Here is a 57,671-nt window from a genome sequence, read left to right as displayed (position 1 = left end):
AACGGCTCGCGGTAGCTCAGACGCACCAAGGGTTGCGCCGCCAGATGCAGCACCACCTCGGGCCGCGCCTGGCGCACGATAGCGGCCAACGCGCCGGCGTCGCGGATGTCGCAAAAATGGCTGTCCGTCACGCTGGCGATAGCGGCCGCGTCAAACAGGCTGAGGCGGTCCGTGGCGGGCGGCAGCGCCACCCCGCACACCTGTGCGCCCAGGCGATGCAGCCACAGTGCCAGCCAGCCGCCCTTGAAGCCCGTATGGCCCGTCAGCAGCACGCGCTTGCCGCGCCAGAAGGCGCCGGGCACCTCGTTCACCACACTCTCCAGGGCGCCTTGTTCGCGTCCCAAAGCGCTTCCAGCATGCGTTTTTCGCGCAGCGTGTCCATGGGCTGCCAGAAACCCATGTGCTTGAACGCCATCAGGTCGCCGCCGCGCGCCAGCGATTCCAACGGTTCCATCTCCCAAGAGATGTGATCCGCTTCGATCAGCGGCAGCACCTTGGGCGACAGCACGAAGAAGCCGCCATTGATCAAGCCGCCGTCGCCGCGCGGCTTTTCCGTGAAGCCGGCGACCATATCGTCTTCCATCTTCAGCGCACCGTAGCGCCCGGGCGGCTGCACCGCCGTCACCGTCGCCAGCTTGCCGTGCTGCCGGTGGAACGCGATCAGCGCCGAAATATCCACGTCCGCCACGCCGTCGCCATAGGTGAAGCAGAATGCCTCTTCGTCCTTCACGTAACTGGCCACGCGCTTGAGACGGCCGCCGGTCATGGTGTCGTCGCCCGTATCCACCAAGGTCACGCGCCAGGGTTCGGCATGGCGTTGATGCACTTCCATCTGGTTGTTCGCCATGTCGAATGTCACGTCCGACATGTGCAGGAAGTAGTTGGCGAAGTACTCCTTGATGACGTAGCCCTTGTAGCCGCAGCAAATGACAAAGTCATTCACGCCGTGGGCCGAGTACATCTTCATGATGTGCCACAGGATCGGGCGCCCGCCGATTTCCACCATGGGCTTGGGCTTGACGTGGGTTTCTTCAGAGATGCGGGTACCGAGCCCGCCCGCGAGAATGACGGCTTTCATACGGATCCTTCACACCACTTTTTGAACATACCGCGATAGGCGGCTTCGACTTTGCGCGCAAAGGCGGGCTCGTCCATCAGGGCGCTGGCCTGCATTTCCTGGCGCAGGCCGGCGCGGGTGCGCGCCAGTGCGGGGATGTCGCTTGCCAGGGCCACCACCTTGTCGATGTATTCGGCTTCAGTCTGCGCAATCCATTCCTTGCGGCCCAGGCCAGCCAAAGTGGATGCACCGATTCGGCCCACGCCCATTCGCCCCGCCAAGGTCACGTATGGCAGGCCCATGTACAAGCTTTCGAACAGGGTCGTGCCCGAGTTGTGCGGGAAGCAATCCAACGTGATGTCGGCACTGCGCAGGACGTCCCAGGGCGGGCTGTGAAAGCCGATCTCGATCCGGCCCGCATCGATGCCATGCTGCGCAAACAGGTCATGCAGATCCTTCTGCATGCGCTCGGAGAAATAGCTGTTGCTGTCGACGACCAGGCGCGAACCCGGCACGCGGTGCAAGATTTCGGCCCAGGTGCGCACGACCCGGTAATTGAAACGGATAGCGCGTGAGAGCGTGATGAACCGAATGTGGCCGTTCTGCAGCGCCGGCAATTCAGAGACTTCGCCCATGCCCAGCTTGGGGCGGTAGGCAAAGTTCGTCGTGTCCAGGCGCCAGGGCTTTTCAGCGAACAGCGATTCGGTTCCGGGCGGCGCCATCTCGTCATCGATCAGGATGTAATCGATGGCCGACAAGCCGGTGGTGCAGCCGAATCCCAGCCACGTCACCTGCACCGGCGCGGGCTTGCGCACGAACGTCGCCAGGCGGTTCTGGGCGGTATGGCCGGCCAGATCCACCAGCACATCGATCTTGTCATCGCGAATGCGTTGCGCCAGCGCGTCGTGCGACAGGCCGTTGGTGCGCACCCAGTGATCCGCATAGGTCTTGAAGGCGGCGGTGCCTTCGTCTTCCTGGTCCAGCTGCGCGTAGGCGTAGATCTCGAAGGCCGATTTGTCGTGCCGGGCCATCAACGGCTCAAGAAACAGACGCACCGGGTGGGTGCGGAAGTCCGGAGACACGTACCCGATCCGCAGCTTGCGGCCCGGATCGCGTGTATTGGAATGCGGTTTCCAAGACGCCCGATGCGGCGCGCCCAAACGCTCGTCAAACGCGCGATAGACCTCGAACACCTCTTCCGCCGTACGGTCGGGGAAGTAGTTCATGCCAAAGAAGCGGGAATGCTGCACCGTGGGGTTATCGGGCTGGACTTCCAGCACGCGCAGATACTCGGCTTCCGAGCCTGCGAAGTCACCCATGTCGGCCAGGGCCACGCCCAGGTTGCCACGCGCTTCCACGTTGGCCGGATTCAGTTCGAGCATGTGGCGGAAGGTCGCCACCGCTTCATGGAACCGGGCAGCGCTGCGATAGCAATTTGCCAGCACGTTCAGCGCCTGGGGATGGCCAGGCGACAATTCCAGCGCCCGGCGGCAAGCCGCGTCCAATTCCACGGGGCGGCGCAAGGCGCGCAGCGACATCGCCACACCCACATAGCAATCAACATCCTCGCCACCGACCTGAAAGGCTCGCAGGAAGGCGGCCAGCGATTCGCCAGACTTGCCCGTGTCGCGCAGCACCGTGCCCAGCACTTCCCAGGACGTGCTGTATTCCGGTGCGCGCTTGGTCAGTGCCCGCGCACGCCCCTCAAGGTCACCGTCACTCTTGGCGTTGACCAGGGCCGCCAGTTCTTGCGCTTCTTTGAGCACCGCCTTGGTGATGCCCTGCGCGCGCGCCGGGGCCGAGATGCTGCCACCATAGCGTTGCTCGAAACCACAACGCGCCATGGCGTCGATGTACAGCGCCCAATAGGGTCCGCGCGCATCGCTGGCGCTCAGGCCCGCCTCAATGTAATCGCACCAGTCACGAGCCCCTGCGACCGTCAGGCCGTAATGCCTGAGATGGTCGAGCAACCCGTCCACGGGCTGGGACGCTGATACGGCTGGCGCCTCGGGCGCGGGAGCAACAAAGTCCCCCGCCGACGTGAACTGCAATACCGGCGCCGCGATCTGAACGCTATCGCGCAGCCGATTCAGCGCCGCGCCGGCCTCCAATTGCCGCAAGGGCAGCACGTCGTGGTCGGCAAACGATGTCCTGACCGCCTCGTGCCACAGGTTGAACAGCGGCGCCCTGCCGTCTATCGCCGCCACCACGCCGGGAACAAGGCTTACCCCACCGGCCAGATCGTACGGCGTCTTGTCGACGCTGTAGCGTCCGATAGCGGCGTCGAACAAGGCTTGCAGCGCCTTGCCCACCGCCTCATCCGCCGTGCTACCCGCCGCAAGCTTCTTCTCAGCCACGTACTGGACCAGCGCCGCTCCTGGCACGGACGCCGGCCAGGCGTGGCCCAGCACGTCCGCAATGGCTTCCAGCACCGGGTTGTCGGTGCTCAGAATGTGGCCGGCATGCGTGACGAAATGGGTTTGACTGATGCTGCGCAGCCCTGCCGCCAAACGGCGGAAGCTGCCGGCCCAGCGCAGCTTGGGCAGCCGCGACAGGTCGGGACGCGGCAGCACTTCCTGCTCGCGCTCATGGTGAGTCAGCAATGTGCGGCGATAGGCGCGGCCAATGGAAAAGTCCAGGTATTGCTGCCTGAGCGCGCGCGGCTTGCCGAAACCCAGCAGGCTTTGGGTCAGCGACACGTTCGCGCCATAGTTCGGCGCAAGCTCGTGACGGGGCTCGGCGTCGCCCACGCACGTCATGCCAAACTGCGCGGCCATGTCGGCGAATTCAGCGTAGTAATACGGCTGGCGAGCCAGCAGGCTCAAACCCGCCGCCCCCTGCTCATCTAACGCCTGGGCGAAGCGCGTTGCCGCCTCGTGCAGCGAAGCCGCCAGCGGATTGGCGTTCGACACGCCATCGGTGAACAGCCCCAGGGCAGCGCGCGCGGCGGCAACTTGCTCGTCAGGGCTGGACGCGGCGTGCGCGTGCATCAGCACGGCTTCGCGGACGATTTCGGCCGCCTTTGCGCCCGGATAGGCATCGAAACTGAGGTAGGCAACGCCTTCAAATGCCAGGTTCAGGCGGCAGATGCGCAGCAGATCACCGGTGCTTTCGCGCGGGACGGTGCTGTACAGGTCGTGCGCGATGATGTAGTCAAATTCGCCGAAGTCCTGGCCAATGTCAGCAAACGACAAAGCATGCAAGGTCAGGTTGCCCAGCCCGATGGCGTCGGCGGCCCGGCGGCCCGCTTCAATGCGGCGGGGGTCGGTATCGACCCCGACCACTTGCGCTTGCGGATAAGCCACCGCGAAGGGCAATAGATTGCTGCCCGCGCCGCACCCGAGCTCGAGCACGCGCGCGCGCTCCAGCGGGACCGTTTCAACGCCATAGAGGAATGCCGCCGCGCGCATCTGGCCCGGCGAACACAGGTAGCTGATAGCCGGATCAGACACCGGGGGGGCCAAGTCAATGGCAAATGAGTCCTCGGGGACTCGATCAGGCGCGTTCAATCCGTACTCCACGGGCAGGGTAATTGCGCAGCAGCATAGCAGCGGCTTTCAAGGGGGAAATGGGCGAAATGACGGGCTTTTTTGCCGGTTCTTGCGTGATGGCGAAAGTGCGCAAACTCCGCCGCAAAGGGAGTGGCGGCTTTTTGCACGCTTATTCCTTTTTTTGACCCGCTCGACTCACGTCATAATGACGGCGCAGATTTTGTATCATTTTCTTTCAGCACTATGACCGCCACGCCCCCAGATCCACTCGCTACGCAGCACGACAGCAATACGGATCTCGATGATCAGGCGCCGGTCGATGCGCAGACCTTGCGTCTGCGTGAAGAGAACCGCGCATTGCGCGAATTGTTGGCGGCCCAGGTACACGCCGCCTTGCCCCCGCCAGCCCCTGAACCCGGCGGGTTGCGGCGTGTCTGTTGGTGGCTGATTTCAGCGCCGGGTGCGGCCCTGGTCGGCTGGCGCCGCTTGCTGGGCCGGGATGACGCGCCCCCCATCACGGGGCGGCGCGTGGGGTCGGCGACGTTGACGGTGCTCTACACCCTGGCCATTTACGGCGCGCTGGTGCTGCTGGTGGTGTCGTGGAATGCCCCGAACAATGGGATTACCGGCGCCACCGCGGCCAGCCCGGTCCGCGTGCCGCTGATGCCTCCGACCGCGGTGCCGGTCCAGGAGCCGCCGAGCGATTGGGAGGCGGATGCGTTGGCGCCGCCGGCGCCGATTGCGCCAGGGGCGCCGTCGAAACCGGGATCGCCATCCGGGACCCCATCCGAGGCAACATCCCAGGCAGCACCCGGCTCAACAACCGAAGCCACACCCGGGACTGCACCCGGGACTGCACCCGGAACAGCACCCGCAGCAATCTCCGAAGCGGCGCCCGCGACAGCACCGTCCGCCACGGGTGAACCGGCCGCTTCGGCTGTTGAACCTCGCGCGATGCCTCCGGAAGCCCCTACCCCCCAGCCGCGCACCAACGCCGCCGCCACGACGACGCCCGCCTCAAGCGGCCCGCAATCGACATTGCGCATTACCGAAATTCCGGCGCAAGACCCGATGGCGTGGCTCAAGGCGCTGCAAACCGAATTAGCGCAATGCGCCACGTTGGGATTCTTTGACCGCCCTGATTGCGCCTGGGCGGCCCGCGATAAGTATTGCGAGGCGAACCGTGGCTGGGGTGTTGTGAAGGAATGCCCGAAGCGGCCATAGGCTGCTGCTTGGGATAGATGCTCGCAATGTCACACATCCGCCATGTCCCGGCACGACAATCCTTTGCATCAAACTGAAAATGTACGCAATAATGCGAACACTTCGGGCTCACGCCCAGCCTTCCTATTAAGGACCCTGTGACCATGGATTCCATCAACAACACCGTCAACACCGCGCTGGCCTTGAAGGATGCGAATCTGGTTCAGGAAGTGCAGGCGAATGTGCTGAAGAAGGCACTGAACGCGCAAGCTGACACCATCGCAACGCTGATGCAGTCTGTCGCCCCCATGGCGATCGACAGCACGTTGGGTTCGCGCATCAATACCCACGCCTGATATTCGGTCGCGCCGCCTACGTGCGGCCAAGCGATAAAAAAAGCGCCGGACCCTGACAGGGCCGGCGCTTTTTATTTGCCGTTGCATGACTCAGGTGAGGCGGAAAACCGCCTCACCGGTCATTGGCCATCGGCCATTACTTCTTCTTCATCGGCGGCAAGTCGGTGCAGACGCCTTCGGCCACTTCAGCCGCCATGCCCACCGATTCACCCAGCGTCGGGTGCGGGTGGATGGTCTTGGCGATGTCGACGACGTCGGCGCCCATTTCCACGGCCAGGGCCAGTTCGCTGATCAGGTCGCCAGCGTGGGTGCCCACGATGCTGCCGCCCAGGATGCGATGCGTTTCCGCGTCGAAAATCAGCTTGGTGAAGCCTTCGTCGCGGCCGTTGGCGATGGCGCGGCCGGAAGCCGCCCACGGGAACACGCCCTTCTCGATCTTGATGCCTTGCTTCTTGGCTTCGTCTTCGGTCAGGCCCACCCATGCCACTTCCGGATCGGTGTAAGCCACCGACGGAATGACGCGTGCGTCAAAGAACGACTTCTGGCCGGCGGCAGCTTCCGCTGCAACGTGGCCTTCATGCACGGCCTTGTGCGCCAGCATCGGCTGGCCGACGATGTCGCCAATGGCGTAGATGTGCGGCACGTTGGTGCGCATTTGGCGATCGACCTCGATGAAACCGCGGTCGGTCACGGCGATGCCAGCACGGTCGGCGCCGATCTTCTTGCCATTCGGGCTGCGGCCCACGGCTTGCAGAACGAGGTCGTAGCGCTGCGGTTCCTTGGGCGCGCCCTCGCCTTCGAACGTGACGTAGATGCCGTCTTTCTTGGCTTCGGCGCCCACGGTCTTGGTCTTCAACATGATGTTGTCGAAGCGGTACGCGTTCTTCTTCTGCCAGACCTTGACCAGATCGCGGTCAGCGCCTTGCATCAGGCCGTCGAGCATTTCCACGACGTCCAGGCGCGCGCCCAGCGTCGAGTACACCGTGCCCATTTCCAGGCCGATGATGCCGCCGCCCACGATCAGCATCTTCTTCGGCACTTCACGCAGCAGCAATGCCCCGGTGGAGTCGACGACGCGGTCGTCCTTAGGCATGAACGGCAGCTTCACCGACTGGCTGCCGGCGGCGATGATGGCTTGCTTGAAGCGCAGCGTCTGGCTCTTGCCGTCGGCGGACGTCACGGTCAAGTGGTTGGCGTCGGCAAATTCGCCCACGCCCGTTACCACCGTGACCTTGCGTGCCTTTGCCATGCCAGCCAGGCCGCCGGTCAGCTTGGCGACCACGCTGTCCTTGTAGCCGCGCAGCTTGTCCAGGTCGATCTTCGGTTCGCCGAAGCTGATGCCGTGGGCAGCCAGCTCGCGCGCCTCGTCGATGACGGCGGCGTTGTGCAGTAGCGCCTTGGACGGAATGCAGCCCACGTTCAGGCAGACGCCGCCCAGCGTTTCGTAGCGTTCGACCAGCACCACGGACAGGCCGAGGTCGGCGGCGCGGAAGGCGGCGGAGTAGCCGCCCGGGCCCGCGCCCAGCACCAGCATGTCGTATTCACCGTCGGCCGAACCCTTGAAGCTGGAGGCGGCGGGGGCCGCCGTGGCAGCCTTGGCGGCGGGTGCAGCGGCAGCGGCCGGCTTGGAAGCCTCGGCCGCCTTGGGGGCGTCCTTGGCGGCCGGTGCAGCGGCGGCATCGCTGCCAGCCGCTTCCACTTCCAGCACCACCGCGCCTTCGGCAACCTTGTCGCCGACCTTCACGGCAATGGACTTCACCACGCCGCCTTGCGACGCGGGGATTTCCATCGACGCCTTGTCGGATTCAACGGTGATCAGGCTTTGTTCGGCCTTGATCGTGTCGCCCACGGCGACCAGCACTTCAATGACTTCCACTTCCTTGAAGTCACCGATGTCCGGCACTTTGATTTGAACGGTATTGCTCATAGGGCTCCCCGTTTACAGCGCGATGCGGCGGAAGTCGGCCAGCAGCGCGCCCAGATAGGCGTTGAAGCGGGCAGCGGACGCGCCGTCGATGACGCGGTGGTCGTACGACAGCGACAGCGGCACGATCAGGCGCGGCACGAATTGCTTGCCGTCCCAGACGGGTTTGTGCGCAGAGCGCGACACACCCAGGATGGCCACTTCCGGCGCGTTGATGATCGGCGTGAACGAGGTGCCGCCGATGCCGCCCAAGGACGAGATCGAGAAGCAGCCGCCCTGCATGTCCGCGGGCGAGATCTTGCCGTCGCGCGCCTTCTTGGACAGGTCGGTCATTTCCTGCGCGATTTGCAGGATGCCCTTCTTGTCGGCGTCGCGAATCACCGGCACCACCAGCCCGTTGGGCGTGTCGGCGGCGAAACCGATGTGGTAGTACTGCTTGAGCACCAGGTTGTCGCCGTCCAGCGAGGCGTTGAACTCGGGGAATTTCTTCAGGGCCGCAACCACGGCCTTGATCAGGAAGGCCAGCATCGTGACCTTGACGCCCGACTTCTCGTTTTCCTTGTTCAGCGTGACGCGCAGCGCTTCCAGGTCGGTGATGTCCGCTTCGTCGTTGTTGGTGACGTGCGGGATCATGACCCAGTTGCGGTGCAGGTTCGCGCCGGAAATCTTCTTGATGCGCGACAGCGGCTTGGCTTCGATCGGGCCGAACTTGGTGAAGTCGACCTTCGGCCACGGCAGCAGGCCCAGCGCGGCGCCATCGGCCGAACCACCGGCAGCGGCGGTTGCGGGGCCGGCGGCCAGCGCTTGCTTGACGAAGCCGCGCACGTCCTCGGCGGTGATGCGTTCCTTGGGACCCGAACCCTTGACCTTGCTCAGGTTCACGCCCAGTTCGCGGGCGAACTTGCGCACCGACGGCGACGCGTGCGGCAGTTGGCCGGGCTTCAGGTTGGCGTCTTCCAGCGCGGCGGCCGGAGCCGGACGCGAAGCCGGCGCAGCGGCGGGCGCTTCAGCCTTGGCTTCGGTCTTGGCTTCAGCCTTCGCAGCGGGAGCGGCGGCGGCTTCCGTCTTCGCAGCCGGAGCCGAGGCAGCGCCCCCCTCCACCACCACGACGACCGAGCCCTTGGCGACCTTGTCGCCAACCTTGACCTTCACTTCCTTGACCACACCGCCTTGCGAGGCCGGGATCTCCATCGAGGCCTTGTCGGACTCCACGGTGATCAGGCTTTGCTCGGCCTTGATGGTGTCGCCCACGGCGACCATCACTTCGATGACTTCCACTTCCTTGAAGTCACCGATGTCCGGCACTTCGATTTCGACCGGGCCGCTTGCAGCTGCGGCAGGTGCAGCCGCTTCAGCCTTGGCGGCCGGAGCCGCCGCAGCCGCTTGCTTGGGCGCTTCCTTGGCGGCGGCCTTGGGGGCTTCTTCCTTGGCGGCCGGTGCGGCGTCCGAGGCTTCGGCTTCCACTTCCAGCACGACCGCGCCTTCCGCAACCTTGTCGCCCACCTTCACGGTGATGGACTTCACCACGCCGCCTTGCGACGCGGGGATTTCCATCGAGGCTTTGTCGGACTCAACCGTGATCAGGCTCTGTTCGGCCTTGATCGTGTCGCCCACGGCGACCAGCACTTCAATGACTTCCACTTCCTTGAAGTCGCCGATGTCGGGAACCTTGATTTGCACGATGTTGCTCATGTCTCTTTACCCTCAGGCGTATTGCGGGTTGGCTTTGTTCGGATTGATGCCGTACTTCTTGATGGCTTCCGCCACCTTGGCAACCGGCACCTTGCCTTCGTCGGCCAATGCGCGCAGCGCGGCGACGACGACAAAGTGGCGATCCACTTCAAAGTGCTCACGCAGCTTGGCGCGGAAATCCGAGCGGCCGAAACCGTCGGTGCCCAGCACCTTGTATTCGCGGCCCTTGGGCACGAACGGACGGATCTGGTCAGCAAAGAGCTTCATGTAGTCGGTCGATGCGATGATCGGGCCTTCCGTCTTGGCCAGCTGTTCCGTGACGTAAGCCACTTGCGGCTTCTTTTCGTCGGGGTGCAGCATGTTGTGGCGGTCGACGTCCAGGCCGTTGCGGCGCAGTTCCGTGAAGCTGGTGACGCTCCAGAGGTCCGACGCCACGCCCCAGTCGGCTTCCAGCAGTTCTTGCGCGGCCATGACTTCGCGCAGGATCGTGCCCGAACCCATCAGCTGCACGCGGTTCTTGCCCTTGCCGTGCGACTTCAGCTTGTACATGCCCTTGATGATGCCTTCCTCGTCGCCCTGGGTCAGACCGGGCTGCGGGTAGTTTTCGTTCATCACCGTCAGGTAGTAATAGACGTTTTCCTGGTCTTCCACCATGCGCTTCAAGCCATGCTGGATGATCACGGCCAGCTCATGGCCGAACGTCGGGTCGTAGGACACGCAGTTCGGAATGGTGGACGCCAGGATGTGGCTGTGGCCGTCTTCGTGCTGCAAGCCTTCGCCGTTCAGCGTCGTGCGGCCGGCAGTGCCGCCCAACAGGAAGCCACGCGCTTGCATGTCGCCCGCCGCCCAGGCCAGATCGCCAATGCGCTGGAACCCGAACATCGAGTAGTAGATGAAGAACGGGATCATGATGCGGTTGTTCGAGGAGTACGACGTGGCCGCCGCAATCCACGAGCTCATTGCGCCCGCTTCGTTGATGCCTTCCTGCAGAAGCTGGCCGTCGGCCGCTTCCTTGTAGTACATGACCTGGTCCTTATCGACCGGGGTGTACTTCTGGCCTTCCGGCGCATAGATACCAATCTGGCGGAACAGGCCTTCCATACCGAAGGTACGCGATTCGTCGGCCAAAATCGGCACCACGCGTGGACCCAGTTCCTTGTCGCGCAGCACCTGGTTCAGGATGCGCACAAAGGCTTGGGTGGTGGAGATTTCACGGCCTTCGGCGGTGGGTTCCAGCACGGCCTTGAAGGCGTCCAGCGCGGGGGCCTTCAGCTGCTCGTCGGCCTTGGCGCGGCGGCGCGGCAGGTAGCCGCCCAGCGCGGCGCGGCGCTCGTGCAGGTACTTCATTTCGGGCGAATCATCGGCCGGCTTGAAGTACGGCAGGTCTTCCAGCTTGTCATCCGGAATCGGGATGCCGAAGCGGTCGCGGAATTCGCGGATGGATTCCAGTTCCAGCTTCTTTTGCTGGTGGGTCGGGTTCTTCGCCTGGCCCACGTGGCCCATACCGTAGCCCTTGATGGTCTTGGCCAGGATGACGGTGGGTTGGCCGGTGTGGCTGGTGGCGGCGTCAAACGCGGCGTACACCTTGTGGGGATCGTGGCCGCCACGGTTCAGGCGCCAGATGTCTTCGTCGCTCATGCGCGAGACGGCTTCCAGCAGCTTGGGGTGCTTGCCAAAGAAGTGTTCGCGAACGAACTTGCCGTCGTTGGCCTTGTACGCCTGGTACTCGCCGTCAACGGTGTCTTCCATGATCTGGCGCAGGATGCCTTCCTTGTCGTGCGCCAGCAGGGGGTCCCAGTAGCCGCCCCAGATCAGCTTGATCACGTTCCAGCCCGAACCACGGAAGTCGCCTTCCAGTTCCTGGATGATCTTGCCGTTGCCGCGCACCGGACCGTCCAGGCGCTGCAGGTTGCAGTTCACCACGAAGATCAGGTTGTCGAGCTTTTCACGGGCGGCCAAAGCGATGGCGCCCAGCGATTCGGGTTCGTCCATTTCGCCGTCGCCGCAGAACACCCAGACCTTGCGGTTGCTGGTGTCGGCGATGCCGCGGGCGTGCAGGTACTTCAGGAAGCGGGCCTGGTAGATGGCCATCAGCGGGCCCAGGCCCATCGACACCGTCGGGAATTGCCAGAAATCCGGCATCAGCTTCGGGTGCGGGTAGGACGACAGGCCCTTGCCGTCCACTTCCTGGCGGAAGTGGTTCAGTTGGTCTTCGGTCAGGCGGCCTTCAAGGTAGGCGCGGCCGTACATGCCGGGGGACGTGTGGCCTTGGAAGTAGACCAGGTCGCCGCCGTGGCCTTCGTCTTCCGCGTGCCAGAAGTGGTTCTGGCCGCAGCCGATCATGGTGGCCAGCGAGGCGAACGACGCGATGTGGCCGCCCAGGTCGCCGCCGTCCGGCGGGTTGTGCTTGTTGGCCTTGACGACCATGGCCATCGCGTTCCAGCGCACGTACGAACGGATACGCGTTTCCAGCTCCAGGTTGCCCGGATGCGCGGGCTCCAGGCCCGGAGGAATCGTGTTGACGTAAGCGGTATTCGGCGAGAACGGGATGTGGGCGCCGGAACGACGGGCTTCGTCGATCAGGCGTTCCAGCAGGTAGTGCGCGCGCTGCGGCCCTTCGCGATCAAGGACTGCCGCCAGGGCTTCGAGCCACTCCTGGGTTTCAAGGGTGTCTTCGTCGTTGGCAGCCTGCGGGGCGCCAGCCTGGGCGAAAGAGGACATCGTGTGTCTCCTGTTGGGGTTCGTTCGTGACCACACCCGCTTCGTTCAACTCGCGGACTCTGCATGGTAGCCGGGATCATCCGGGCTACCATGTCAGGCATGGGTCGGGGTGTTTTTCTAGAGACCTGCTTTGGGTCGGTTCCCTATCAGCCGGCATTCTAAGAAAGAAGAATAACCGGTCGCAAGCAAAATTTCATGTTGCGGTACGGCATTTCATAATGTGAAATTATGAACGCAAGCTGAATGCTTCCTTACCGGTCTTTTTACGCTGTACGCCAAAAGCGGGGCGTGTTTCCCGGGACTTCACCCCGAACACGCACTAAAATGCGCGGTCTATCTGGCCCGAATTCCATGTCCAGCGCGCCCAAGTCCAATATTCCTACGCCGTTTCACGATCACGCCCGCACCCGCCGCCGCGGCGTGTACTGGGTCACGCCTGCCATGGTGCTGATTCTGTACATCTGTGTGATGGGGGTGTTCTTCTGGCTGCAACGCATTCATGACGATAGCGTCATGTTTGTGACGATCGACCAGGAAATGCGTCAGCAACGCCTGATCTGGGTGGTGCTGGCATTGTCATGCGTGATCGTCATCAGCTTGCTGATGCTGTGGCGCTATACCCGCTTTCGCTCCTCCGCCGAAGCCGCGCTGATCGCTGAAACCGGATTTCGCCGCGCCATGGAAAATTCCATGTCCACCGGCATGCGCGTGCTGGATATGGAAGGCCGCATCGCCTACGTGAACCCCGCCTTCTGCCGCATGATCGGCTGGAACGAGGCCGACCTCATTGGCCGCAGCCCGCCCTTCCCCTATTGGGTGCCCGGCCGCCACGAACAGCATCAGCACACGCTCGACGTCCTGATGTCGGGCAAGACGCCCAGCAGCGGCCTGGAAGTGGAAGCGCAGCGGCGCGACGGCTCGCGCTTCACGGCGCGCATGTATGTGTCGCCGCTGTTGGACCCCAACGGCAACCAGATCGGCTGGATGACCTCCATGACCGACATCACCGAACCCAAGCGCATCCGCGAGGCCCTGACCGCCGCGCACGAGCGTTTCATGACGGTGCTGGAAGGCCTGGACGACGCCATCTCGGTCACGGCCGACACGCACGACGGCCTGGAATTGCTGTTCGCCAACCGCACCTACCGCCGCGTGTTCGGCGCGCAGACGGGCGGCCACGACGAATTGCTGGCCGGCCGCCGCGGCCGCTTCACCGACGAATCGGTGGAAGTGTTCGCGCCGTCGGTGCAGCGCTGGTTTGAAGTGCATCACCGCATGCTGGCCTGGACCGACGGCCGCCGCGTGCGCATGCAAGTCGCGCGCGACATCACCGAACGCCGGGGCCACGAAGAGGCCTCGCGCGTGCAGCAGGAAAAAATCCAGCTCACCAGCCGCCTGACGACGATGGGCGAAATGGCCTCGTCGCTGGCGCACGAACTGAACCAGCCGCTGACCGCCATCGCCAACTACAGCATGGGCGCCGTCGCCCTGGTCAAAGCTGGCCACACCAGCCCCAACATGCTGTTGCCGGCGCTTGAAAAGGCTGCGGCGCAGGCCGAGCGCGCCGGCAAGATCATCAGCCGCATCCGCGAATTCGTGAAGCGCAGCGAGCCGCGCCGCCAGCGCGTGGCCATTGGCCGCATTGTCGACAACGCCATCGGTTTCGCCGAAATCGACGCCCGCAAGCGCCGCATTCGTATCGACAGCTTCGTGCCGTCAAACGCGCCTGACGTCCTGGCTGACCCCATCCTGATCGAACAGGTGCTGTTGAACCTGCTGAAGAACGGGCTGGAAGCCATGGAAAACAGCGAGTCCGACGAGCTCAAGGTGGCGGTCATCCTGCACGAGCAGCACATCGAAGTGGCCGTGGTTGACCGCGGCCATGGCCTGGCTGAACCCGAGCGCCTGTTCGAACCCTTCTTCAGCACCAAGACCCAGGGCCTGGGCATGGGGCTGAATATCTGCCGTACCATTATTGAATCGCACCACGGCCGTCTTTGGGCTGACCCGAACCCCGCCGGCGGTACTATTTTCCGCTTTACCCTGCCCTGCGCTGCGTCCCAGACGCAGGCCCAGAATGATCAGTCCGAGGAGTTGCACGCATGAACACGCCCCACCTGTCGAGCACGGTATTCATTGTTGACGACGACGAAGCGGTCCGCGATTCGCTGCGCTGGCTGTTGGAAGCCAACGGCTACCGCGTTCGCGCCTATGCCAGCGGCGAATCCTTCCTGGAAGACTACGACGCCAGCCAGATCGGCGTGCTGATCGCCGACGTGCGCATGCCCGGCATGAGCGGCCTGGAGCTTCAGGAACAACTGATCGCCCGCAACGCGCCGCTGCCCATCGTGTTCATCACCGGCCACGGCGACGTGCCGATGGCCGTGTCCACGATGAAGAAAGGCGCAGTCGATTTTCTGGAAAAGCCCTTCAACGAGTCGGACCTGCGCGAAATCGTTGCGCGCATGCTCGAGCAAGCCACGCAGCGCGTCAGCAAGCACCAGGCTCAGAAGGACCACGAAGCCATGCTGGCACGCCTGACCGCGCGCGAGCAGCAGGTGCTGGAGCGCATCGTCGCCGGCCGCTTGAACAAGCAGATCGCCGACGACCTGGGCATCAGCATCAAGACCGTCGAGGCGCACCGCGCCAACATTATGGAAAAACTGGAAGTGACTACCGTTGCTGATTTGATGAAAGTGGCCTTGGCCAAACCCGAGGCACACGCATGACCGCAAGAGTTATCGATGGCGCAGCACTGTCGCTGCGCATTCGCGAAGAAGTCGCCCAACGCGTCGCCGCTCTGGCTGCCAAGGGCACCCGCCCCGGCCTGGCCGTGGTGCTGGTGGGCGCGGACCCCGCGTCCCAGGTTTACGTGCGCAACAAGGTTGCCGCCTGCGAGAAGGCCGGCCTGCATTCCGTCAAGGAACAGTACCCGGCCGAGATGACCGAGGCCGAACTGCTGGCCCGCATCGCCGTGCTGAATCAGGACCCGACCATTCACGGCATCCTGGTGCAGCTGCCGCTGCCCAAGCATATGGATTCCCACAAGGTCATCGAAGCCATCGCGGCCGAGAAGGACGTGGACGGGTTCCATATCAGCAACGCCGGCCTGCTCATGACCGGCCAGCCGCTGTTCCGCCCCTGCACGCCCTACGGCGTGATGAAGATGCTGGAATCGGAAGGCGTGACGCTGCGCGGCGCTGAAGCCGTGATCGTCGGCGCCAGCAACATCGTCGGCAAGCCGATGGCCATGCTGCTGCTCCAAGCCGGCGCCACCATCACCATCTGCAACTCCAAGACGCGCGATCTGGCGGCCCAGACCCGCCGCGCTGACGTCCTGGTGGTTGCCACCGGCAAGCCGGGCATGATCGACGGCTCGATGATCAAGCCGGGCGCCGTCGTCATCGACGTGGGCATCAACCGCGGCGAAGACGGCAAGCTGTGCGGCGACGTGGATTTCGCTTCCGCCAAGGAAGTGGCCGGCGCCATCACCCCCGTCCCCGGCGGCGTGGGCCCCATGACCATCGCCATGCTGCTGGTCAACACGGTTGAAGCCGCGGAACGCGCCGCAGGCTGATCGTGACACGGCGATGCGCACACCCACACGGGTGCGCATCGCCTTATCGTTTGCAGGCGCCGCAGGCCCTTTGCCCTTGCCCTTGCATTCGGGCGTATCGCCCCTATCTGATTCGTATGTCTTTCGCCGGCGCCGGGCTGCTTGTCTCGCGCGCCGCCTGCTACGTCTTACGCCGGTAACACCATGACCCAGAACCCCCTGCTCGCTCCCGTCTCCGACTTGGTCGACTATGCGGCCGTCAAGCCCGGGCACATCGTGCCCGCCGTCGAGGAACTGCTGGGCATCGCCCGCAAGGCCGTCGACCACGCCGCCGATGCTGCGCTGGCGCCCACCTGGGAAGCGGTCGTGGAACCGCTGGATACCGCTTCTGAGCGCCTGTGGCGCGCGTGGTCGGTGGCTGGCCACCTGAATGCGGTGGTCAACACGCCGGAACTGCGCGAGGCCTATAACGCCGCGCTGCCGCTGATTACCGAATTTTCGACCTGGGTCGGCCTGCACGAAGGGCTGTACAAGCAGTACCAGCGTCTGGCTGCCGCCCCCGATTTCGCCACCTGGTCGCCCGTGCGCCGCCGCATCGTGGAAATGGCGCTGCGCGATTTCCGCTTGAGCGGCGTTGAGCTGCAAGGCGCCGACCGCGAACGCTACGCCGCCATCTCCGACCGCGAAGCCCAGGCCTCGCAGAAGTTTTCGGAAAACGTGCTGGACGCCATCGACGCCTGGTCGCTGCTGGTCGAAGATGACGCCCGTCTGGCCGGCATCCCGGCTGATGTGCTGTCCGCCGCCCGCGCCGCCGCCGAAGAAGATGGCAAGCCCGGCTGGAAGCTGACGCTGAAAATGCCCTGCTACCTGCCCGTCATGCAATACGCGCAAGACCGGTCGCTGCGCGAAGCGCTGTACCGCGGCTACGGCACGGTGGCGTCCGAACAAGGCGACGCCAAGTTCGACAATTCCCCCCTGATCGAAGAACTGCTCTCGCTGCGCGCCGAAGAATCTGGCCTGCTGGGCCTGGGCACCTACGCCTCGCTGCGCCTGCAAACCCGCATGGCCCGCGACGCCAGCGAAGTCACCGTATTCCTGCGTGATCTGGCTGCCCGCGCCAAGCCTTACGCCCAGCGCGACTTGGCGGAACTGAAGGCCTACGCCACCGGCGAGCTCGGCCTGGACGAGCTCCAGCCGTGGGATGTGGCCTTTGCCTCGGAACGCCTGCGCGAATCGCGCTACGCCTATTCCGAAGACGAAGTGAAGCAGTACTTCACTGAGCCGCGCGTGCTGGCGGGCTTGTTCGAAGTCATTGAAAAGCTGTTCGACGTCCGCTTGACGGAAACGCCCGTCTCTACCTGGCACAGCGACGCGCGCGGTGTGCGTGTGGAGCGCGCCGATGGCGGCCTGATCGGCTATCTGTACCTGGATCTGTACGCCCGCTCCGGCAAGCAAAGCGGCGCGTGGGTGGATAGCGAACGCGCGCGCCGCGTCATCGCCGGCCAGGTGCAGACGCCCGTTGTTTACCTGACCTGCAATTTCTCGCGCCCCAACGGCGACCGCGCCGCCGTGCTCACGCACGACGACGTCATCACGCTGTTCCACGAAACCGGCCACGCGCTGCACGCCCTGCTGTCGGAAGTTGACGAGCCCGGCGCCGCCGCGTTCGCCAGCGTCGAATGGGACGCCATTGAACTGCCCTCGCAGTTCATGGAGAACTTCTGCTGGGAATGGGCGGTGGTGCAAAAGCTGTCGGCCCATGTGGACACCGGCGAACCGCTGCCGCGTGCGCTCTACGACCGCCTGGTCGCCGCGCGCAACTACCAAAGCGGCATGCAGGCCGTGCGCCAGATCGAATTCGCCTTGTTCGACATGCTGATGCATGACCGCGCCAAGGGCGCCACCATCACCGAAGTGCTGGCCTTGCTGCAAGAAGTGCGCCAGGAAGTGGCCGTGCTGTTCCCGCCCGCCTGGCATCGCCTGCCGCACGCGTTCTCGCACCTGTTCGCAGGCGGCTACGGCGCGGGCTACTACAGCTACAAGTGGGCCGAAGTGCTGTCCGCTGACGCGTACGAAGCCTTCGAGGAAGCGGCGGCCAAGCAACCCGGCAACCCCTTGGGCACGCTTGATCCGGAAACCGGCGCGCGCTTTCGCCGCGAAGTGCTGGCCGTGGGCGGCTCGCGTCCGGCGGCGGATTCGTTCGCCGCCTTCCGTGGCCGCGCACCGCGCATCGACGCCCTGCTGCGCCACAGCGGTATGAGCGGCAACTGATCACGCCGCTTTATCGTAAAAGGCCCACAGTGGCCCCATCGTGAAAGGCCCCCAGCAGTTTGCTGGGGGCCTTTTTTCATACCTGCGCTGAAACCGGTTCGTCCGGCCGGCGCGCCGACACCACCAGCCAGCGTCCATGCACTGACTGATCGGACCCGGCCTGCTTCCAGAAATGGCGCACGTCTTCGTTCTCGGCGCGCTTGACCCGGCGCCGGTTATACAGGCGCGAAGGAATCGCCAGCAGACGCTCGATCATCCGCTTGGGCTTGGGCTCGTCGACCTCGTGCAAGGTAATGTCCGTGAAGCCGTAGTGCGATAGCAGCAGGTGCAGTTGCGGAAAGCTGAAGGGGAAATACGTGATGTAGTCTTCGCCGCGCTGCCGCCCGACCATGGGGCGAAAGCCAGAATGAAACCCCCGCATCAGGAACTGCAACCGTGACCGCAGATACCACGTATTGGGTGTGGTGATGATCAGCGTGCCGCCCGGCCGCAGCGCGCGGTACAGGCTTTGCACCAGCACGCCCGGGTTGGTCATCAGGTGGATGGCCTCGCAACACACGGCCGCATCATAGGCCGTGCTGACGGCCAAGGGGGTGTCCAGATCGTGTTCGGTAACCGACTGATAGCCTGCCGATGCTGGCGGAAATTCCCACAGGCCCACGCCATCCACGGCGGTTTTGCGCGTACCGGTGGCCGACAACATATCGCCCAGCCAGCCGGTGCCGCAGGGCGCATCCAACACCCGATCGGCGTTGCGGCTGCGCAGAACATCGACCACTACCGGGTAATACGGGAACAACGGATAACGAATTGCCGTGCCGGATGCCATATCCACGTTCAGGACCTTCCTGTAGCTGTATTACTGGACAAGGCTCTGAATATAGACTGCACACCACGCCGATGGAATGACTTTGCGCGCCTCTCGAACACTATCCCCACAAAGCTTCACAAATGGCCCGGGGCCGTGCGCCCGCAACGAATGTTTGCGCCAGAACAAGAAGCTGGCTCGCGCCACACCGCTTAAGGCCCGCCCGGCGCCAGTCAGCCGGGCGCGTGCAGGTAGAATCAACGGGTTTGACCGGGCTTGTTCCTGGACGTATCGCTCCTACAACTCTTTCGGCCTCTCCTGGACTCATGCGACACCTTCTTACCGGCCGCGCCTGGCGCGGCCTGCTGTTGGCCTTGTGCGTGCTGCTTGCGGCTTGCGGCGATCGAAACGTCGACTGGACGCTTTACAACGTCAAGGGCCACCTGCCCGACCTGAAATTCTCGCTGCCCGGCGCGGGCGGCAAGACCGTCAGCAGTGACGACTTAAAGGGCAAAACGGTGCTGCTGTTTTTCGGCTACGCCAGCTGCCCGGACATCTGCCCGACCACCATGGCGCAATTGACGGCCGTGCTGCAAAACCTGGGCGACAAGGCCAAGGACGTGCGCATCCTGTTCGTCAGCGTGGACCCGCACCGCGACACGCCCGACATCCTGCAAGCCTACGTCAATGCGTTCAACAACAGCGCCATTGGCGTAACGGGCGACGAAAAGCAGATTGCCGACCTGGCGCGCCGCTACCGCGTGGCCTATCAAATTGAAAAACCCCGCCCGGGTGACGACGCCGACATGTACGAAGTGACGCACAGCCGCGGTGTGTATATTTTCGACAAAGACGGCCGCGCACGCCTCTTGGCGTCCGACACCGACAGCATCGAAGCGCTGACCAAAGACGTACGCCAGTTGATCGATATCACCTCCTGAGCCAGGCCGTTCAGAACGAACCCCCGCACACCAGTTGTTACAGCCGAACGATTCCGAGCATGAGTATCATCACTGCACATCGTCCCTTTTTCCCTGGTAAGGAGTAAGCGCATGAGCATTGTCATCATGATCATCGTCGGATTCATCGTGGGCCTGATCGCCCGCGCCATCATGCCCGGAGACCAGAACATGGGGATCATCATGACCACCATTCTGGGTATCGTCGGCGCGGTGGTCGCTGGCTTTCTGGGTCAGTCGATGGGCTGGTACGCCCAGGGCGAACCGGCCGGCTGGATCGCGTCGGTGGTGGGCGCCATCATCGTCCTGTTCGTGGTGGGCCTGATCGCCAAGAAACGCACCTGACGATTCCTGCCGGGTAAGCAATAAAAAAACGGGCCGATCTTTCGATCGGCCCGTTTTGCATTCCGGCGCGCGGGGTGCGGCGGATATCGCTTAAGACCCGGAACCCGTCACCGCCGGCGCCGTCTGGCTTGCCGGCTGCGCTCCGGGTTGAACTGCCGGTTGAACTCCGGGTTGAACTGCCGGTTGAACTCCGGGTTGAACTGCCGGTTGAACTCCGGGTTGAACGGCGGGTTGCGCTGCCGGTTGAACTACGGGTTGCGCTGCGGATTGCCCCGCTGACTGCTGCGCCATCACCGTGCGCTCGGTCCAGCCGCCGCCCAGCACCTTGTACAAGGTCACCAGATTCGACAAGCGGGCCAGGCGCGTGTCCACCAGCGCCTGCTGCGCGCTGTACAGCGAACGCTGGGAATCCAGCACGCTCAGGTAGTCATCGATACCCTGACGGAAGCGCTGATCCGACGCGTCGTAGGCGCGCTGGTTGGCGTTGACCAACAGGCGCTGCGCCTGAATCTGGTCGTCCAGCGTACCGCGTCCGGCCAGCGCGTCCGCCACTTCGCGGAACCCCGTCTGGATGGACTTCTCGTACTGCGCGACCTGGATGTTCTTCTGCACCTTGGCCAGGTCCAGACCCGCCAGCAGCGAGCCGCCCGCGAAAATCGGCACGGTGATCTGGGGCACGAAGCTCCAGGCGCCGGAACCGCCGTCGAACAGGCCGCCCAGACTGGCGCTGGCGGTACCCGCCTGGCCGGTCAGGCTGATGGTGGGGAAGAACGCCGCGCGCGCCGCGCCGATGTTGGCGTTGGCGCCCTTCAACTGATGCTCGGCCGCACGGATGTCCGGACGGCGCGCCAGCAGGTCAGACGGCAGGCCGGCGGGCAAGGTCGTCGGCAGCATGCCGTCGTCCAGCTTCATGGCCTGATCCAGCGCGGCGGTGATCTCGGGCGACATGGGCTGGCCCACCAGCAGCGTCAACGCATTGCGGTCCTGCGCAGCCTGGCGCGTGTATTGCGACAGGTTGCGCTGGGCCGTGCGCAGCGACACTTCCGCCTGGCTCAAGTCCAGTGCGGTGGCCAGGCCCTGGTCGTAGCTTTGCTTCGTCAGCTGGAAGGAATCTTCCTGGCTCTTCAACGTGTCGCGCGTCAGGCTCAGCAGTTCCTGGTCGGCGCGCAACGTCAGATAAGCGTTAGCCACTTCGGCAATCAGCGTCAGTTGCGTGGCCGTGCGGGTTTCGTCCAGCGCCAGATAGGATTCCAGCGCCTTGTCGCTCAGGCTGCGGATACGGCCGAACAGGTCCAGTTCCCAGGCGGACATGGCGGCGCCCACCTGGTAGCTATGGCTGGTCGTGGCGCGGCCGCTGGCGGACAAGTCCGCCGGCGTGCGCTGGGCCGATTCCTGGCCGGCGATGCCCACGCTGGGCATCAGGTCGGCGCGCTGAATGCGGTACTGCGCACGCGCCGCTTCCACGTTCAGGGCCGCCACGCGCAAGTCGCGGTTGTTCGCCAGCGACAGTTCAATCAGCTGCTGCAAGAGCGGATCGCTGAAGAAGTCGCGCCAGCCGATATCGGCGGTGGACATCCCCAACGCCGCCTGCGAACCGTCCGCCTTGTAGGCCGGGCCGGTGGGGTACGCGGCGTCGACCGGCGCGTCGGGCCGTTCGTAGGTCGGGGCCAGCGAGCAGCCCGCCAGGGCCGCCGCCAGAGAAACAGACAACAAGGTTCTCATCGGAAATTTCATTACGGTCGTCCTTCCGCGGACACGTCCTGCGAGCCATTGGCGCTGGTGTCGTGCTTGTCGAGGTTCTCGCTCATGCGCTTCACCTTGAACATGCGCAGCATGATCACAAAGAACGCGGGGACAAAGAAAATAGCCAGGAAGGTGCCGGTCAACATGCCGCCGATCACGCCGGTGCCGATGGCGTTCTGGCTGCCCGACCCCGCACCCGACGAGATCGCCAGCGGCGTCACGCCCAGGATGAACGCCAGGGACGTCATCAGAATCGGACGCAGGCGCTGGCGGGCGGCGTGAATCGCCGATTCCGTCAGGCTCGCGCCGGATTCAAAGTGCTCTTTGGCGAACTCCACAATCAGGATGGCGTTTTTGGCCGCCAGCCCCACTGTGGTGAGCAGCCCCACCTGGAAGTACACGTCGTTGGACAAGCCGCGCGCCAACGTCGCCAGCAGCACGCCGATAATCCCCAGCGGCACCACCAGCATGACCGCCGTCGGAATCGACCAGCTTTCATACAACGCGGCCAGGCACAGGAACACCACGATCAGCGAAATGGCGTAGAGGGCCGGCGCCTGCGAACCCGACAGGCGCTCTTCAAACGACAAGCCCGTCCATTCAAAGCCCACGCCCACCGGCAGCTTGGCCGCCAGCTTTTCCATTTCTTCCATCGCCGCGCCCGAGCTATAACCCGGCGCCGCCTGGCCCTGGATGTTGTAGGACGGCACGCCGTTATAGCGGTTCAGCTTTTGCGGGCCGAAGCTCCACGTCGCTTTCGAGAACGCCGAGAACGGCACCATGTCGCCCGCGCTGTTGCGCACATACCATTTGTTCAGGTCTTCCGGCAGCATGCGTGACGAGGCCTCGCCCTGCGCAAACACCTTCTTCACGCGGCCACGGTCGATGAAGTCGTTGACGTACGACGAGCCCCACGCGGTGGCCAGCGTGCTATTGATGTCCGACACGGCCACACCAAGCGCACGCGCTTTTTCGCGGTCGATATCCAGCTGGTACTGCGGCGCATCTTCAATGCCGTTGGGGCGCACGCCCACCAGCACCGGGCTCTTCGCGGCTTCGCCCAGCAGCTGATTGCGCGCGGCAAGCAGCTTTTCATGGCCCACGCCTGCGCGGTCCATCAGTTGGAAGTCAAAGCCGGTGACGTTACCCAGTTCCATCACGGACGGCGGCGGCACCACGAACAGTTGCGCACGGCGCTCGGTCTTGCCGAAGTGCGCGTTGGCGCGTGCCGCCACGGCGCCGGCCTTCAGCTTGGCGTCGCCCCGCTCTTCCCAGTCTCGCAGCTTGATGAACAGGATGGACGCGTTCTGGCCGCGGCCGCCGAAGTTAAAACCGTTGACGGCGAACACCGAGGTCACGGCGTCCTTCTCTTCGGTCAGCAGATACTTGGTGGCGTCATCGATAACGGCCTTGGTCGCTTCCGCCGTGGCGCCCGCAGGCGTCTGGATCTGGGCGAACAAAATGCCCTGGTCTTCCGCCGGCAGGAACGCCGTGGGAATGCGCGTGAAGAGCCAGCCCATTGCAATGACCAGCGCCAGGTACACCACCATCAAACGCTTGGTGCGGTTAAGCCCGCGCGCCACGCTATTGGCGTAGCCGTTGCTGCTGCGTTCGAAGGTGCGGTTGAACCAGCCGAAGAAACCCCGCTTCGTGCCGTGATGGCCCTTCGGAATGGGCTTGAGCAACGTCGCGCACAACGCCGGCGTGAAGACGATGGCCACCAGCACCGACAGCACCATCGACGACACGATCGTGATCGAGAACTGGCGATAAATCACGCCCGTTGAACCGCCAAAGAACGCCATCGGGATGAACACGGCGGCCAGCACCATGGCGATACCGATCAGCGCGCCGGTGATCTGGCTCATGGACTTGCGGGTTGCCTGCTTCGGTGTCAGCCCTTCTTCGGCCATCACCCGTTCAACGTTTTCCACCACCACGATGGCATCGTCCACCAAGAGGCCAATGGCCAGCACCATACCGAACATGGTCAAGGTGTTGATGGAATAACCGAAGGCGGCCAGCACGCCGAACGTGCCCAGCAGCACCACCGGCACGGCCAGCGTGGGGATGATGGTGGCGCGGAAGTTCTGCAGGAACAGGTACATCACCAGGAACACCAGGATGATGGCCTCGACCAGCGTCTTGAACACTTCGTGAATCGACAGGCTGACAAACGGCGTCGTGTCATACGGATACACGACGTCCATGCCCGGCGGGAAGTACGGCTTCAAGTTGTTGATGGTGTCGCGCACGGCCTGCGCCGTGTCCAAGGCGTTTGCGCCCGGCGCCAGCTTGATGGCCAGGCCCGAGGCGGGCTTGCCGTTGTAGAAGCTGTCGATGGCGTAGGTCTGGCCGCCCAGTTCAATGCGCGAGACATCGGCCAGGCGCACTTGCGAACCATCGGTGTTGACCTTGAGCAGGATGCGGCCGAAATCTTCCGGCTTCTCCAGGCGCGACGGCCCGATGATGGTGGCGTTCAGCTGCTGCCCGCGCACGGACGGCAGGCCGCCCAGCTGGCCGGACGACACCTGCACGTTCTGTTCCTTGATGGCCGCCACCACGTCAACCGTGGTCAGCCCGTAGTTCACGAGTTTGGCGGGGTCCAGCCAGATGCGCATCGCGTACTGCGAGCCGAACAGCTGGAAGTCGCCCACGCCCTGCGTACGGCTGATGGGGTCCTGGACGTACGACGCGACGTAGTCGGCCAAGTCGTCCTTGGTCATCGTGCCGTCGGTGGACACAAAGCCCGCCACGATCAGGAAGTTCTTCGTGGCCTTGGTGACGCGGATGCCCTGCTGCTGCACTTCCTGCGGCAAGAGCGGCTGCGCCAGCGCCAGCTTGTTCTGCACCTGCACCTGCGCCGTGTCCGGGTTGCTGCCTTGCTTGAACGTCAGCGTGATGGACATGCTGCCGTCGGAGTTGCTTTCCGACGAGATGTACTGCAAGCCGTCCAGACCGTTCATCTGCTGCTCGATCACCTGCACCACGGTGTCCTGCACGGTCTGCGCGGACGCGCCCGGGTAGGTCACCGCGATGCCGATGGCGGGCGGCGCGATGTTGGGGTACTGGGAGACCGGCAATTGCAGGATGGACAGCGCGCCGGCCATCATCAGCACGATCGCGATCACCCAGGCGAAAACCGGCCTATCGATAAAAAACTTTGCCATGCATGGCTCCCTGATTACTGCTTGGCCGGCGCGGCGTTCGCCGCGTTAGCCGCATTCGCCGCTTGCGGCTGCTGCGCATTGGCGCCGGCTTCCGTCGCAACGACTTCCACGCCCGGACGCACCATTTGCAGACCTTCCACGATGACCTTGTCGCCCGCGGCCAGGCCGTCGGTGACCAGCCACTTGTCGCCAATGGCGCGGTCGGTCTTCAGTTCACGCAGTTCCACCTGGTTCTTGGCATTGACGACCAGCGCCGTGGGCAGGCCGCGCTGGTTGCGCGTCACACCGCGTTGCGGCACCAGCAGGCCGTCGGCGGCCACGCCATCAGCTAGGCGGGCACGCACGAACATGCCGGGCAAGAGACGGCGATCCGGGTTGGGGAACACCGCGCGCAGCGTGATGGAACCCGTGCCCTGGTCTACGGTCACTTCCGAGAACTGGAGCTTGCCGGTCTGCTTGTATTGCGAGCCGTCTTCCAAGGTCAGCGTGACCAGCGCGGCTTGTTCGCCGTCGGCCCGCTTCAACTGGCCGCTGGCCAAGGCGTCCTGCAAGCGCAAGAGCTGCACGCTGGACTGGGTCACGTCAACGTAGATCGGGTCAATTTGCTGCACTGCAGCCAAAGCGCCCGTCTGGTTGGCCGTAACCAGCGCGCCTTCGGTCACGGAAGAACGGCCGATGATGCCGTCAATCGGCGACAGCACCTTGGTGTAAACCAGGTTGATACGCGCGGTGTCCAGCGCGGCCTTGGCCGACAGCACGTCGGCGGCGGCCTGGTCGCGCGAGGCCACGGCGTTGTCATAGGTCTGTTGGCTGACGGCGCGGGTGGCAACCAGCGGCTTGTAGCGTTCGGCCAGCAAAGCAGCCGTCTTCTGCTGCGCCTGTGCGCGGGCCAATGCGGCCTTCTGGCTATCGAAGCTGGCTTGGTACAACGCGGGATCGATCTGATAGAGCTGTTCGCCGGCCTTGACCTCGCCGCCTTCGGTAAACAGGCGCTTCTGAACGATGCCGTTCACCTGGGGCCGGACTTCAGCCACGCGGAATGCGGACGTGCGGCCCGGCAATTCAGTGGTGAGCGAAACGGGCTGCGTCGTCAGGGTCACCACCGAAACTTGCGGCTTGCCCGCCTGCGGCGCGTCCTGCTTCTTGCCGCAAGCGGCCAGCGTGAGAGCCGATGCCGTCAGCGTGACAACTGCCGCGCTGCGCCACATAGCGCTTTTCTTATTCATAGATTGCATTCCCGAAAAAAATAGTCGGCCCCCACGCAGCGTCCGCTCTCGCGGATGTGCGGGACCATGTGCATCAACTGGGTGGATTCGCGTTGAACACGCAGGCTGGGCTTTATCGCATTGCTGCATTGCGGAACCCGCATTTTGAGTTATCCCGCCCCAGAAACAAAGGGGCGCAATAAGAAAACATCATTCCATTTATGGGACAATTCCGAGCACCCGGTCTATGACAGAATCTCGCCATGAAACGATTACAAGGCATGGAACTCTTCGTCGAAGTCGCCAAAACGCATAGTTTTAGCCGTGCTGCCGCGACATTGGGCGTCCCGAAATCCACCTTGTCTCGCCAGGTGGCCGAATTGGAACGGTCGGTCGGCCTGCGATTGCTGAGCCGCACCACCCGCAAGGTGGAACTGACCGACGCCGGGCGCTTGTACTTTGAACGCTGCCAGCGCATCGTCGCCGAAGCGCAGATTGCCCATGAAGAATTGCAGAAGCTGGTCGATACGCCAGCCGGGCCGCTGCGGGTGAACATGCCCGCGGATTTCGGCACGGACTTCCTGGCTGAATCGTTCATGGAGTTCTCCCGCCGCTATCCCGACGTCACGTTTTTCCTGGATCTGGCCAATCCGGACCACGCTTCACGCGTGTTCCAGACTTGCGATATCTCGATCGAAATCGGCGACCTGCCCGACTCGACGCAGATTGCAAGGCTGCTGGGCATGCTGCCCGCCCATCTGTATGCCTCGCACGAATACCTGGAGAAGCACGGGGAACCCAAACATCCCAGTGACTTGACCCGCCACGAGTGCATCGAATTCCGCGCAGAAGGCGCCGGCCGCGTCACGCGCTGGCCGCTCAACTGCGGTGACCAGCACATCGAGTTCACGCCGGGCAACCGGTTTTCCGTCAACGGCGTGGCCATGGCGCGGCGCCTGGCCATGCTGGGCGCGGGCATCGCGGTGCTGGTGGGCGGCCAGACGGCCGAACAGCAGTCCGGGCAGTTGCGGCGCGTGCTGCCAGATTGGCAGCTGGGGCCGTTTCCCGTTTATGCGGTCACCGAAACCCGGCTTCTACCCGCCAAGACCCGGATATTCATCGAATTTCTGATGGAGCGTCTGGGCAGCGGCGGGCAAACGAAGGATACGCCCGCTTTCATGAAATAGCGGGGTCGCGGAAACAGATTGAAAAATCTACTGACCGCCGACATCACTTGTCGACGGGGCCGATCAATTCAAAATCCCTCGTCGTCGCGCAGATAGCGCCACTGCCCCAGGGGAAGATCGCCCAGCGACACGCGGCCAATGCGCACGCGTTTCAAGCCTATGACCTTCAGGCCAACCAGTTCGCACATGCGGCGGATTTGGCGCTTTTTGCCTTCGCGCAGCACAAAGCGCAGCTGGTCGTGATTCTGCCAACGCACCTGCGCGGGTTTCAGCGCTTTGCCGTCCAGCGACAGGCCGTGGTTCAGCAGCGCCAGCCCACGGTCGGACAAGTCGCCCTGCACGCGCACCAGGTATTCCTTGTCGACGCTGGAGTCTTCACCGATCAGATGCTTGGCGATGCGGCCATCTTGCGTCAGCACCAGCAGGCCCTGGGAATCAATATCCAGCCGGCCGGCCACGGCCAGCCCTTCCAGATGCGCGCGCTCGAAGCGTTGCGGATGCCGGCATCCAGCAAAGCGCGAGCGCGAATCAATGAGCGCCACCGCGGGCGTATAGCCTTTTTCCGCCTGGCCCGACACATAGCCCACCGGCTTGTTGATCAGGATGGTGACGCGCGAGGTCTGGCGCGCCTGCGCGGCGCGCTCCAGCGTGATGACCTGATCGGGATACGCCTTGGCGCCCAATTCGGACACCACAACGCCGTCCACGCGGACCCAGCCGCGTTCGATATAGCTGTCGGCCTCGCGGCGCGAGCAGAGTCCGCGCTCGGACATGAGCTTGGAGATTCGTACTTTTTCCATGGGCGGTATTGTATGCGGACGCGGGTGACCTGCATGGGCCGCCCGCATGTGCACGTCAAGCGCCGGCTGAGCGCCGCGCCCCCGCCTGCGGCATTGCGACGCAGGCAGGCCGCCAGCAGGGCTTGGCATAATACGCAGCCATGATGAAACCCGCAGCCCATCACCCCCCTCTTGCCGCAGGCTGGCTGGCCGCCGCGCCGCCCGTCCTGCCCCCTGCCCTGCGCCACTGGCTGTTCCGCCCGGGCGCACTCACCGCCGGCCTGCGCCAGGTTGGCCACGTCCGCCTGCGCGTGCTGGCCGAGTACGCCGACGGCGCACCCCGCGACGAAGCGCTGGCCATGGGCATCGCCCCCGGCTCGCAGGTATGGATACGCGAAGTGCTGATGTCGGTGAACGGCGTGGACACCGTGCCCGCCCGCAGCCTGACGCCGCTGCGCGCCTCGCACGGCGCCTGGCAAGGCATGCGCCGCCTGCTGACCCGGCCGCTGGCCGACATGCTGTATCACGACAGCACCGTCATCCGCTCACCGTTCGCGTGCCGCCGCCTGGCCTCGCCCGTGCCGTTTTACGCCACGGCGCGCGATGTGCTGCCGGCGGATCGCCGGGAGCAGGACGCGGGCCGCGTCTGGGCACGCAGGTCCGTCTTCTGGCGCCAGGGCCAGCCGCTGCTGGTGGCGGAGTGCTTCCTGCCCGGGTTCTGGGACTTGATCGCCAATCAGCCGGCGCCGCCGCTGGTGCCGCATCAACGCACGGCGCGGTAAGGGTTACAGACTACGAGCCGCAGACTGAGGGTCGTCGTCTGAAATCGGCAGGCCGAAAATTGGCAAGCCGAAAGTCATAGGCCAAAAGTCATAGACCCAGATAATTGTCCACGGCGCTTTCCACCGTGGGATGAAAGTGGTCGTCGCCCAGAATCTCCGTCAGCTCGAAACGTTTTAGCTTGTCGCGGACCGGGTCTTTCATCTCGGCAAAATGCAGGGCGGCGCCTTCCTTTGCCAGATGTTGGCTCAACTCGCGCAACATGTCCGCCGACGTGACGTCGACGCTTGTGACGGGCTCGGCCGCGACCACGACGCGCCGCACTGGCGTGGGTGACGCCTGCACGGCTTCCAGCAGCCGTTGCTGAAACAGCTCGGCATTCGCAAAGAACAGCGGCGCGTCCCAGCGGAACAGCACCAGCCCATCGATCAGCGCGGCATGCGGATACCGCTTCAAGTCGTGGTAGCCGCGCAAGTTCGGCACACGCCCAAGCACCGCAAAATGCGGCCGCCAGCCGTCCCACAGGAATTCGATGACGGCGATGACCACGGCCAAGCCGATGCCGGGTATGGCGCCGAACACCGCCACAGCGGCAAAACACAACATCGACAGCCAGAACTCCCATTGCTGGATGCGGTAGATGCGCCGCAAGTCCTTGAACTCGAACAGGCCGAGGGCGGCGGCGATCACCACGGCGGCCAGCGCGCTGCTGGGCAAATAGCGCAGCAGGTTGGGCGCAAACACCAGCAACAGCGCCACGGCCGCCGCACCGATCACCCCTGTCAGCTGTGTCCGCGCGCCTGCTGCCTCGGCCACGGGCGTGCGCGACGCGCTGCTGCTGATGGGGAACCCTTGGAAGAAACCCGCCGCCAGGTTGGCCATGCCCAGCCCCACCATTTCCTGGTTCGGGTCGACGCGCGTGTGCGTGCGCGCGGCGTACGTGCGCGACAACACGCTGGTATCCGCAAACGAAATCATCGCCACGGCGCAGCCGCCGAGCACAATCGTGGCCCAGTCCGCATTGCTGAGCCATGGCCACGTGAATGTCGGCAGCCCCTGCGGAATCTCGCCCAGCACTTTTACCCCCTGGACGTCCAGCCGCAGCAGGCTCACGGCCAATGTCGCCAGGATCACGGCGATCAGAATGCCTGGCACCCGGTCAAAGCGCTTAAGCAGCAAGATCGCGGCCAAGCTGGCCGCCCCCACCGCAAAGGCATACCCGTTGGCCTGTCCATCGGCCACCGCCTGCGCCAGCCGCCACAGTTCTTGCAATGGGCCGGCATCCTCAATCGGAATCGCGAACAACTTCGGCAACTGGCTGACCAGCACCGTCAGCGCAATGCCATTCATGTAGCCATAGCGGATGGGCTTGGACAGCAGCTCGGTAATGAACCCGAGCCGCAGCAGACCCAACACGATGCAGAACAGCCCGGCGATGATCGCCATCAGGCTGGCCGCGGCCACCGCGCGCATGGGGTCGCCGCCCGACACGCTCAGCACCACCGCCAGAATCGGCGCCGCGAGCGCGGAGTCCGGCCCCAGCACCAGAATGCGGCTCGGACCAAAAATTGCATAGGCCAACAACGGCACAATCGTGGCGTACAGCCCATAGACCCCCGGCACGCCCGACGCCTCGGCATAGGCAATGCCCACAGGAACCAGCATCGCCGTCAACGCCAGGCCGGCAGCCAGATCCCTCGGCAGCCAAGCCGCTTGATAGGACCGCAACACGGCCAGCCCGGGCAGCCAGCGCAGCCACCGCTGGGCCGGACCCTCGTCAGAGGCGGGCGTGGGCATGGTGGCAGGCATGAAGGCGCAGGCCGGTAAGCACGATCGTCAAACCAGCAGCCAAACGATCACCGTTCCCCACGTGGTCAGCAGAATATGCCCGAGCGCCACGGTGCCCGAGTAACCAATGACGGCGACCGGGCTATCCGATTTTTCCTGAACCGCGGCCAGGCCGGCCGTCATCGTTTGCGCCCCGGCCAGCGCCCCCAGCAGTAAAAGCGGTTCCAGGCCAAGCAGATATCGTCCCACCAGCAATCCGACGAATTGCGGAACCATTGTCACCACAATGCCCGCCAAGAATATGGTCAGCCCGACTTCGCGCAGGGCATCGACAAAGACCGGGCCTGCCTTCAAACCGATCATGGCCACGAAACCGGCCAAGCCGATCGACTTCATGAACTCAAGCGCGCCATGCGAGATGCGGCCAAACAAAGGCTTCGCCGAATTCCGCCAGCCCACCAACAAGCCCAGGATCAGCGTGCCCACACTGCTTCCAATGGCGATATGCATGCTGCCAATCGGCAGCACAAGCGACGTCCCAACCACCGCGCCGATGAAAATTCCAAAACCCAACGCAACAAAATCCGTGGAATCCATATCCCGCACCACGCTGCCGATACGCGCGGCCACGCGTTCAACGGCAGGCTCAAGCCCAACAATGCTGAGCACGTCACCACGCTGAAGCACCGTGCCGGAACCCACCGGTATTTCTACGCCATCGCGCCGGATTCTGCGCAGAAACACGCCGCGCACTTCCTCGGCTTGCTCCGCAACCTGAGCGACCGTCTTGCCGAACAGCCGCGAGTCAGACAGCACGACATCGAACACCGCGCTTGGAATGTCGCGCAGTTCCCGGTCGGGTTCTTCGACGGCGTTGCCGTCCAACAGCTTGATGATCACGTCGCTTTTGCCAGAGACGGCAACGATATCCCCCGCGAGCAAGACGGTATCGGGCGCGGCCAACAGAAGGGAGCCGTCGCGCCGGATGCGTTCCACGAACACGCGCTCCGGGGCGTACAGCGATTCAACCCAGGCGACGGTTTGGCCCACCGCGGGGTGATCAGACTGAAAGCGATAGGCGCGCAAGTCGAACTTGCGCCACGCGGAAGTCACGCCAGCTTTCTGCCGCTGAATTCCATAGACCAACTCAAGCTTGGCGCCTTCGGCCTTCAGATCCAAGCCCAATAACTTTGGCCCCAAACTCGAGCAGAACCAGATGACGCCGAACGTGCCAAAGATGTAGCACAGCGCATCGGCCACGGCGATTTGGCTGATCAGCCGGTCTTTCTCCTCGACGCTGATGGGAAGATTCCGGATCGCTTCGCTGCCTGTGCCAATCGCTGGCGATTCCGTCAGCCCGCCTGATAGCAGGCCAACGGCATACCCGACCTCGAGCTTTAGCAAGACCGCCAGCCCCCATGCCGTGAGCAAGCCCGCAACCGGCACCACAATGCCAATCACCACCCACCGCCATCCGCCGTCCTTCATGCCTCGAAAAAAGCTTGGGCCCACGGAGTAGCCAATGCCGAACATGAACATCAGGAACAGCACCTGCTTGGCGGTGTCGGACACCGGCACACGGACGAAGTAGCCAATCAGCAGCCCCGCGAGCAAGGACCCGGTCACCGGCCCGAAGCCCACACCGCGAACCTTGAATCCACCGACCCAATAGCCCAGTCCGATTGCAAGGAAGACGGCTAGCTCGGGATAGCGCTGCAGCATGTTGCTTAGGAAGTCCATGGCGTTCGGCCCTCGAAAGTCGACGTTCTGGATCGTGGATGCGGCGCGCACCTGGGTGCTGGCGTCCTCCGGCTGCGCGCGCGGATATGTGATGCATTGTTGCTACCGATCAAGCGCAAAGTCCATGCTAATTTCGGCAAAATACCGTCAGTCCCCGCAAACGAAGAACGCGATGAATCGTCATCACGCCAAGCCGAATGCGACAGCGAGCTTGAACGCGCCGGTTCGATTCTTACGCCTTTTCGCCGGGATCATCATGGACGTCACACGTTGCCCGGGATCACAATCAAATTCAGCTGCCAGCATCGGCAGCATCAGGTGGTGGCTCCCGGAGGCCCGCCATGAAAATCGAAGCGCCGGGAAAATCTGGACGCCGGCCGCACCTTGCCCTGCCTGAATGGTTACGCCATTACGACAAGCAGTGGATGGTGAAGGACGTCACGGCGGGGCTGACGGCGGCAGCCGTAGTCATTCCCAAGTCCCTTGCCTATGCCACCGTTGCAGGCTTACCGGTGCAGGTGGGGCTCTATACCGCGTTCGTGCCGATGATCGTGTATGCCTTCCTTGGCACGTCCCGGCCGCTCAGTGTCAGCACCACCACCACGCTGGCCATTCTTACCGCAACCGCGCTGGATCGCGCCGTGCCTGGAGGAGAGCCCGCTCAACTTCTGATTGCGACCGCGACGCTTGCGCTGCTGGTGGGCATCGTGCTGATCGCGGCGTCGCTCTTTCGGTTGGGATACCTGGCCAACTTTATTTCCGAGCCCGTATTGACCGGATTCAAGGCGGGCATTGCGATTGTCATCGTGGTTGATCAGGTGCCCAAGCTGCTCGGCATCCACTTCCCGAAGGGCTCGTTTCTATCAAACGCACTGTCCATTCTGCAAGGGCTTCCGCACCTCTCAATCGCCACAGCCGCCGTCGGCGCCATCACGTTGGTCCTGCTCCTTGTGCTTGAACGCGGCATGCCGCGCGTCCCTGCGCCGCTGGTGACCGTCGCCATCGCCATCGCGGCCGCCAGCCTGTTCGGCCTGAGTGATCTTGGCGTGCAGACGGTGGGCGCGGTACCCACGGGCTTACCGTCGTTGACCCTGCCGGACGCCGCGTTGATCGGTCAGCTCTGGCCCATGGCGCTTGGCATTGCGTTGATGAGTTTCACCGAGACGATCGCCGCCGGACGCGCCTTTGCGAAAGTGGGCGAGGCCTTGCCAAACGCCAATCGGGAATTGATCGCCACGGGCTTTTCGAATGTAGGCGGCGCCCTCTTCGGCGCCATGCCTGCGGGCGGCGGCACCAGCCAAACCGCAGTGAATCGGCGCGCCGGCGCCTGCACGCAAGCAGCCGGTTGCGTCACGGCCGCCGTCACGCTGGGAGTCATGCTGCTATTGGCCCCCTTGATTGGCATGATGCCGCACACCACCTTGGCGGCGGTCGTCATCATGTATTCGGTTGGCCTGTTCAATCCGGCTGAGTTCAAAGCGATTGCCAAGGTGCGGCGCACCGAGCTGGTTTGGGCGCTGGTTGCACTGGCCGGGGTGGTGCTGCTTGGCACGCTGCAAGGCATTCTGGTGGCCATCATCGTGTCGCTGGCCGCCCTGGCCCATCAAGTGTCCAACCCTCCCCTGCACCGGCTGCTGCGCAAGCCGCACACGAACCTGTACCGGCCTGCGTCCCCCGATCACCCCGACGATGAGGCGCTTGCAGGCCTTCTGCTGCTTCGGCCCGAGGGACGCATATTCTTTGCGAATGCAGACAACATCGGCCGGAAGATCACGCAGTGGATCGCCACGACGCGGCCCAACGTCGTCGTGCTGGATATGGGCAGTGTGTTCGATATCGAATACACCGCGCTGAAGAGGATGAGCGAGGCGGAGAGCCGACTGAGCCGCGACGGCGTCTCGCTGTGGCTGGCGAACCTGACCCCCGGCGTGCTTGCAACGGTCAGGCGGTCACCGCTGGGCGAAACGCTCGGCGCAGACCGTCTGTTTCAAACGATTGAAGGGGCGGTTAACCAGTACCAGGACACCTTGCTGCAACGCCCTTCGCCGACAACCGGCATCACTAGCTGAGCTTTCGCATTCGCGTTTTGGAGGCAACGGGGCGGTCCTCATCAAGCGGGGCAAGGATGGGAAAACAGAATACGCCACGCTGCCGCAACTCAATAATTGACGACGCTGACGCAGACAGCGCGTTGCGGGGAATATTGAGGTGCGTGCGCTGGTCCAGGTTCATCCCGGTGACCGTGTAGGTGACCAGACGTCGACCACGGCCAGGATGCGCCTGCCCATTAAGGCTATTAATCAGCTTGACGTACTCATTAGGCGGGATCGCTCTCATTTCGATCATGGTGTCTCGCTCCCAGACATCGCGTGCCTACTTCTGACGGCTTAACTGAATTTTATCGACCCCGCACGAACGTGTGCGCGGCGAATACAGCCTGACTGGTCAAATTATTGACAAGGATCAACCACCGCGAGCGGCCACCGCAGAACACGCCTGATGGTGACGGTTCATCGTTTAGCGTTCGGTGCTCTTATCCGGCGCCGCCGGCGCCGAATACCACTGTTCCGGCGCCACCACCTTCGGCACGTCGGGATCTCCTTCGTAGGCGGGGGTCATGATTTGCACGCCGTATTCGTTGAAAACATCCAGGATATGGCGGTGCAGATCTGCATAGATCTTGGCAATTCTCTGCGTATCGCGGACATACACATTCAGTTCATAGGTAACCGCAAAGTCTCCTAATTTGGTCAGCAGGATGAAGGGCTTGGGATCGGTAAGCACGACCGCCGTCCGCTCAGCCGCGGCGCACAACATGGCTTCCACCTGACGCCACGGGGTCTCATAGCCGATGCCGACCGTGGTGTGAAGAATCAGCCCTTGGGTGCTGGCCAGCGAACTGTAGTTGGTGACGTCACTGTTCAGGATCTGGGAATTCGGAATTGTGATTTCCTCGTTCTTGTTCGTCCGAATATGGGTCACCTGAAGGCGAACGGAGACGACCTCGCCGATCACGTCACCCACTTTGACCCGGTCCCCCACCTTGAACACCCGTCGATACGTCATCAGATAGCCGGCGATAAAGTTCGAAATCGCCGTCGATGAGCCCAGCGATATGACCAGGCCAATGAATATCGAAATGCCCTTGAACGCCGCCGTTTCAGAGCCGGGGATATAGGGGTACGCGACGATGAACGCGAAGGCCAGAATCAGCACCCGGACCAGCTTGTACGTGGGCATGCCCCATTCCGGCTCGAACTGCGCAAACGTCACCCGCTTGTGCTCAACCGCATCGAAGAAATGCCTGACCCGCCGCAGGGCAAACCGTGCCAGGTAGAAGATGAGGACAAGGATAAGAATGTCCGGGATCACTGCCGCCGCGGATTTCCCCAGATTCTCGGCGGTGTCAGTGGCCACGTTCAACAGGCCGTTGGACAGGGACCGGGTCCAGGGAAAGAGCGCAAGCACGTATTGCAGGTACACATACACCGATGCCACCACGGTCACGACACCAATCGCCAGCACCAGGCCGTGCAATGCCTTCCAAATGGTGTCTGAACGCAGAATCTCAAAAGACTGGATATCGACCGCCTTGACACGACTCTTCAACAGCTTGGATACCGCCTTGTCCAGCCACCGGTTAAGCAAGAGCAGCACGGCAATGACCAGCGCCAGCAGGACCGTAGCCCCGGCGCAGTAAAGGCCAGCCTTGAGCAACGTGTCGGCTCGGCGCGCCGCCCGGAATTCGTCAATGGCTTGTTTGATTCGCAGCAAGTGCAACGCCGCAAGATTGTCGCGGGTGGTCTGTTCAAGCTGGGCGTCCGCGTCGCTCACAATGATCAACGGGTTCTTGCCCGCCATGATCACCGTCCCGTTCCCAACGGTGTCGGTTCGGAGATCGGCGCTTGCCAACGAGGCATCCGCCGCCGCGTTCTTGATACGCTCGGTGATGGCCTCGGCGCGCTTACCGGCAGGAAAAGAGGACAGCCCCCGGACTTTGAACAGCACTTGCCCGTCGATCTCGACCGGCGCCGTCTCCAACGCCAGTTCAAGCGACGCCGCTTCCGAACGCGCGTCGTCCGCCGCGGCACAAAGCGCGGGCGTCAAGATCAGCAGCAACACAGCAAGGATGGAGACCCGAATTCTTCTAGTCATTTTGCCCCCTCGTGCCGATACCGCCGTCTTCGTCCAGCACAGACAGCGCTTGCCCGGCCAGCACAATAGTTGGCCGAGTGGTCGCAGCGAATCCATGTTAGCGCCGTTGATCGGCGAAATGCATTGCCTGCGACGAATTTCTGAGCATGCCGCGGGCGAAGGCGCGAGCGAAATGCTGGCGCCTTCGACATCAACAAGGCAGCGCGCTTAGGCCATCAGGAATAAGACCGCACTGCGGCTGATACCGGGGCGGGACACCAAGGGGTGCAGTCGTACCCTTGCCTGCCTACCCTTCGTAACGCCGCCCTTGCTCCAGCAATTCCGGCGTGCCGATCACGGCGTTCAAGCCGTCGAAATCCAGCATCTGATCCTTCCACGGCGCCGTCGTGCCGTGCTGGAGCAGGCTGCCGTAATAGCCCTGCAAGGTGTGCGCCACGGCGCGTGCCGTGCCGCCCGGGAAGATGACGATGCGAAAGCCCAGCGCGGTCAATGCGTCGGCGCTCTGGACTGGCGTCTTGCCGCCTTCGACCATGTTGGCCAATAGCGGCACGCGGGAGGCAAAGCGGGCGCAGGCCGCCTGCATCTGTTCTGGGGTGCGCAAGGCTTCGATGAACAACGCGTCGGCGCCCGCTTCCAGATAGGATTCGGCCCGGTCCAACGCGGCGTTCAATCCGTCGACGGCCAGCGCATCGGTGCGCGCCAGGATCAACGTGGACGACGACACCCGCGCATCCACCGCCGCGCGCAGTTTGCCGCACATCTCAGAGGCGGGGATCACCGTCTTGCCGTCCAGATGGCCGCACCGTTTGGGAAACGTCTGGTCTTCCAGCTGGATCATCGCGGCGCCCGCGCGTTCGAAACCGCGCACCGTGCGTTGCGTGTTCAACGCGTTGCCGAAGCCCGTGTCGGCGTCCACGATGACCGGCGTGACCACGCGTTCGGTGATGCGGGCCAGCGTGTCTTCAACTTCCGAATAGGTGGTCAGCCCGATGTCCGAGCGTCCCAGCCGGGTGTAGGCGATTGACGCGCCCGACAAATACAGCGCGGAAAAGCCTGCCTGCTCGGCGATCAATGCCGACAAGGGGTCGTAGACGCCGGGCGCCAACACGGCGCCCGTGGCCAAGTGCGCGTTCAAAGGTTGCATCATGAAGATTCCTGTACAAGCGTGCGGTGAAGCAGCGCGGCCGCGGTGGCGGCGGCAATATGGCCGCCCGCCACGGCACTAAGCAGTCCGTTGCCGGACAGATAGCCCGACACGTCGTTGCCCGACACGCCGCGCGCCGCGCCGCCCGCGGCCAGCAGGTTGGGCAGCGGTTGGCCGTCGTGATTCAGCACACGGCATTGCGCATCAATATCCAGCCCGCCTTGCGTATGGAACAGCGCGCCCGTGACCTTGATGGCGTGATACGGCGCTTGCAGGCTGCGTTCAAAACGGCGGCTGTGTGGGTCAGGGTTCGGGTCACTGCCCGAACCGCTGCCCGAACCGCTGCCCGACCCATTGCCCGAGTTAATGCCCGAGTTAATGCCCGAGTCAATGCCCGAGTCAACGCCCGAGTCAATGCCCAAGCCCGGGTCGGAATCCGTTGCATTCGGACGGACCCCTTCCAAGGTTCGACGCAATGTCTCCACGTCGCATCCGATCAGCGCGGCCAGTTCTGGCAGGCCGGCGCACGTCTTGACGGCGTGGCCCGCTTCGGCCGCAACGAAATCCGGAAAACCGCGCGCCAACGCCAGGGTGCGGTCGTCGAACACATTCCAGGCCACACCGCCCGGCTGCGACAGCACGTGGACGGCGGCTTCGGAATAGCCGTGCGTCTCGTCATGAAAGCGCTGGCCGCGCGCGTTGATCTGTACGCCGCCGTCCATCATCACGGCCCACGAGATCAGCGCCCCTTGCGGCGTTGCCCAGGAACCATGCCCCTGGTAGCCGCCCAAATCCGCCAGCCGTGCGCCCAACTGCCTGCCCCATGCGATGGCGCTGCCGTCGTTACCGACATGGCCGCCGTAGACGGCCTCGCGCATGGCGGGCAGATGCTCGGCCACCATGGCCGTGTTGCCGCCAAAGCCATTGCAGGCCAGCAGCAGCACGTCGCAGCCGATCACATCCATCGAGCCATCGGGCCGTTCGCATCCGACAGCGGTCACGCGGCCGTCGTCATCGACCCAGATGTCGCGGGCGAGTGCTCGCGCCAGCAACATCGCGCCCGCCGTGGTCGCGGCGCGTTCCAGCGCGGCCACCAGCGCCTGGCCGGTGCGTTCCGGCAACGTGTGCATACGGCGCGCGGAATGGCCAGGGTAGAGAAAGCCGTCCAGCACGTCGAACGCCAAACCATGGCGCGCCAGCGCGTCCATGGCCGCGGCGGCAGCGCCGGTGTAGGCAGCCACCAGATGCGGCGCGGCCGTGCCGTGCGCCTTGGCCTGGATGTCGGCCGCAAAGCGCGCGGCGTCATCATCGATGCCGGCCGCGCGCTGCACGGCGGAACCCGCCGCCGGAATGAAGCCCGACGACAGCGCCGTCGACCCGCTGGGCGTGGCGTCGCGCTCGATCAATACCGTTTCAATGCCAGCTTCCGCCAGCCGCAACGCGGCGGTCAGCCCGCAAGCGCCCGCGCCGATGATGAGCACGGGCACATGCATGGCGTCCGCGTGGGCCGCGGCGTCTGGCTTGCCCTGTTTGACGACGGGTGCGCTCATCCTGCCAGCCGGTCCAGAAAGCCCTGGCAGGTGGTGATGTCGGCCACCGTGCGCAAGTCAGCCAGCGCGGCATCGTGCATGGCAGGCGTGGGCGCGGCGCAGCCGTCGGCCAGCACCGTCACGTGATAGTCGCGCATGTGAGCATCGCGCGCCGTGCTGGCCACGCCACCGTTGGTGACGATGCCGGCGATGACCACGCTGGACACACCCGCGCGGCGCAGCACCCAGTCCAGCTGCGTATTGAAGAACGCCGAATACGCCACCTTCCAGACCGACACGTCCACCAGCCCGTCCAGCTCGGCCACGTTGGCCTGACCGCGCGACCCTGCGGCGAAATCGCCTTTCGCGAGGAACGGGCGTAATTGCTTCAGATGCGGCGAGATCATGGGTTCGCCATGCGCATCAGGCCACAAGGTGAACAGGCTGGCGGCCACCAAGCCGCCATGCGCCTTGACCGCGCGGGCAACCGGCGCCACGCGGGCTGGCAAGGCGCGCGCCTCGCGGCTGACGGCGCCGCCCCGGTCATACGCGCCGCCCGGCGTCAGAAAATCGTTTTGCAGATCGACGATGAGCAATGCCGTCGTGCGAGGGTCCAAGGGATGCATGGTGGTCTCCTAGGCGTCTTGACGGCTGATCAACAGATTGCCCAGCGCATCGACGCGGCCGGCAAAGCCGGGTTCGATCCAGATGGTGGTGTCCGGCTGCTCAAGAATGGCGGGGCCCGGCACCTCGGCGCCTACCGGCAAGTCCAGGCGCGCATAGCGCACGGCGTCGCGCCATTGCCCAGCGTGAAAGACGTGTTGCGTACCCAGCGCTGCGGGCATGTCCTGGCAGGTCGGCGCCAGCAGCGACAGGTCAAACTTGGGACGCTGGCCGATGCGGGCATAGCGCAGGTTCAGAATGCGCACGGCAATGCCGCTCAAGGTTCGGCCAAACGCCGCGCGGTAGGCGCGTTCGAAGGCGGCCGCAATGCCCGGGCGTGTCAATGCATCGCGCGTGACCTCCACGCGCACGGTGTGGCTTTGGCCGACGTACAGCATGTCCAGCTCGATGCTTTCACGGATGCCTTCAAAGGCCACGCCTGCCGAGTCCAACCGTTCCTGGCAAGCCGCCGCCAAGCCATCGATGCGCGCGACCAGATCCTCGGTATCCAGCGCATCCAGCGCCGTGTTCAGCGTCTGCACGCCGTCGTGCCGCATGTCGGCCATGACGCAACCCAGCGCAGACGTCACGCCCGGGTAGCGCGGCACGATGCCGTGGGCGGCGTCGACTTCATTCATCATGGCGCACACGTGCAGCGCGCCGCCGCCGCCGAACGGCATGTAGGCGAACTTGCGCGGATCGTGCCCGCGTTCAATCGACACCACGCGAATGGCGCCCGCCATCTTGGCGTTGGCCACCGTCAGGATGGCCTCGGCTGCGGCGTGTACGTCCAGGCCCAGGGGTTTGGCGACGTGCTCGTCGATGGCGGCGCGCGCCAGCGCCACGTTCATCGTCGCCAACAGGCCGCCACCCAGCGGGCGGTCTGCCGAAATGCGGCCGAGCAGCACGTTGGCGTCGGTGACGGTGGGGCGGGTGTTGCCCCGGCCATAGCAAGCCGGGCCGGGGTTGCTGCCCGCGGATTCTGGGCCGACCTGCAACAGGCCGCCCGCATCCACGCTGGCAATCGAGCCGCCGCCCGCGCCGATGGTTTCGATCTGGATCATCGGCGCGCGCACGACCATGCCGAAGTCGATCACGGTTTGCGCCGACAACGAGGCTTCGCCGCCCGCCACCAGCGACACATCGAATGACGTGCCGCCCATATCCCCGGTGACGACGTTGGGAAAGCCAGACGCGCGCGCAATCGCCGCGCAGGCGATCACGCCCGCCGCCGGCCCTGACAGCGCGGTGCGCACCGGCACATCGCACGCCGTCTGCCGCGACATCACGCCGCCGTTGCTCTGCACCACCAGCAGTTCACCTTCGAAGCCGTGCTCGCGCAGGTCGGATTCCAGACGGGTCAGATAGCTGCCCACCACCGGCTGCAACGCGGCGTTCAGCACGGCGGTGGAGCAACGTTCAAATTCGCGGATTTCGGGCAGCACTTCAGTCGCCGCGGTGACATGGCTGTTCGGCCAGATCGCCCGCACCCGGGCCACGGCCTGCGCTTCGTTAACCGGGTTCGCATACGCATTCACGAAGAACACGCACACCGCTTCGCAGCCCTGCTCCAGCAACGACCGCGCCGCCGCCTCGACCTGGTCCAGGTCCACCGGCGTATGCACCGTGCCGTCGGCCAGCACGCGCTCGCTGACTTCCAAGCGCAGGTCACGCGGAACCACCGGCTCGTAGTTGCCGCGCAGGCCCCAGGTTTGAGGACGATCGCGGCGGCGCATTTCCAGCACATCGCGAAAGCCCGCCGTGGTGATGATGCCGGTGCGCGCCACTTTGCGCTCCAGCAGCGCGTTGGTGCCAACGGTGGTGCCGTGCACGATGGTGGCGATGGCGCCCGCGCCATCCGCCACGCGGGCAATGCCGTTCATGAAGCCGCGCGCTTCTTCGCCGCGCGTGGACGGCACCTTGACGACACGCGCCGTGCCGCCGGCCTCGTCCAGCACGAACAGGTCCGTAAACGTGCCGCCCACGTCCACGCCGACGACCAATCCTTGAGTGGGTGTTTGATCTGCCGCGCTCATGCCAACTGCTCCTTCTTGTTGTTGGCGATATCGCCCACATAGCCCATCTTGCGATCATGCTCACGCGCCGTCGTGCTGCGGCCGGCGGGGTCGCCATACCCGCCCCCGCCCGGCGTCTCCAGCCGCACGCGGTCGCCGCGCTGCAACTGGATGCCCAGCATTTTTGAACTCATGGGCGGCGTGCGCCATTGCCCGTCCTGCTGATAGCGGAAAACGTTCAGCGCGGCCTGGCCGCCGCCCGCGATGCCCTTGGGCGCGCTGCGCCCGCGCTCACCAAATATGAACGCCTCGGCGCTGTCTTCCAACAATTCAATTTCGTAGATGGCGCCCAAGCCGCCGCGATGCGCCCCGTCGCCCGCCGAGTCCGGCCGCAACGCCCATTGCGTGAAGCGCACGGGATAGGCGGCCTCAAGGATTTCCAGCGGCGGAATGGTGGCGGTGGAGATCGGCGCGTTGCCGTGGCTCAGGCCATCGCCATCGGAATGGCCGCCGTGGCCGCCGCCAAAGAAACTGAACATCACCCAGCGCTGGCCCTTGCGTGCCGCATCGCTGCGATAGCCGGCAATGGATAGCGCGTTGATCGTGCCGTAAGCCTGCGCCATGGCGCGTTCGGGCGCGGCTTGCGCCATCGCGCAGAAGATCACGTCGATCATGCGCAGAATGGTTTCGGTATAGCCGCCCACCGGACGCGGCCGGTCGGCCGAGATGACCAGGCCATCGGGCAACACCACGTCCACCGCGTCCAGCACGCCCGCATTGGCCGGCACATCCGGGAACAGGTGCTTCAGCGCCACGTAGCACGCGGCGATGGCGGTGGCGCGCGAAATATTGACGGGGCCCGCGCAGGCGGGCGACGTGCCGGTGAAATCCAGCGTCAGCCGGTCGCCCGCGATCTTCAGCGTGAGCGCGATGCGCAGCGCCACGTCGCGCACGCCGTCGTTGTCCAGCATGTCCTCGAACGCGTATTCGCCGTCGGGCAGCTGCGCGATGTGGTCACGCATCAAGCGGCGCGCGCGCTCGCGCAAGGTGTCCAGGGATTCCAGCACGATGGCGTCGCCGTACTCATCCAGCAGGCCATCCAAGCGGCCGGCGCCCAATTCCAGCGCGGCCAGCTGGCCATTCAGGTCGCCCCACAGGCTGTCGGGCAAGCGCGTGTTGGCTTTCAGGATGGCCAGCACGTCCAGGTCCAGGATGCCCGCGCGCACGATGCGCACCGGCGGAATCTGCACGGCTTCCTGCCAGCATTCGGTGGCCGCCGGGTTGTAGTTGCCCGGCACCGCGCCGCCCACATCGTGCCAATGCGCGGCGGACGCCAGAAAGCAGAACAGCTGGCCGCCACGGAACACCGGGCGCACCAGCTTGAAATCATTGGCGTGCGTGCCGCCTTCGTAGGGGTCGTTGAACAGCCAGACGTCTCCTTCCACCATGCCGCCGCGCTCGGCCGCCACCTTGGCGGCGGCCTTCACAGCGAAGGCCATCGCGCCCACGAAGACGGGCAAGCCAGACTTGCCCTGGATCAGGGTGGCGCCCGTGGCCGCGTCGTACATACCGTGGCAGGCGTCGTGGGCCTCGGCAATGATGGGGTTGAACGCGCTGCGGTACAGCGTCGCGTCCATCTCATCGGCAATCTGTTCCAGACGGCCCTTCAGGACCGCCAGGGTGACGGGATCAAGCATGGTGTTCTTCCTAAGAGGTTTGACGCTGTTTCAGCAGATTCAGCAGTCCGCCGGCCCGCACCATGTCCATCAGGAAGGCGGGAACGGTCTCGCAGTGCAATTCAGAATGTGTGCCGCCCTGCTCGCGGCCGACGCGCCCGGCGGTAGCGTCGAACGTGATGCGTTCGCCGTCCGCCAGCGCTTCCGCTTGCGGGCACGTCAGCAGCAGCAAGCCCACGTTGAAGGCGTTGCGAAAGTACAAGCCGTTGAACGACGGCGCGATGACGGCGGCCACGCCCAGGCGCACCAAGGCGGCGGCGGCCTGCTCGCGGGATGAGCCGATGCCGAAGTTGGGTCCGGCCACCAGCACGTCGCCCGGCTGCACCTGCGCCGCAAATTCCGGCCGCACGCGTTGCAGGCAGTGGCGCGCGATCTCGTCGATGCCGAACTTCATATAGGCGCCCGGGGCGAGCGCGTCGGTGTCGATATCTGCGCCCACGCGCCAGACGCGGTGCGCACTCGTGTGGTCCATCATGCCATGAACTCCCGGGGGTCGGCGATGCGCCCGGCCACTGCCGACGCCGCCACGGTGTAGGGCGACGCCAGATAGACCTGCGCCGTCTCGGAGCCCATGCGTCCTTTGAAGTTGCGTGCGGTGGTGGAGATGACCGTGGCGCCGTCAGGAATGGAGCCGCCATAGCCGGCGCAAGCCCCGCAAGACGTTGCCAGCACGTCCGCGCCCGCGTCGCGCAGCACCTGCATCACGCCTTCCTGATCCGCCAGTTGCTGGTCTTGAAGGCTGGCGGGCGCCACCATCAGGCGCATGCCCGCAGCCAGTTTTCGTCCGCGCAACACGGTGGCAGCGGCGCGCAAGTCGTCGAGCTTGGCGCCCGTGCAGGCGCCGATGTACGCCACTTGCAGCGGCACATCGGGGTAGTGATTCACGTCGCGCGCGTTGGCCGGGCTGTGCGGGGCGGCCACTTGCGGCGCCAGCGACGCGGCATCGAAGGCGTGCCATTCGGCGTCCGCACCCGCATCGCTTTGCCAACGGGCAAGGTCCAGCTCGGCCGTGACGCCAGCCTGGCGCAGATAGTCGGCCGTGGTGTCGTCAGGCGCGATCAGCCCCACTTGCGAACCCAGCTCGGCGCTCATGTTCGACAAGGTCATGCGTTCCTGCATGGGCAGCGCGCGCACGGCCTCGCCGCAAAATTCCACGGCCTGATAGCGCCCGCCATTCATGCCGTAGCGGCCGATCATGTGCAGCATCATGTCCTTGGCGGTGACGCCTGCGGCCAGCCGCCCGCTCCACCGCATCATCAGCGTCTTGGGCACCTTGACCCAGATCTGGCCGGTAACGGCCACGCCCAGCATCTCGGTGCTGCCGATGCCAAACATATAGGCGCCGAACGCGCCGCCCGTGGGCGAATGCGAGTCCCCGCCTACACAGAACATGCCGGGCCGGATATGGCCGTGCTGCGGCACCACCACGTGGCAGATGCCGACGGAGTCATACACATTCGGCAATTGCTGCCCGGCCGCCCAGTCGCGCGCAATGCGGACGATGCGGCGCGATTCGTCGTCGGATTCGGGCACGTAGTGGTCAATGACCAGCACGATCTTTGCCGGGTCCCACAGCGACGCGCCCAATTCTTCCAGCATGGGCTGCAAGCGCCGGGGGCCGCTGGAATCATGGAACATCGCCAGGTCCACGGCACAGGTCACGATTTCGCCTTCATCGACAGCGGGCCGGCCGCAGGCGGCGGCGATCAGCTTTTGCGCCAGGGTTTGAGGCCGGTGGGTTTGAGGCTGATGAACTTCAGAAGCAGACATCGCTACATCCCCAGATAGGCGCGGCGCACGTCGTCGCTGGCCATCAGTTCCGGGCACGATCCGCTATAACGCACCGCCCCGTTTTCCAGCACATAGGCGCGTTGCCCCGTTTCCAGCGACTGGCCCACGTTCTGCTCCACCAGCAAAATCGCCAGCCCGTCGGCGTGCAGGCGCTGGATCAGTCCAAACAATTCCTCGACCATCAAGGGCGACAAGCCCAGCGATGGCTCATCCAGAATCAGCAGCCGGGGTTCGGCCATCAAGCCCCGGCCAATCGCCAGCATCTGCTGTTCGCCGCCCGACATGGTGCCGGCCAGTTGCGTCAGGCGCTCGCGCAGGCGCGGGAAAATATCCAGCACCTTGTCCACGTTTGCAGCGCGATGCTCGCGTGCCCGCGTGAAGGAACCGAGTTCCAGGTTTTCAAGCACGCTTAAGTTCGGGAAGATGCGGCGGCCTTCAGGCACCTGGATCAAGCCCGCCTTGACCACGTCGCGATAGTGGCGGCCGGTCAGGTCGTGGCCGTCGAAGCGGACGGAGCCGCCCCAGGGTTTGCACAGCCCGCACACGGTGTTGTTCAGCGTGGATTTGCCCGCGCCGTTGCTGCCCAGCAGCACGACAATTTCGCCCTCGCCCACCGTCAGGTCCACGCCGCGCAGCACTTCCATGCGCCCGTAGCCCGCCCGCAGGCCGCTCACTTCCAGCAGCGCGCTCATGCCGGCGCCCCGTGCGCGGCCAGGCGCGCCGCCGCGCCATGCCCCAGATAGGCTTCCACCACTGTCGGGTCGCGCGTGACTTCGCCGGGCGTACCCGACGCGATCAAGCGGCCCTGGGCCAGCACCCACACATGTTCGGCCAGGCTCATCACCGCACGCATCACGTGTTCGATCATCAATACGGTGACGCCATCGTCCACCAGCTTTTTCACGACCGGAATCATCTCGTCGATCTCACTCGGGTTCAGACCCGCCAGCACTTCGTCCAGCAGCAGCAAGCGCGGCCGCGTGGCCAGTGCGCGGGCCAGTTCCAGGCGCTTGCGGCCCGCCACGGTCAGGTCGGCCGCGGGCTTGTCCAGCGCCCCTTGCAGGTTGACGCGTGCGGCGACGTCTTCGGCCGCGGCCAGCGCCGCCCGCCGGTCACGCAAGCGCAGATGCGCGCCCACGGCGATGTTCTGGCGCACCGTCTGCGCGCCAAACGGCTGCACGATCTGGAAGGTGCGGGTCAGGCCCAGTTGCGCGGATTCGTGCGGCGCGCGGCCCGTGATGTCTTCCCCGGCAAAATGCACCGAACCAGCGCTGGGCTTCAAGAAACCCGACAGCAGCGCAAACAGCGTGGTCTTGCCCGCGCCGTTGGGGCCAACCAAGGCGGTCAACGACCCTTGCGGCACGGCCAGGTTCACGTCCTGAACGGCCTTCAGGCCACCAAACGAAATCGACAGATTGCGAGCTTGCAGCAGGATCTCAGGCACGGGCGCGCTCCTTGCCAAACAGGCGGCCTAGCGATTGGCCGCCGCCACTGATGCCGCGCGGCAGGAACATCACGATCAGAATCAGCACCACGCCGTAGATCACCATGCTGATGCCCGGCAGTTCGCCAAACAGGTTGCGTGTCAGGTCGGCCAGCCCATGCAGCGCCACCGCGCCCAGCACCGGCCCCCACAGCGTGCCCATGCCGCCCACGATCGCGCCCACCAGGGCCTCGACCGACACGGCCGAGCCAAACGCAATACCGGGGTCGATGTACTGAAACACCTGCACATAGAACGCACCCGCCGCGCTCATGAACGCGGCCGACAGCGCAATGCCGCCCAGCTTCACGCGCAGCGGATTCACGCCGATGGCGCGCGCCGCGTCTTCGTTGTCGCGCACTGCTTGCAGGTACGCGCCAAAGCGCGAATGACGCAGCCAGGCGGTGACCAACAGCGCGAGCACCACAAAGGCCAGCAGCAGATAGATGTAGCCACGGCGCGACGCGAACTGCATGTTCGCCGCGCCCTCTTGCAGCGGCACCATCAGCCCCACCCCGCCTCCGGTGAAGGACGCCGACAACGCCAGGATGCGAAACACCTCGGCAAAGGCGAGCGTCACCAGCGCAAAGTACGAACCCTTCAAGCCGTAGCGAAACGTCAGCCCGCCCACGGCCATGCCGACCAGTGCGCCCAGCGCAATGGCCATCGGCAGCGCCAGCCAGGGGTTGATGCCTAAGTTCAGCTGGCCCAGCGCCTGCGCATACGCGCCCACGCCAAAGAACAGCGCATGGCCGAAAGACAGCTGGCCGCCATAGCCGCCCAGAATGTTCCAGGCCTGCGACAACAGCGCCGCGTACAACGACATCATCACAAAGGTCAGCAGCACGCCTGACTGCGCGAACGTGGCCAAAGCGGCCACCGCCACTCCGAACAACGCAATTGCGGAAAGATCCCGGTTCATGCTCAGCCCCTCGCCCCGAACAGCCCCTGCGGGCGAAACAGCAGCACCGCGATGAAGATCGCGAAAATGCCCATCTGACCCAGCGAGTCGCCCAGGAACAGGCCCCCGATGGACTCCACCACGCCAATCAACAAGCCGCCCACGAGCGCGCCCACAAAGCTGCCCATGCCGCCCAGCACCACAATCGTGAACGCCACCAGCACGAAGCCGCTGCCCACTTGCGGGTTGACGTAGTACGCGGGCAGCAAGAAGCAGGCGGCCGCGCCCAGGCAGGCCATGCCGATGCCGAACGACAGCGCATAGACCTTTTCCACGTCGATGCCCATCAGCTTGGCGCCCTGCTTTTCGCGGGCCACGGCACGGATGGCGCGGCCCAGGTCGGTGCTGCGGATGATCCAGAACAGCACCGCCGCCACCGCCAGCGCGCCGCAAAACGCGATGACCTTGGGCAGCGCAATCATGGCGGGGCCGATCTCGACGGTGGACAAGGTGTAGGCCGTGTCGATGCTGCGCGTGTCCGACTTGAACCACACCAGCGCCAGGTTCTCCAGCACGATGGCCAGCCCCAGCGTCACCAGCAGAATGTTTTCGTCCTTGCCGTGGCTGGCGCGGTTGATCACGAAGCGCTGCAACGCATAGCCCAGCGCGAACATGCCGGCCACCACCAGCGGCAACGCCGCGTAAGGGTCGATACCCAGCCGGTCTTTCAGCAGGTAGACCGCATACAGCGCCACCATCAGGGCGGCGCCGTGGGCGAAGTTGATGATGTGCAGCACCCCGTAGATCAGGGTCAGCCCCAAGGCGATCAGCGCGTACACCGCGCCGGTCGTCAGGCCGTTGAGCACCGACGAAAAGAGGATGGCAGGGTCCAGCATGCTTGCCCTCAGGCCTTCAACGGGAAGATGGCGTCGGCCTGGCGGTATTTCGCCGGGATGATCACCTTGATGTCGCCGCCGATCACCTGCGTCAAGAGCGGCTGTGCGCCCGTGTTCTGGCCGTTGACGAACTTTGTGGGGCCATACGGCATCAGGTTGTCGTGGAAGGTGCTGGCGGCCAGCGCGTCGATGATGGCGGCGCGGTCAGCGGACTTGGCGCGCTCGATGGCATCGGCCAGCAACTGCACCGCAACGTAGGTCATGAACACTTCATAGCTGAAGTACGCGCCCTTCTCTTCGACGCGCGCTTTCAGCGGCGCCACGCGCGGGTCCTTGGGGTTGAACCAGTGGTTGCAGTCGATGATGCCGTTGGCGATGTCCGGAAATTCCTTCAGGAACTTGTAGCTGGACGCCGCGCCCCCCAGCACCGAATAGATGGCCTTGGGCTGCACCTTCTGCTGCTTCATGGCGCGCAGCAGCAGCGCGTATTCGTTGTAGTAGTTGGCCGGGATGACAATATCCGGATTCACCGACTTCATGCGCAGCACGATGTTGTTGAAGTCGCGCGTGGGGTTCGGGTGCTTCACCACTTCCTTCACTTCGAAGCCGTGCTCCGGCAGCGACTTCGCCAACAGCGCCGCCGTGCCGGTGCCGAACAAGGAATCCTCGTGCACGATCATGACGGTCTTGGCCGGCTTGCCAGCCGCGTCGTTCAAGGCGGCCAGGTCGGCGATGGCGCGTTCGCTACAGGCGCGGTAGCCGGGTCCGAAGCGGAAGGTGTTCTTCAGGCCGCGCTCCACAATCTGGTCGGCCACCCCCACATCCACCACGTGCGGCAGGTTGTACTTGGCGGCGGTCTGCGTCGTGGCCAGGCAGATGGCCGACGCATACGCGCCCACAATGGCCGACACGCCCGCCTCGTTCATCTTCTCGACTTCGGCCGAACCCGCTTCGGGGCGCGACTGCGCATCCCCCAACACCGCCGACAGCGGCGCGCCGCCCAACGACTTGATGCCGCCCGCCTTGTTGATGTCTTCGATGGCCAGCAGCGCGCCCAGCCGGCATTGCTGCCCCGAGTACGCCAGTGCGCCCGTCACCGGGTGCAGCACGCCGATCTTCACGGGCGTTGCGCCTTGGGCGCGCGCCACCCAGGGCGTGGACACGAGCGCCGCAGCGGCGGCGGAGCGATAGAGGAAGGTGCGGCGCGAATTCATGGGTGATCTCCGAAGGGGTTCAATGAAATTGGGCCGACAGCTCTTCGCTGACCCAGACCTTGGCGTCGATGCTGCCGACGCGCGACAGCTGCAATTGGTATTGATAACGGTCGGGCCGGTACAGGCCCTGCAATAGCTGAACAGGACGGTCGTTCACGTCGCGCACGACGCGGGTAACGGCCAGCAGCGCCGAGCCCACAGACACATCCAGATGGCGCGCCACCTGCGCATCGGCCAGCCGCGCAGAGATCGTCTGCGTGGCGCCGCCAAATTCCACGCCGGCCGCCTCAAGCAGCATCAGCAAGGGTTCGCGTTCCAGGTCTTCGCGCGTGAAATCGGCCACGGCTTGCGGCACGTACGTGGTGATATGGGATAGCGGCCCGGCCTCGGTGCTGCGCACGCGCAGGCTCTTGTGTACCGGCGTGCCAGGCGGGATGCGCAGCGACTCGGCGACGGTTGGCGGCGCAAACACCAGCGTGCTGTCCAGCACCTGCACCGAGGTGCGCAGCCCCATGTTGACGATGTTCTCAAGCAGCCCGGTCAGGTGCGCCTTCTGTGGCGCATTGGCGGCGGGCGCGGTGTGGGCGGCGGACGCCCCGCGCAACGGCCACGTCCCCAACCCGGGGCGGCGCGACACCAGGCCGTCGGCCACCAGCATCTCCATCGCCTTGCGGATGGTGATGCGGGCCACGTCGAACTGATCGGCCAGCGCGTGCTCGCCAGGCAGCCCATCCTGATCGAATCGCCCTTCCTGCAACTGCTCGCGCAGGACGAGGTAGATCTGGTGGTACTTCGGCAAAGGTAGTGAGGTTCCCATGCCGGGAACTCTAGGGGTGTCCTAATGTACCGTCAATGGAACAAATACCCAGACGGGCTGTTCTATCGGGAAAACACTAAGCCCTTTTTGCCGATCACAATCTGTCACGTTCGCGCGCAAATCAGCATCATCTTGGGCGATATCATCGCGCCCTATGCACACACACTCCGACAAGAATATGCCGTTGTCCGCCGCGGGGCTCCGGCGCATCTGGCTGCTGGCCATCACCGTGCTCTTTACCGTGCTGATTGCGCTGCACGCCGGCACAAGCCACGCCCAAACCTTTGATCGCCAGCAGGAAAACCAGCGCTATCAGCAATGGCTGGAAGCCTTCCGGCAAGACTTCCAGAGGCTGCGCCAGCTGCCCGACCCGGCCAGCGCGGATGTGGATGCGATGTTTGCCAACACGCTGGTGCCGGGTTCGCGCGCCACGCAGCTGGTGACGGAACTGGCGAAGGCCAAGGGCGGCAGCACCAGCGGCGAGATTCACTTCGTGGGTATCGCGCGCGTGTTCATGGCGGCCTTGTCGGACTCGGTGGTCGCGGGCGACGGCGGCGTCTATCCCGACACGCACGCCACCTACAAATCTCAGACGCTGCGCGTGCGCTACATGCATGTGGATGGCGGCGGGAGGCTGGAACGCTACTTCAATAATCCGGAAGTCTTCACGCCCTACCGGCTGCCGGACAACGGCGTCTACGCGCGCAACGCCTACCCCTTTCTGCTGTTCGAAGACACCCAGGGCAAGCTGCGCCTGGGCGGCGTGTCCAAGGAATTCTGGGACCTGGTGAAGTTCATGGACTCGCTGCAATATGCATAAGCCGCCGCGTGTCTTACGCGTTGCCCTGGCCGCCGCGCCGCTGCTGTTCGCCTCTGCAGCGCATGCCGCTTGCGGCCCGGCGGATACTGATTTTTCAGTGGCGTCGACCTTGCCTGCCGTATCGATCTCCGTTGATCTGGACGGCGAACGCGTGCTGCTGGGCAAGCGCGGCGAACGCGTCCCAACAAATTCCCGGCTGGCCGTGCTCGACGACGGCGAACTGATGCCGCGCACGTGGATGGACAAGGTCGACTGGTCCGCGTATCGGGTCAGCGACAAGCGCGCCCGCCCCGCCCCCACCAAACTGTATTTCGACCCGGAAGGCCGGCTCTGCCGGGTTGAACGCTACCGCTCGATGCGCGGCGAGGCCGTGCTTGAAAGCGGCTACACGCTGGCGTACGACGCCTCGGGCGCGCTGACCGCGTACACCGAATATTCCCTGTCCAGCCCGTCCAACCCACAGCCCTACTACGCCACTCGCAGCGCCTGCCTGCAACGCGACGCGCAAGGCCAGCTGACTACGTTCATTGACGATGGTTGCGGGGACACGAAGAGCGCCGGCGCCCGCCGCCACTTTGTGCGCGACGACTCGGGGCGCTTGCTGCGGGTGATCGATCTGGTGTCGCCGGGGCAGCCGGTGTCGGTTCAGCTGTTGGATGCGCAAGGCAAGCCGGGGCCGCGTTACGTGCGCCTGGCCACCAACTACTTTGTGCCGGGCGCCGACCAAACGCCCTTGGCGTACGCGGACCCGCCCGTCAAACCGCGCGAACGCGTTTACCCTTTGGAACAGAAAACGCTGGCCGCCCTGCCGCTCGAGGTGCCTGAAAATCCATGGCGCATCGTCCGGATCAAGGACGATGTGCCGATGGATGACGACATGATGTCTTGGGACCCCGAGACGCAGATCGTGCTGGCCCAGGGCGCCGACAGTACGCAGAACTTGGCGGTCTTGACGCCCGCGCAGCAGCAACAGGTTTGGAAGACGATGGGAGATCACCCCTGGCGCGTCTATTTCTACCCTGACCCGGCGACGCGCATCCTGTTGGTGCCCGCCATGCCGCCGGAAAAATGGAAGGCTTGCAGCGACCCCGCCAACACCGCGGCGGACGCCTGCGCGAGCTGACCGCCATCCCGGGCCGACGCCATCAGGCGGCATCAAGCGTCGAACCAGAACGATCAAAGGGACGAAGCATGACGCTCTCGCTGCACGCCTTTGCCGAGATCCCGACCGAGGACTGGATTGGCCTGCTCAACCACCCCGACGTGATCCGGCACATGCCGCTTGCCACCGGCGAATGGACCGAAAAAGCCGTCGCGGATTGGGCCAAGGGCAAAGACGCCCAGTGGCTCACGAACGGGTATGGCCCCTGGGCACTACGGATTGATGGCAGCTTTGCTGGCTGGGGCGGTTTTCAAAAGGAAGGCGACGAGGCCGACCTGGCATTGGTTCTGCTGCCGACGTACTGGGGGCACGGTGCGATGATCTTTCGCCACTTCATGGCCCGCCGCCATGCGCTGGGCATCGGGCCGGTCAGCATCCTGCTGCCGCCCAGCCGGACACGGCTTAGAGGTCTTGCCAGGCTGGGCTTCCAATTGGTGGGTGAGTTGGCCTACGAAGGCCAACGTTTTCTGAAGTTTCAAACCGCAGGCTAAGGACAGCAACGGATCACGGCACAGGGGCCGTCACCCCTTCCCCGGCCGCGTGTCCACCGCCAGGCACAGCAGCGCCGTCACCAAAGCCAGGGCAACATGCCCCACATACAGCGGTGAGAATGCCGCGTGGCTGACCGCGCCGTGCCCCAACAACAGCACCGTGATCGCCACCCCCATCACCCCGCCGATCTGGCGCGTGGCCTGATTGACCGCGCTGCCCACCGCGTAGTGCTGGGGCGGCAGCTTGCTGACCGCCGCGCCCGACAACGACGGCAGCACCATGCCCACACCAATCCCGCTAAGCAGCAAGCCCGGCAGCCATTGCGTCAAGTACGCGGGCTGCTCGCCCGGCACCAGCAAGAACCACAGGCCGCTTGCCGCATAGATCAGCGCACCGCCCACCAGGAACGGCCGATGGCCCATGCGCGCCGCCAATCGCCCGGTCAGAATCGCGGTGGGCATCACCAGCAGCGGCCCCGGCGTCACCGCCAGCCCGGCGCGCGGCAGGCTGTAATGCCACACGCCCGTCATGTAGAAAAAGAACGCGAAGAACATCATCGCAAACGCGATGCCAAAACTCAGCGTGGCCAGGTTCACATAGCGATACGTACGGTGCTTGAACAGCGCCAGATCCACGAGCGGATGCGGCGTGGCGCGCGCCCAGGCCACAAACGCGCCCAGCGACACCACGCCCACCGCCGCCACCACACCCAGCTCCAGGCGTGTCCAGGTGGGTGATTCCGACTGCACTATCGCCAACGCCAGCGCGCCCACCGCCACCATCAGCAAGGCCATGCCCACGCCATCCACACGCCGCCGCGCTTCCGGCTTCACCGATTCCTTGAGCAGCCCAGCGCCGTACCACAGCGACAACGCGCCCAACGGCAGGTTGATGTAGAACGCCCACGGCCAACCGGCCCAGTCAACGACGAACGCACCCAAGCTGGGACCCACAGCCGCCGCCAATCCGCCCACCGCCCCCCACAAGCTGACCGCCACCGCGCGTTGCGAGGTCGCAAACGCGGCCAGCACAATCGACAAAGACGCCGGCGTCAGCAAAGCCGCGCCCACGGCCTGCGCGACGCGTGCGGCAATCAGCCACCCCACGCTGCCCGCCAGCCCACACGCCGCGGACGCCGCCAGGAACAGCACCACGCCCACCATGAACATGCGTTTGCGGCCGTGCGTGTCAGCCAACCCGCCCGACGGAATCAACATGGCGGCGAAGACGACCGTGTAGGCGTTAAGCACCCAAGACATATCCGCCGCCGACGCCTCGGGAAACCCGGCCCGCAGCGCGCCGAACGCGGCGTACAGCATGGTGCTGTCGAGCGACACCAGGAACACGGCGATGCTGGCGACCCAGAAGATCGGCCAGGGAGAGGTGGCGGCCGGAGCGGCGGCAGGCGATCCTGCGGCAGCGGAACCTGCGGCAACCGATGCTGCGGCAGCCGATGCTGCGGCAAGCGAACCTGCGGGAGGCGATCCTGCGGCAGGCGAACCTGCGCCAGGCGATCCTGCGGGAGGTGCAGAGGAACGAGCGGTAGCGTGCATGACCGTCTTATCCCAGCGCCTTCAAATACACCGCCGGCTCGGCGGACAAGCCCTGCTTCACCAGACGCGTCCGGTCATCGGCCAGCACTTCCTCGGCGCCCGCTTCCAAACCATCGAACGCCTGGGCAACGATGGATTCCGGCGTGGACTTCGGGCCATCCAGGCCCTTGGTCAGATCCGTATCCACAAAACCCATATGCAGCCCCAGCACCTGCGTCTTCTGCGCACGCAGCTCGTTGCGCAGGCCGTTCGTCATGCCCCACGCCGCGGATTTGCTCATCGCGTACACGCCCAGCAGCGGCCCATTGATCCAGCTGGCGATCGACAGCACGTTCAGCAGCGCGCCGCCGCCGTTTGCGGCCAGCACGGGAGCAAACGCCTGTGCGACACGCAAGGAGCCGATCAGATTGGTGTCCAGATGGCGTTGCACCGATTCGATGCTGCCTTCCGCCAAAAAGCCGCCTGTTGCCGCGATACCAGCGTTGTTGATCACGAGCGTCACGTCCGACGCATGCTTGGCGGCGGCCGCCACATCGTCGGCATTCGTCACGTCCAGCTTGATGGCTTCCACGCCAGGCAAGGTGACGGTGGACGGATCACGCGCGCCGGCATACACCTTGCGGGCGCCACGGGCCAACGCCTCGCGGGCGAATGCCAGCCCCAATCCGCGGTTGGCGCCGGTAATCAAAACAACTGCATTCTTCAAATCCATGATGAGTTCCTTAGAACAAGGGGGACTGCGCGATCAAAATAAGATGATCATCATATTTAGGTTGGGTAAAAAGGCCACGTAATGCGGCCTTGGAAAAATCGGTAAGTCTTCAGGTGGACAGCGCGGCGTCCTTGTGGTCGTACTGCTCCAGGATGGCTTGGCGGGCAGAGGCCAACACGGCGCGCCCCTCGTCGTTATCCCCCAGCGCGCGGGCCAACTGCAACGCGCCCACCAACGTGCTCGTCACCGCCACCGCGGCATGCTCGCCAGCGGTGGGCGGCAGCACCTGCCGCAGCGCATCCAGCAAGCGCCGCACGCGCAACGCCGACACTTCGCGGACTTCGGCCGATTGACGCGGAATCTCGGATGCCAGCGCCGACACCGGGCAACCACTCTCGCAACCCGTCAAATGCGCATCACCCAAATACGTTTCCACCCACGCCCGCAATGGGCTCGCGCCCTCGGCCTGCCGTTCGGCCATTCTCTTCATCATGCGCGCGGCGCCATCGCGCCCGGCACGCTCCATGGCGGCGGCCAACAAGGCCTCGCGAGACGGAAAGTGCGCATAGAACCCGCCGTGAGTCAGACCGGCTTCCTTCATGACGTCCGCCACCCCCACGCCCGCATACCCTTCGCGCCGGATCGCGCGCGCGGCGGCGTCGACGATACGTTCGTGAGAGAGCTCTTTGCGGGAGGACGGGCCAGCCATGATGGGGACCTTGGGATTTCTAAATATGATGATCGTCATATTAATCCCGCAAAAATCCGGCGCGCAAGCGATTTTTAAGGCGGATTTGTAACGTGCGCCGCCCGGCGTGCGGGCGGCGCAAGAAGTCTGATGACTTAGCGCCAGACTTCCCGCTCGACGAGCAACGGCTGACGGCCTAGCGCCAGACCTCCGGGTCGACGAGCAACGGTTTACGGCCTAGCGCCAGACTTCCGGGTCGACGAGCCACGCCTGACGGCTTAGCGCCAGACCTCTGGCTCGACGCTGACTTCGCCCTTCTCGGCCGAGAAGTAAACGATGCCGTCCGAGATATTGGCGTTCAGCTGCATGGTGCGTTCGGCCAGTTTGGCCAGCGCCTTGCTCTGGTCCGACGGCAGGTTGATGACCTTCAGGTTGCGGGTGCGCTCGAGCTTGTTACGCACGCCATCCCACCAGATCTTGCTGGCCGAGCCGCCATAGCAATACACGATGACTTCATCCGCACGGCCACAGGCGCGCAAGATGCGGCGCTCTTCAGGCTGGCCCACTTCGATCCACAGCTTGACGGCGCCAGTCAGATCCTTGACCCACAAGTCCGGCTCATCGGTGTCGCTCAAGCCTTTGGTGAACGCCAATTCTTCCTGCGCATGCAGGGCGAAAGCGACCAGGCGCACCATCATGCGTTCGTCGGTTTCCGACGGATGACGGGCGACGGTCAGCGAGTGGCTGCCGTAGTAATGACGGTCGGTATCGGCGACGTTGAGTTCGGCCTTGTAGATGGTGGCGCGCAGGGCCATGGCGGTGATCCGTGAAGTCTTGCTAATTGCTTGGAGGGCGCAATGATAACGCTTGATGACCGTTGGGGGCTTTGGTCGGATGTGGGGGGGGCTTCGTAGGGGAGGCGTTCAAGAGGTGCTTCGTAGGGGAGGCGTTCGAAGGGTGCTTCGTGGGGACGGCGTTCGGGGGGCACTTCGTGGAGAGGCGTTCAAGAGGTGCTGTGGTGGTTTAATTTTGGTGGACACCCAGATAGGTTGAACCTAGGAGGTGAGTCATGACCAAGATAAAACGGCGTGCCTTTACGGCGGAGTTCAAGCTCGAGGCGGTGCG

The 57,671-nt window shown here is 64.5% G+C and carries 46 protein-coding genes (1 of these 46 running past the window's edge); 14 read left to right on the top strand and 32 right to left on the bottom strand.

What is annotated here, in order from left to right:
• The 3 genes in view from rfbG to HV765_RS00225 are tightly spaced (each overlapping or abutting the next) and all read right to left on the bottom strand, a layout consistent with a single transcriptional unit that may run on beyond the window.
• Positions 1-311 carry the 5' portion of a CDP-glucose 4,6-dehydratase gene (gene rfbG, locus HV765_RS00235; RefSeq protein ID WP_254600381.1) on the bottom strand. It extends 751 nt beyond the left edge of the window, so 311 of the gene's 1,062 nt are visible here — the first part of the coding sequence; its start codon is at positions 309-311; its stop codon lies off the left edge, out of view.
• Complete coding sequence (gene rfbF / locus HV765_RS00230) at positions 308-1,078, bottom strand: glucose-1-phosphate cytidylyltransferase (protein WP_054425997.1); 771 nt, start codon at positions 1,076-1,078, stop codon at positions 308-310. The genes rfbG and rfbF overlap by 4 nt, the downstream gene beginning before the upstream one ends.
• Positions 1,075-4,509 (bottom strand): bifunctional class I SAM-dependent methyltransferase/glycosyltransferase, encoded by a 3,435-nt coding sequence (locus tag HV765_RS00225; protein ID WP_175168414.1) that lies wholly within the window; start codon positions 4,507-4,509, stop codon positions 1,075-1,077. Before HV765_RS00225 ends, rfbF begins: the two co-directional genes overlap by 4 nt.
• A gap of 282 nt (positions 4,510-4,791) precedes the next feature.
• On the opposite strand from HV765_RS00225, the gene HV765_RS00220 reads away from it, so the two are divergent.
• Together HV765_RS00220 and HV765_RS00215 are read left to right on the top strand one after the other, a co-directional pair.
• A complete protein-coding gene (locus HV765_RS00220) occupies positions 4,792-5,772 on the top strand; it encodes a hypothetical protein (RefSeq protein ID WP_175168412.1) in 981 nt (326 codons plus the stop codon).
• A gap of 143 nt (positions 5,773-5,915) precedes the next feature.
• On the top strand, positions 5,916-6,107 hold the full coding sequence (locus HV765_RS00215; protein ID WP_175168410.1) for a putative motility protein: 192 nt from the start codon (positions 5,916-5,918) through the stop codon (positions 6,105-6,107).
• A 136-nt stretch (positions 6,108-6,243) separates the two neighbouring features.
• On the opposite strand, the gene lpdA is transcribed toward HV765_RS00215, so the two are convergent.
• From lpdA to aceE, 3 genes are read right to left on the bottom strand one after another with little or no spacing between them, the layout of a single operon-like run.
• Positions 6,244-8,034, bottom strand: a complete 1,791-nt coding sequence (gene lpdA / locus HV765_RS00210) for a dihydrolipoyl dehydrogenase (RefSeq protein WP_175168408.1) — start codon at positions 8,032-8,034, stop codon at positions 6,244-6,246.
• A 12-nt stretch (positions 8,035-8,046) separates the two neighbouring features.
• Positions 8,047-9,723 carry a dihydrolipoyllysine-residue acetyltransferase gene (gene aceF, locus HV765_RS00205; protein WP_054426007.1) on the bottom strand — a complete coding sequence of 559 codons (1,677 nt, stop codon included), beginning with the start codon at positions 9,721-9,723 and terminating at the stop codon, positions 8,047-8,049.
• A 12-nt stretch (positions 9,724-9,735) separates the two neighbouring features.
• Positions 9,736-12,444: a pyruvate dehydrogenase (acetyl-transferring), homodimeric type gene (aceE, locus tag HV765_RS00200; RefSeq protein ID WP_175168406.1), complete on the bottom strand. Its 2,709-nt coding sequence runs from the start codon at positions 12,442-12,444 to the stop codon at positions 9,736-9,738.
• 351 nt (positions 12,445-12,795) lie between these two features.
• Between aceE and HV765_RS00195 the strand changes: the two genes are divergently transcribed.
• From HV765_RS00195 to HV765_RS00180, 4 genes are all read left to right on the top strand, one after another.
• Complete coding sequence (locus HV765_RS00195; protein ID WP_054426011.1) at positions 12,796-14,550, top strand: PAS domain-containing sensor histidine kinase; 1,755 nt, start codon at positions 12,796-12,798, stop codon at positions 14,548-14,550.
• The gene (locus HV765_RS00190) at positions 14,547-15,173 is read left to right on the top strand and encodes a response regulator transcription factor (RefSeq protein ID WP_006219003.1); all 627 of its coding nucleotides are present in this window, start codon (positions 14,547-14,549) and stop codon (positions 15,171-15,173) included. The genes HV765_RS00195 and HV765_RS00190 overlap by 4 nt, the downstream gene beginning before the upstream one ends.
• Positions 15,170-16,021 carry a bifunctional methylenetetrahydrofolate dehydrogenase/methenyltetrahydrofolate cyclohydrolase FolD gene (folD, locus tag HV765_RS00185; RefSeq protein ID WP_054426013.1) on the top strand — a complete coding sequence of 284 codons (852 nt, stop codon included), beginning with the start codon at positions 15,170-15,172 and terminating at the stop codon, positions 16,019-16,021. The genes HV765_RS00190 and folD overlap by 4 nt, the downstream gene beginning before the upstream one ends.
• Positions 16,022-16,204: 183 nt before the next feature.
• Entirely contained in the window at positions 16,205-18,271 is a 2,067-nt protein-coding gene (locus HV765_RS00180) for a M3 family metallopeptidase (protein ID WP_175168404.1), read from the top strand.
• A 76-nt stretch (positions 18,272-18,347) separates the two neighbouring features.
• Here the strand turns inward: HV765_RS00180 and HV765_RS00175 are convergent, their stop codons facing one another.
• Positions 18,348-19,100, bottom strand: a complete 753-nt coding sequence (locus HV765_RS00175) for a class I SAM-dependent methyltransferase (RefSeq protein WP_175169439.1) — start codon at positions 19,098-19,100, stop codon at positions 18,348-18,350.
• Between the two features lie 305 nt (positions 19,101-19,405).
• On the opposite strand from HV765_RS00175, the gene HV765_RS00170 reads away from it, so the two are divergent.
• Together HV765_RS00170 and HV765_RS00165 are read left to right on the top strand one after the other, a co-directional pair.
• On the top strand, positions 19,406-20,020 hold the full coding sequence (locus tag HV765_RS00170; protein WP_054426016.1) for an SCO family protein: 615 nt from the start codon (positions 19,406-19,408) through the stop codon (positions 20,018-20,020).
• A gap of 111 nt (positions 20,021-20,131) precedes the next feature.
• A complete protein-coding gene (locus HV765_RS00165; protein ID WP_175168402.1) occupies positions 20,132-20,383 on the top strand; it encodes a GlsB/YeaQ/YmgE family stress response membrane protein in 252 nt (83 codons plus the stop codon).
• A gap of 90 nt (positions 20,384-20,473) precedes the next feature.
• On the opposite strand, the gene adeC is transcribed toward HV765_RS00165, so the two are convergent.
• From adeC to HV765_RS00150, 3 genes are read right to left on the bottom strand one after another with little or no spacing between them, the layout of a single operon-like run.
• Complete coding sequence (adeC, locus tag HV765_RS00160; RefSeq protein WP_276529707.1) at positions 20,474-22,117, bottom strand: AdeC/AdeK/OprM family multidrug efflux complex outer membrane factor; 1,644 nt, start codon at positions 22,115-22,117, stop codon at positions 20,474-20,476.
• Complete coding sequence (locus HV765_RS00155; protein ID WP_175168401.1) at positions 22,117-25,296, bottom strand: efflux RND transporter permease subunit; 3,180 nt, start codon at positions 25,294-25,296, stop codon at positions 22,117-22,119. The genes adeC and HV765_RS00155 overlap by 1 nt, the downstream gene beginning before the upstream one ends.
• Positions 25,297-25,310: 14 nt before the next feature.
• Positions 25,311-26,504, bottom strand: coding sequence for an efflux RND transporter periplasmic adaptor subunit (locus HV765_RS00150; protein WP_156336856.1), 1,194 nt, complete (start codon positions 26,502-26,504; stop codon positions 25,311-25,313).
• Between the two features lie 278 nt (positions 26,505-26,782).
• On the opposite strand from HV765_RS00150, the gene HV765_RS00145 reads away from it, so the two are divergent.
• Complete coding sequence (locus tag HV765_RS00145; RefSeq protein WP_054426024.1) at positions 26,783-27,688, top strand: LysR family transcriptional regulator; 906 nt, start codon at positions 26,783-26,785, stop codon at positions 27,686-27,688.
• 68 nt (positions 27,689-27,756) lie between these two features.
• Here the strand turns inward: HV765_RS00145 and HV765_RS00140 are convergent, their stop codons facing one another.
• A complete protein-coding gene (locus HV765_RS00140; RefSeq protein WP_054426027.1) occupies positions 27,757-28,488 on the bottom strand; it encodes a pseudouridine synthase in 732 nt (243 codons plus the stop codon).
• A 140-nt stretch (positions 28,489-28,628) separates the two neighbouring features.
• Here HV765_RS00140 and HV765_RS00135 point away from each other — a divergent pair, with 140 nt between their 5' ends.
• Positions 28,629-29,249 (top strand): chorismate--pyruvate lyase family protein, encoded by a 621-nt coding sequence (locus tag HV765_RS00135; protein WP_175168400.1) that lies wholly within the window; start codon positions 28,629-28,631, stop codon positions 29,247-29,249.
• An 88-nt stretch (positions 29,250-29,337) separates the two neighbouring features.
• On the opposite strand, the gene HV765_RS00130 is transcribed toward HV765_RS00135, so the two are convergent.
• Both HV765_RS00130 and aspT read right to left on the bottom strand, forming a co-directional pair.
• On the bottom strand, positions 29,338-31,056 hold the full coding sequence (locus HV765_RS00130; protein WP_254600380.1) for a SulP family inorganic anion transporter: 1,719 nt from the start codon (positions 31,054-31,056) through the stop codon (positions 29,338-29,340).
• Positions 31,057-31,083: 27 nt separating this feature from the next.
• On the bottom strand, positions 31,084-32,775 hold the full coding sequence (aspT, locus tag HV765_RS00125; RefSeq protein ID WP_175168399.1) for an aspartate-alanine antiporter: 1,692 nt from the start codon (positions 32,773-32,775) through the stop codon (positions 31,084-31,086).
• Positions 32,776-33,116: 341 nt separating this feature from the next.
• Between aspT and HV765_RS00120 the strand changes: the two genes are divergently transcribed.
• Complete coding sequence (locus tag HV765_RS00120) at positions 33,117-34,844, top strand: SulP family inorganic anion transporter (protein ID WP_175168398.1); 1,728 nt, start codon at positions 33,117-33,119, stop codon at positions 34,842-34,844.
• On the opposite strand, the gene HV765_RS00115 is transcribed toward HV765_RS00120, so the two are convergent.
• The 15 genes from HV765_RS00115 to HV765_RS00045 all read right to left on the bottom strand — a co-directional run bounded on the left by HV765_RS00115 (position 34,837) and on the right by HV765_RS00045 (position 51,119).
• A complete protein-coding gene (locus HV765_RS00115) occupies positions 34,837-35,121 on the bottom strand; it encodes a hypothetical protein (protein WP_175168397.1) in 285 nt (94 codons plus the stop codon). The two genes, HV765_RS00120 and HV765_RS00115, sit on opposite strands and share 8 nt — an antisense overlap.
• 171 nt (positions 35,122-35,292) lie before the next feature.
• Complete coding sequence (locus HV765_RS00110) at positions 35,293-37,026, bottom strand: mechanosensitive ion channel family protein (protein ID WP_254600379.1); 1,734 nt, start codon at positions 37,024-37,026, stop codon at positions 35,293-35,295.
• A gap of 190 nt (positions 37,027-37,216) precedes the next feature.
• On the bottom strand, positions 37,217-38,077 hold the full coding sequence (locus HV765_RS00105; protein WP_175168396.1) for an isocitrate lyase/PEP mutase family protein: 861 nt from the start codon (positions 38,075-38,077) through the stop codon (positions 37,217-37,219).
• Positions 38,074-39,624: an FAD-dependent oxidoreductase gene (locus tag HV765_RS00100; protein ID WP_175168395.1), complete on the bottom strand. Its 1,551-nt coding sequence runs from the start codon at positions 39,622-39,624 to the stop codon at positions 38,074-38,076. Before HV765_RS00100 ends, HV765_RS00105 begins: the two co-directional genes overlap by 4 nt.
• Positions 39,621-40,229, bottom strand: a complete 609-nt coding sequence (locus HV765_RS00095; protein WP_054426041.1) for a cysteine hydrolase family protein — start codon at positions 40,227-40,229, stop codon at positions 39,621-39,623. Before HV765_RS00095 ends, HV765_RS00100 begins: the two co-directional genes overlap by 4 nt.
• A 9-nt stretch (positions 40,230-40,238) precedes the next feature.
• Entirely contained in the window at positions 40,239-42,302 is a 2,064-nt protein-coding gene (locus HV765_RS00090) for a hydantoinase/oxoprolinase family protein (RefSeq protein ID WP_175168394.1), read from the bottom strand.
• Positions 42,299-43,978, bottom strand: a complete 1,680-nt coding sequence (locus tag HV765_RS00085) for a hydantoinase B/oxoprolinase family protein (protein WP_175168393.1) — start codon at positions 43,976-43,978, stop codon at positions 42,299-42,301. Before HV765_RS00085 ends, HV765_RS00090 begins: the two co-directional genes overlap by 4 nt.
• A gap of 10 nt (positions 43,979-43,988) precedes the next feature.
• Positions 43,989-44,492, bottom strand: a complete 504-nt coding sequence (locus HV765_RS00080; RefSeq protein WP_254600378.1) for a LeuD/DmdB family oxidoreductase small subunit — start codon at positions 44,490-44,492, stop codon at positions 43,989-43,991.
• Complete coding sequence (locus HV765_RS00075) at positions 44,489-45,787, bottom strand: 3-isopropylmalate dehydratase large subunit (RefSeq protein WP_175168392.1); 1,299 nt, start codon at positions 45,785-45,787, stop codon at positions 44,489-44,491. Before HV765_RS00075 ends, HV765_RS00080 begins: the two co-directional genes overlap by 4 nt.
• A gap of 2 nt (positions 45,788-45,789) precedes the next feature.
• Positions 45,790-46,500 (bottom strand): ABC transporter ATP-binding protein, encoded by a 711-nt coding sequence (locus HV765_RS00070; protein WP_054426051.1) that lies wholly within the window; start codon positions 46,498-46,500, stop codon positions 45,790-45,792.
• Positions 46,497-47,252, bottom strand: a complete 756-nt coding sequence (locus tag HV765_RS00065; protein ID WP_054426053.1) for an ABC transporter ATP-binding protein — start codon at positions 47,250-47,252, stop codon at positions 46,497-46,499. The genes HV765_RS00070 and HV765_RS00065 overlap by 4 nt, the downstream gene beginning before the upstream one ends.
• Positions 47,245-48,213: a branched-chain amino acid ABC transporter permease gene (locus HV765_RS00060; RefSeq protein WP_175168391.1), complete on the bottom strand. Its 969-nt coding sequence runs from the start codon at positions 48,211-48,213 to the stop codon at positions 47,245-47,247. The genes HV765_RS00065 and HV765_RS00060 overlap by 8 nt, the downstream gene beginning before the upstream one ends.
• A 2-nt stretch (positions 48,214-48,215) precedes the next feature.
• On the bottom strand, positions 48,216-49,088 hold the full coding sequence (locus HV765_RS00055) for a branched-chain amino acid ABC transporter permease (RefSeq protein ID WP_054426057.1): 873 nt from the start codon (positions 49,086-49,088) through the stop codon (positions 48,216-48,218).
• Positions 49,089-49,096: 8 nt separating this feature from the next.
• The gene (locus tag HV765_RS00050; RefSeq protein WP_175168390.1) at positions 49,097-50,302 is read right to left on the bottom strand and encodes an ABC transporter substrate-binding protein; all 1,206 of its coding nucleotides are present in this window, start codon (positions 50,300-50,302) and stop codon (positions 49,097-49,099) included.
• A gap of 19 nt (positions 50,303-50,321) precedes the next feature.
• Entirely contained in the window at positions 50,322-51,119 is a 798-nt protein-coding gene (locus tag HV765_RS00045; RefSeq protein WP_054426061.1) for a GntR family transcriptional regulator, read from the bottom strand.
• 154 nt (positions 51,120-51,273) lie between these two features.
• Between HV765_RS00045 and HV765_RS00040 the strand changes: the two genes are divergently transcribed.
• From HV765_RS00040 to HV765_RS00030, 3 genes are all read left to right on the top strand, one after another.
• On the top strand, positions 51,274-51,939 hold the full coding sequence (locus HV765_RS00040) for a hypothetical protein (protein WP_175168389.1): 666 nt from the start codon (positions 51,274-51,276) through the stop codon (positions 51,937-51,939).
• On the top strand, positions 51,932-53,062 hold the full coding sequence (locus HV765_RS00035) for a hypothetical protein (protein ID WP_175168388.1): 1,131 nt from the start codon (positions 51,932-51,934) through the stop codon (positions 53,060-53,062). The genes HV765_RS00040 and HV765_RS00035 overlap by 8 nt, the downstream gene beginning before the upstream one ends.
• A gap of 68 nt (positions 53,063-53,130) precedes the next feature.
• Positions 53,131-53,592: a GNAT family N-acetyltransferase gene (locus HV765_RS00030; protein ID WP_175168387.1), complete on the top strand. Its 462-nt coding sequence runs from the start codon at positions 53,131-53,133 to the stop codon at positions 53,590-53,592.
• A gap of 30 nt (positions 53,593-53,622) precedes the next feature.
• Here HV765_RS00030 and HV765_RS00025 read toward each other — a convergent pair whose 3' ends face one another.
• The 4 genes from HV765_RS00025 to HV765_RS00005 form a co-directional block, all read right to left on the bottom strand.
• A complete protein-coding gene (locus tag HV765_RS00025) occupies positions 53,623-55,146 on the bottom strand; it encodes an MFS transporter (RefSeq protein ID WP_254600377.1) in 1,524 nt (507 codons plus the stop codon).
• A 7-nt stretch (positions 55,147-55,153) separates the two neighbouring features.
• Positions 55,154-55,858, bottom strand: a complete 705-nt coding sequence (locus HV765_RS00015; RefSeq protein ID WP_175168386.1) for an SDR family oxidoreductase — start codon at positions 55,856-55,858, stop codon at positions 55,154-55,156.
• Positions 55,859-55,967: 109 nt separating this feature from the next.
• Positions 55,968-56,567 carry a TetR/AcrR family transcriptional regulator gene (locus HV765_RS00010; RefSeq protein ID WP_175169433.1) on the bottom strand — a complete coding sequence of 200 codons (600 nt, stop codon included), beginning with the start codon at positions 56,565-56,567 and terminating at the stop codon, positions 55,968-55,970.
• A 257-nt stretch (positions 56,568-56,824) separates the two neighbouring features.
• The gene (locus HV765_RS00005; RefSeq protein WP_054426071.1) at positions 56,825-57,361 is read right to left on the bottom strand and encodes a YaeQ family protein; all 537 of its coding nucleotides are present in this window, start codon (positions 57,359-57,361) and stop codon (positions 56,825-56,827) included.
• Positions 57,362-57,671: the final 310 nt, after the last annotated feature.

The sequence above is a fragment of the Achromobacter kerstersii genome, from assembly GCF_902859595.1.
Taxonomy (GTDB): Bacteria; Pseudomonadota; Gammaproteobacteria; order Burkholderiales; family Burkholderiaceae_B; genus Achromobacter; species Achromobacter kerstersii.
The sequence above is the reverse complement of the archived record's forward strand: the minus strand, read 5'-3'. Positions and strand labels throughout refer to the sequence as shown.

Coding starts and splice junctions, on each gene's coding strand:
- HV765_RS00130 (WP_254600380.1), bottom strand. CDS start 31,056: ATGCCTGCCACCATGCCCACGCCCGCCTCTGACGAGGGTCCGGCCCAG.
- HV765_RS00190 (WP_006219003.1), top strand. CDS start 14,547: ATGAACACGCCCCACCTGTCGAGCACGGTATTCATTGTTGACGACGAC.
- HV765_RS00100 (WP_175168395.1), bottom strand. CDS start 39,624: ATGAGCGCACCCGTCGTCAAACAGGGCAAGCCAGACGCCGCGGCCCAC.
- HV765_RS00115 (WP_175168397.1), bottom strand. CDS start 35,121: ATGATCGAAATGAGAGCGATCCCGCCTAATGAGTACGTCAAGCTGATT.
- HV765_RS00045 (WP_054426061.1), bottom strand. CDS start 51,119: ATGGGAACCTCACTACCTTTGCCGAAGTACCACCAGATCTACCTCGTC.
- HV765_RS00040 (WP_175168389.1), top strand. CDS start 51,274: ATGCACACACACTCCGACAAGAATATGCCGTTGTCCGCCGCGGGGCTC.
- HV765_RS00170 (WP_054426016.1), top strand. CDS start 19,406: ATGCGACACCTTCTTACCGGCCGCGCCTGGCGCGGCCTGCTGTTGGCC.
- adeC (WP_276529707.1), bottom strand. CDS start 22,117: ATGAAATTTCCGATGAGAACCTTGTTGTCTGTTTCTCTGGCGGCGGCC.
- HV765_RS00140 (WP_054426027.1), bottom strand. CDS start 28,488: ATGGAAAAAGTACGAATCTCCAAGCTCATGTCCGAGCGCGGACTCTGC.
- aceF (WP_054426007.1), bottom strand. CDS start 9,723: ATGAGCAACATCGTGCAAATCAAGGTTCCCGACATCGGCGACTTCAAG.
- HV765_RS00180 (WP_175168404.1), top strand. CDS start 16,205: ATGACCCAGAACCCCCTGCTCGCTCCCGTCTCCGACTTGGTCGACTAT.
- HV765_RS00015 (WP_175168386.1), bottom strand. CDS start 55,858: ATGGATTTGAAGAATGCAGTTGTTTTGATTACCGGCGCCAACCGCGGA.
- HV765_RS00215 (WP_175168410.1), top strand. CDS start 5,916: ATGGATTCCATCAACAACACCGTCAACACCGCGCTGGCCTTGAAGGAT.
- HV765_RS00095 (WP_054426041.1), bottom strand. CDS start 40,229: ATGCATCCCTTGGACCCTCGCACGACGGCATTGCTCATCGTCGATCTG.
- aceE (WP_175168406.1), bottom strand. CDS start 12,444: ATGTCCTCTTTCGCCCAGGCTGGCGCCCCGCAGGCTGCCAACGACGAA.
- aspT (WP_175168399.1), bottom strand. CDS start 32,775: ATGGACTTCCTAAGCAACATGCTGCAGCGCTATCCCGAGCTAGCCGTC.
- HV765_RS00025 (WP_254600377.1), bottom strand. CDS start 55,146: ATGCACGCTACCGCTCGTTCCTCTGCACCTCCCGCAGGATCGCCTGGC.
- HV765_RS00155 (WP_175168401.1), bottom strand. CDS start 25,296: ATGGCAAAGTTTTTTATCGATAGGCCGGTTTTCGCCTGGGTGATCGCG.
- rfbF (WP_054425997.1), bottom strand. CDS start 1,078: ATGAAAGCCGTCATTCTCGCGGGCGGGCTCGGTACCCGCATCTCTGAA.
- HV765_RS00085 (WP_175168393.1), bottom strand. CDS start 43,978: ATGCTTGATCCCGTCACCCTGGCGGTCCTGAAGGGCCGTCTGGAACAG.
- HV765_RS00090 (WP_175168394.1), bottom strand. CDS start 42,302: ATGAGCGCGGCAGATCAAACACCCACTCAAGGATTGGTCGTCGGCGTG.
- HV765_RS00055 (WP_054426057.1), bottom strand. CDS start 49,088: ATGCTGGACCCTGCCATCCTCTTTTCGTCGGTGCTCAACGGCCTGACG.
- HV765_RS00145 (WP_054426024.1), top strand. CDS start 26,783: ATGGAACTCTTCGTCGAAGTCGCCAAAACGCATAGTTTTAGCCGTGCT.
- HV765_RS00110 (WP_254600379.1), bottom strand. CDS start 37,026: ATGGATTCGCTGCGACCACTCGGCCAACTATTGTGCTGGCCGGGCAAG.
- HV765_RS00075 (WP_175168392.1), bottom strand. CDS start 45,787: ATGTCTGCTTCTGAAGTTCATCAGCCTCAAACCCACCGGCCTCAAACC.
- HV765_RS00050 (WP_175168390.1), bottom strand. CDS start 50,302: ATGAATTCGCGCCGCACCTTCCTCTATCGCTCCGCCGCCGCTGCGGCG.
- HV765_RS00005 (WP_054426071.1), bottom strand. CDS start 57,361: ATGGCCCTGCGCGCCACCATCTACAAGGCCGAACTCAACGTCGCCGAT.
- HV765_RS00195 (WP_054426011.1), top strand. CDS start 12,796: ATGTCCAGCGCGCCCAAGTCCAATATTCCTACGCCGTTTCACGATCAC.
- lpdA (WP_175168408.1), bottom strand. CDS start 8,034: ATGAGCAATACCGTTCAAATCAAAGTGCCGGACATCGGTGACTTCAAG.
- HV765_RS00220 (WP_175168412.1), top strand. CDS start 4,792: ATGACCGCCACGCCCCCAGATCCACTCGCTACGCAGCACGACAGCAAT.
- HV765_RS00010 (WP_175169433.1), bottom strand. CDS start 56,567: ATGGCTGGCCCGTCCTCCCGCAAAGAGCTCTCTCACGAACGTATCGTC.
- HV765_RS00165 (WP_175168402.1), top strand. CDS start 20,132: ATGAGCATTGTCATCATGATCATCGTCGGATTCATCGTGGGCCTGATC.
- folD (WP_054426013.1), top strand. CDS start 15,170: ATGACCGCAAGAGTTATCGATGGCGCAGCACTGTCGCTGCGCATTCGC.
- HV765_RS00035 (WP_175168388.1), top strand. CDS start 51,932: ATGCATAAGCCGCCGCGTGTCTTACGCGTTGCCCTGGCCGCCGCGCCG.
- HV765_RS00120 (WP_175168398.1), top strand. CDS start 33,117: ATGAAAATCGAAGCGCCGGGAAAATCTGGACGCCGGCCGCACCTTGCC.
- HV765_RS00060 (WP_175168391.1), bottom strand. CDS start 48,213: ATGAACCGGGATCTTTCCGCAATTGCGTTGTTCGGAGTGGCGGTGGCC.
- HV765_RS00105 (WP_175168396.1), bottom strand. CDS start 38,077: ATGATGCAACCTTTGAACGCGCACTTGGCCACGGGCGCCGTGTTGGCG.
- HV765_RS00030 (WP_175168387.1), top strand. CDS start 53,131: ATGACGCTCTCGCTGCACGCCTTTGCCGAGATCCCGACCGAGGACTGG.
- HV765_RS00150 (WP_156336856.1), bottom strand. CDS start 26,504: ATGTGGCGCAGCGCGGCAGTTGTCACGCTGACGGCATCGGCTCTCACG.
- HV765_RS00080 (WP_254600378.1), bottom strand. CDS start 44,492: ATGATGGACCACACGAGTGCGCACCGCGTCTGGCGCGTGGGCGCAGAT.
- HV765_RS00135 (WP_175168400.1), top strand. CDS start 28,629: ATGATGAAACCCGCAGCCCATCACCCCCCTCTTGCCGCAGGCTGGCTG.
- HV765_RS00175 (WP_175169439.1), bottom strand. CDS start 19,100: ATGGCATCCGGCACGGCAATTCGTTATCCGTTGTTCCCGTATTACCCG.
- HV765_RS00070 (WP_054426051.1), bottom strand. CDS start 46,500: ATGAGCGCGCTGCTGGAAGTGAGCGGCCTGCGGGCGGGCTACGGGCGC.